Below are 57,671 nucleotides of genomic sequence, written 5' to 3' on the forward strand. Positions count from 1 at the left end.
GTGGACATAGCCATCTGGGCTTTCCATGGAGAAACGGACCGGAATGTACCGGTTGAAGGATGCGGGACCGTCATTAAGGCTATCCAACAAGCGGGTGGACACCCACGTTACACCGAGTTTGGGGGAGTGGGGCACTATCTTGACCCTAGCTTAGACGCTACGCCAGGTATACTGGATTGGCTGTTTGGTCAAAGACGAGTGATCCAGCAGGAGTAGAGCTTTATGAAAAGATAGGGTTCCTACTTCTCTTACTTCTGGTGACCCTGAAGCCAATGAATGCAGAGTAACGTCGCTTAAAACGGCTCCTATCCGAGACGAGTAATCGTTCTTGAATAAGCATCCTTCAGAGACAATGAGGTATCATGATCTACTTCTTAAAACGGGCATTTCAAGTGACGGCTTATTTTAATAACTGTTAACGGCTACCCGTAGCAAATGTATCGAAAACTGATTAAGAAGACAGTTGATCATGTATGACGCCGAAGTGACGAATTTTGTTTGAAAGGACAATGCTTCCCTCTTTTTTGAATTAACTGAATTGTAGTAATTTACATTAATTGACCACAAAAGGCATATCAATATTTGGGTGAAATATTAAACCGGTTACTAGCATAAAGTAACCGGTTTAATAGGGGAGTACGAAAACACTATTAAGCATAGGTACCTTCTATCTAAAAGCAAATTTGTTATGATAAAAAATGAGTATTGTTCAGAATATATTGTGAACTTCTTTTTTTACTCAAATCTGCCTTTAATCGAAATGGGACTATCAAATTTTCCAGCTTCAATTTTAATTACTGCTGGATCATCATTCTTAAATTGTGAACCTTTAATAAAAGTTGCTTCAAAGTTTCCTACAATGCGTTGATCATTAGAGCTATAAGATATGATCTGTAGTTTAAGCGGTTGAGAAATGTCAAGTTTATAGGTTGATTTTCCTACATCGCCATCATCTTGAAAAGTGTTAAATGTTGCTGAAACTGAATCGCTGCTACATCCCAATAATGCGTTACTTGTCAGGGTATAATTTCCATTCTGCTTCTTAGGTATACCACTGAATTGTAGAATTTCACGGGCATATCCGTCTCTACTAAACTTAAAAATTTGAACGGTTAATGATCCCTGGCATGAACTACCGGGTAGCACATTAGGTGAAAGCGCAGCTGAACCAATGTTAGACCATGCACCTCCATTGTATATGGCGCTTACTTCTCCCCAACCTTGGGCAAACCATTCTGGCCGAATTTCTTTGTCTGATTTACACGCATATAAAGCGCATAAGAAAGAGATCCTGATGAGTATTGTGATAGGCACTTTCATAGCTCGCTTATTATTGAAAAATTATTTTCTTGGTTTTTACTGCTGTATCAGTACTTAATGTAAGTAGATAAGTTCCCGACGTTATGGAGCCCCTTGAAAGTTTAATAGAGTGTTTTCCCGCATCGTATCGTTTGTTCGTAATAATTTGTAACGGGCGGCCAGTCAAATCTGTTACTGCTAATGAAGCTCGCTGAGGCTCTTTGAGATAAAAAGATAATTGTGTTTCAGTATCGATAGGATTTGGAGCAGGGTCAGAGAGGATAAGATCATCGTTATTTTCAGCAAGTCCCTCTATTGACCCTTGGCGGCCTCCGCATTGATTTCCATATACTTGCTGGTATGATTGAGTGACCTGACCATTATTAGTAACTTTTAAACGTATCCACATAAATTGGGAATACAGATGTGAACTAAATGTTTCGCTAGTACTAAGCACATTCCCATAATTCGAACCGTCCGTACTGAGAGACCATTCGTAAGTAACAGGTGCCCCTTCATTGCCACATTTGTAAATTGCCTCCCAAGTATATACACCACAATAAATTCCGCCTGAGTATGGACCACTTATATAAGCGCTAATGGGTTGATTTACAGGAGGTAGGAAGTTTTGTACAACACCCCCATTATTTGTGACAACCTGCGAATTATTAGCGTTTGTACTACCTGTGTAATACCCATTAACCATTATATTAGGATTAGAAAACCGATTTAAACGATTATCTGCGCCAAATCCATTAGTGTGCATTACTGTAATTTGATTTTGCTGCTGACCAAGAACATTGTACAACCGTATGCCATGAGCAAGACCAGATGTAGGATCAGATGCAACTTCATGACGTGCGCCGTACATATGGGCAACTTCATGCGTAAATGTATGGTTAGCATTTATGGCGTCTGCAATTCTGACTACACCGTAAGCAGAATTTGTGTTTGGACCAATATCAACCACTTGTCCTCGCGCGTTGGTCCAATTTTCACCTCGACAAAGTAAAATCATTATATCAGCACCGGCACTCACTCGTTGAGCCTGAACAGCGGCTGAATTTCTAAATTGATCAAGTGGAGTTGTGGTTAAAGTTCCTTCATTAATTCCAGTCAGTAGTGAGCTACCAGCCAATTCCATTTGAGGAGGATTAGCACCACTAACAGAAATAGCGGAATTCCATTCCGCTAAGCAAGTGTTGATAGAAGCATTTACATCTAGACCGGCATTCTGAGCAAGGTCAGTGAAGTACACATAAACACGGATGTTACCACCTGTGCAAGGATCACGGCGGGCACCTTTATCTTTGGAAGGTTCACTTTCTAATTTAGTTGGCTTGAAATGACTTGCTTCACAAAGTTTTCCCTCTTTATAATTCTTCTCTAAACGGTAAATAGCGTGTGTTTTATCACCTTCTTTTAATGGCTGAACTTGATATGCATCGTCTTTATATTGTATGTTACCACTCACACGCCCTTGATTATAATAGAGGAGAATCTCACCTACTATTCCTTCACCCTTCTGCGCTAAAATTTCACCAGCCCAAGAATATTCACTTGGTGTCTTTACCTGAACATACGTCTGCGTTGCTGTAATCGTATCCTTAGTATTAGGTAAAATGAACTTAAGCTGCCCATTCTGTAAAGAAGGTAGAAAATCGTTAAACTCGATAAAATTGAATTCTGACCCATACGCGTATCTACGTAATTGATTTACCTTATCTGCATAATTACTCTCAACTACGGGCAATTTCTTAAATAATCCGTATGGCCGGTCAGGTTGTGCCCATACAGAAAAGTTTAATAGATTAATTACAATCAAAAACGATAGTGTTCTGGATGTAAACGTTTTCATAATGATCGTAGAGTTTAAATGGATAAAAAAATATATGTGTATTTGTAGATTAAAATTTCGTTAAAATAGTTATGATATGAAATATTATTTTTCAAATATTTTATTGTTATAAACAATTATTTACCAAACGGTATTTAATTAAACTAATTAGTAACCATTGTATTATATTTAATGAAGTTATTAAAAACTTATATTTCATAGACCGAAGTATAATGATCTGTCGACTTAGCCATCAACTAAACATTTATAGGTCTATTTATCACGATACGTATGCGACTGATGGCCGGCACGCCGTGGTCCGGCATTCCGGTGCGGTTGGACAGACATTAAAAAATCATTGTCTCACAATTCGCTCCTCCTTGAGACGAGGAAACGTTCATGAATAGGTTCCCGTCTGATACGACGGAGTATTCATGCATCTTTTCCTTAAAAAGCGCGTTTGAAGAGATTCTTTTATATGAGCCGTGACCGTTGGAGTGGCGCTCTTTTTTAGCGCACCCGAATCGTTATAAATTTTACATCTGATTCAGACACAATACTTCAATCAGAAAACCGCCTGGAACTTGACAGTAGAATGTCCAAGAATTATGTAAGCTGCGAGGAGGTTCTACCATAAATCCGTCATCTTTCAGTCGCTGATTAATTGTGTTGACGTCTTCTTGAGAGCTTTGAATGAATCCAATATGAAATTCTTGGGGATAAATCACTTCCGTTACTTTACTGAAGTTGCTGAGTGTGAGCACTAAGCCATTTTCGTCTTGTAACACGGTTAGTACAGGGCTACCCTTGGTCAGCGGTTGGAAGCCAAAATAAGTTTGCAGAAACTGCTGCGTCTGTACTACGTCGCTAACGGCAAGATTTAAGTGATTAAGTTTCATGAGATTATAGTTAAATGAGATCGTGCAGTACCCATGCAGTTTTAACAAAAGTATTAGCTTCATCTCAATCCCATAGGGTGTAAATACGACAATAGGAGGGGCGATTTCACAATCCGATCCGTATGCTACCAACATAGGGTCAATAAGGGGCGGTACTACCTTTACTATACCGAGTACACCTATTTTATTAATCCTCAAAAAAACACTGCTGCACGAGACGAAATTAGATTAGGTTAACTTCGTCACCTAGACACTTACTTAAACAGTTTCCAGGAGCAAATCAGCTTACTTTTTCTTCCGGAAAGCCCTAGATGCTGAATCGTCATGAACCGGCCTGGATTCACTAATTCGTTCTTTTCGATGAAAACTCATTTTTGGTTGGCTATAGGTGTGCTGCTCATCGGCACATGGATTGCACGGGGGCAGGCTACCAGCCCGCCACCAGCCGCTATCAAACCCAACGTATTGTTCATCCTGACCGACGATCAGGGCTGGGGTGACCTGAGCCTACATGGCAATCGATTTGTTGAAACGCCTAATCTCGACCGGCTAGCCGCCAGCGGAGCCCAGTTCGAGCACTTTTTCGTCAGCCCGCTTTGTGCCCCTACCCGCGCCAGCCTGCTCACGGGCCGCTATCACCTTCGCACGGGTACGATTTCGGTCACCCAGGGGTGGGAACGCATGCGTAGTGCTGAGCTCACCCTGGCCGAGGTGTTCCGCCAGAATGGTTATGCCACCGGCTGTTTTGGTAAATGGCATAACGGGGAACATGCCCCCGAAGATCCTAACGGGCAGGGATTTGATGAGTTTCTGGGCTTTTGTGCGGGTCACTGGAATAATTATTTTGATACTGACTTGCAGCATAACGACCGGATGGTATCCACCAAAGGATTTATTACCGACGTACTGACCGATGCCGCCCTGAACTTTATCAGTCAGCACAAAGCCAAACCTTTTTTCTGTTATGTGCCCTTTAACGCCCCCCACAGTCCTCACCAGGTACCGGATCGATATTTTAATAAGTATAAGGCTAAAGGCCTTGACGATGAGCAAGCCAGTATCTATGGCATGGTTGAAAACGTCGATGATAACGTGGCGCGGCTTTTGGCCAGACTGGACCAATTGGGTTTAGCCCAAAACACGATTGTTGTGTTTGCGACCGACAATGGTCCTAACGGTCACCGTTTCAATGGGGCGATGAAGGGCATCAAAGGCTCGGTCGATGAGGGGGGCGTCCGCGTGCCGCTATTCGTGCGGTGGCTGGGTAAGATACGTCCCCAAACCAAGATTCGACCCAACGCGGCCCACATCGATCTACTGCCAACGCTGGTCGGCTTGTGTCGCTTACACTTTACACCCGCTAACCCCATTGATGGCCGCAGCCTGGCAGGCCTGTTGCTTGCGCAAGCCGACACGCTGTCTGATCGCCTGCTGTTTACCCACGTCGCCGGGATGAGTGAGGGCGGACTTCCTGCCGAGCCAGGAGCTGTTCGCACAGCTCAGTACCGGCTGGTCGAAGAAAAGCAACAGATCCACTTGTACGATATGCTGAGCGATCCGTCACAATCGACGGATCTGGCCGCTGAGCAACCCCGGCAGGTACAACTACTGCAGGTTGCCTATGATCGCTGGTTTCGGGACGTGTCCCAAATGATAAGCCTTTCCCGTCCTGTGCCGGTGGCGGGCCGACGGGTGTTGTTACAGGCCCCGGAAGCTCACTTCTCGGGTAAGGTCCGCTACAAACAGGGCAACGGCTGGGCCAATGACTGGCTCATTAACTGGCAGTCAGCCGCCGATTCAATTTGGTGGGATGTGGTCGTTGAGCGACCGGGGATGTATCAATTTAGTTTGCAGTATACCGCTCCAAAAGCTGCTCTTGGAACGCTACTGACCATGACAGCCGGTACTAAGACACTGCACCAAACGATACAAAGCAGTTTCGACCCGCCTTTGAACCCCAGCCCCGACCGTATTCCCCGTAAAGAAGTATACGAAAAACCCTGGGCCTGGTTGACGTTAGGAAAACTAAAGCTGTCTGAAGGCCATCACCGGATTCTGCTGCAGGCAGGCTCGGTCCCGCATGGGCAAGTAGCCGAAGTAAAAGCGCTCCTACTTACTGGTTCTGAGTAGTTCGTGTATATTGCAAATTGTTAAAACAAAATCGTTCAATAAAACGCTCTTACTCGAAACCAAAGTGCATCCATTTACCTGCTGCTGAAATGGGGCATTTCAAGAGACGACTTGTCTCGATTACTGTAAACTACCATCCGTAGCATACAGTACAATACCTTGCTAAGCTCCCGGTTCAACAACATTCGTGCTTTTTACTGATTTCAGCACTGAATTTAACACACCCGGAAATTTCTTTTCCAGCTCATCGGACCGTAGTGAAATCAGGCTTTGGGTGCCGTAGGGTCGTAGGTGGATGATGCCAGCCTCACGCAACACCCGAATATGATGGGACATAGTCGACTTGGCGACGGTAGTCGGGATCGCACCACAGGACTTTTCACATTCAGACTCGGCCAGACATCGTACGTAATCTAACCGCACGGGGTCGCTGAGCGCATGGAGCACGCCCGTCAGCGTAATCTGGTCAGCGGTGGGGTGTTGGTACTGTTTCATAAATTAAATTCGTCTGATTGCTGCTTCCACACAGCTACTACGTAATGACGTAGCTACAGTAGTTGTTAACACAACAATGTGGTTACTGTAAATAATTCACTAGTTTTTTAGAATAAAGAAACCATCTACAAGGCCATCTTGTTCGACAACCATAAAACAATGCAAGTTCGATAGTCGTAGAACATTAAAACAATACAACTTGACATAAGATGAAAACGCTAAATTTTCGAAAACAGTCGCTGATTGCAGGGCTGATCGTTCTGACGATTGCTCTATTTCTAATCACGCCGAAATTATTGTCTAACAAGCCAACAGCAGCCACTAACGATAAGACCACTACGCCAACACCGCCAACTGAAAACAAGGTAGCCACTGATGCTTTCGTTGTTAAACGCGAGACCATCACTGACGAACTACAAACTACCGGCACCATCCAGGCCAATCAGGAGGTCAATCTTGTCAGCGAAGTGGCCCGTAAGCTAGTCCGGGTGTATGCTCGGGAGGGGAGTTTCGTCAGCCAGGGTACGTTGCTCTACAAGTTAGATGATGCCGATCTGCTCGCTAAAAAACGCAGACTGGCTCTTCAGGAGAAACTGGCTAAACTGGATGAAAGACGTTTCCGCGAACTGTTGACGAGCGAAGCGGTCAATCAGCAGGAATACGATAAAGTATTGACCAACCTGAACGTATTACAAGCTGAAATGGCAATGATTGACGTGGATCTGGTTAAAACAGAAATCCGGGCTCCGTTTGCGGGTAAACTAGGGCTTAAACGCGTCGACGTTGGCGCGTACGTAACGCCAACAACAGTTCTTGGCTCGATTGATGACATTAGCCGGGTAGAGGTTAACTTCACAATTCCCGAAAAATACGCGTCGGAGGTTCGGCCGGGCCAGACTATTCACTTTACAACTGAAAATAGCAGTCGCCCGTTTCTGGCGAAGGTCAAGGCTACGGAGCCGAAGATAGAAGCAAACACCCGGAGCTTAGTGGTCAAGGCTATTAGCGAGAACAAAGGTGGCCAACTGGTACCCGGTTCTTCGGCTAAGATTGCTTTTGCGCTACACATTGCTCAGGACGGCATTCTGGTACCCACGCAAGCTTTGATTCCTACATCCAAAGGGTACTCCCTGTTCAGAATCAAAAACGGGAAAGCCGAGCGCCGGGAGGTAACAACCGGAAGCCGGACGAAAGGAGCCGTGCAGATTCTGAAAGGCCTGTCGATCGGCGATACCGTGCTAACCACCAATTTGCTACGTCTGGACACGGGTATATCAGTAACGGCATCAACTATTGAATAACGATCCACCCTCGCCGTTCTCCTTCTCTTTGTTTTAAAAATATCCCAACATGAGTTTATCGGGAATTAGTATTCAGCGGCCAGTGCTGGCCGGGGTACTCTCTGTATTGATTATACTTTTTGGTTTGGTCGGACTGACCTACCTCGGTATTCGCGAATATCCCGTCACGGATTCGCCCATTGTTACGGTCACCACCACCTATCCGGGGGCCAGCCCCGACGTAATCGCCTACCAGATTACCAAACCGCTGGAAGAGGCCCTTGGTGAAGCCAACGGTATCCGGACCATCTCGTCAGTATCGCAGGAAGCGGCCAGTGTGATCACGGTTGAATTCAACCTCAACGCCGATCTGGAAGCGGCCGCCAATGACGTGCGGGATAAAGTGACAAAAGCCCGGCGTCTGCTGCCCGGCGACGTTGATCCGCCCATTGTGGAAAAAGCCAACAGTGGCGACATTGTCATTTTTATGGCCGTGGAGAGCAAAACCCGCAGTATTCTGGAAGTAAGTAACCTAGCCTCCACGGTCATCAAAGAGCGTATGCAGACCATTCCGGGCGTGAAAAGGGTCGGTATTGCCGGCGAAAAAAAGTACGCCATGCGGCTACGCATCGACCCGGCCAAACTGGCGGCCTATCAACTGACTCCCTCGGATATTGAACAAGCGCTGGGAAATGAAAACGTGGACTTGCCCTCTGGCCGGATTGAAGGCGACCGTAACGAACTGACCGTTCGAACGCTGGGCCGATTGACGAAGGAGGACGATTTCAACAACATGATCATTAAGCAGGCGGGAAGCAGTATCATCCGGTTCCGGGACATTGGCTATGCCGAGTTGGGAGCGGAAAACGAACGGACGGCCATTCTGAATAGTCTTAAGGGAAATTCGGCCACCATCGGGGTTTTCGTTGAACCCCAGCGAGGAGCCAACGCCATTGCCATTGCCGATGAGTTCTACAAGCGACTGAAGGACCTGCGCAAAGAAATACCAGCCGACTACGAACTGACCATCGGGAAAGACTTCACCGAGCCGATCCGTGACTCAATTTCTGAAGTGGAAGAAACCCTGTTTGTTGCGTTTGGGCTGGTCATTTTAATTCTGTTTCTTTTCCTGCGAGACTGGCGGTCGACGATCATTCCGGTCGTTGCCATTCCGGTGTCTATTGTGTCGTCTTTCTTCATCATGTATATCGCAGGGTACTCGATCAATATCCTCACGCTGCTGGCGTTGGTGCTGGCGATCGGGCTCGTGGTGGATGATGCCATCGTTGTCCTGGAGAATATTTACACCAAAGTGGAAGAGGGTATGTCGCCGTTGCAGGCGGCCATCAAAGGCTCATCAGAAATCTATTTTGCTGTCATCTCGACCACCATTACTTTGGCGGCCGTTTTTCTGCCCATTCTGTTCCTGCCGGGTATCACAGGAAAGCTTTTCCAGGAGTTCGCGGTAGTCGTGGCCGGTTCGGTGCTGGTGTCGGCGTTTGTCGCCCTGACGCTGTCGCCGATGATGAGCGCGTACCTGCTAAAACGTTACGACAAACCCAACTGGCTGTACCGGAAAACGGAGCCTTACTTCGTAGCCCTGAACCGAGGCTACGAACGATCGCTGGTTTGGTTTATGCACTACCGATGGGTTGCCTTCCCCATCCTGATCGTTACGTTCGGGCTCATTTATTTTATTGGTAAGCAACTTCCGTCGGAGCTGGCTCCCCTAGAAGACCGCTCGCAAATCAGTTTGGCCGTTATTGGGCCGGAAGGGTCGTCGTACGAGTACACCCAGAAGTATATGAATGAGATCGCTCAATTCTCGATCGACTCAACGCCGGGCTTGTTCCAGTCCTACTCGATTCTCGCCCTGACATTTGGCCCACCGGCTCCGGTAAATATTGCCATTCAGAACACGTTCCTCAAAAAAGCCGACCAACGGACAACGACGCAGGCCGACGTCTTTGCGACCTACACCCGTAACGCCGGGAATTTCCGGGGTGTAACGGTCTTCCCGGTGCAGCCGCCAACCATCGGCAGCCGATTTGGACAGTCTCAGCCTGTTCAGTACGTATTGCAGGGCACGAACCTAACGGCGGTTACGGCTGTATTGCCGAAGTTTCTGGACGAAGCCCGTAAAAGCCCGATCCTGCGGTTCGCCGATTCGGATTTAAAAGTGAATAAACCAGAATTAGTTCTTCAGATCAACCGTGATAAAGCGGCTGAGTTAGGTATCTCCGTGGCTGAAATTGCTCGCGGCCTGCAACTGGCGCTGAGTGGCCAGCGGTACGGTTATTTTATTTACAATGACCGTCAATACGAGGTAATTGGCCAGTTGCAGAAACAGGATCGCGATACGCCCTATGACCTGAAAGCGATGTTCGTGCGGACCCGAACCGGAGACGTTGTTTCGCTGGATAATCTGGTCTCGTTCAAGGAAAGTATCAGCCCGGCGGCTATTTACCGGTACGATCAATCCATATCGGCGACCGTATCGGCGGGGTTGGCACCGGGTAAAACCATTGGAGATGGCGTAGCGGAAATGAACCGAATTGCCAAGGTGGTTTTGCCACCAACGATTAAAACGTCGCTGGCGGGTGAATCGAGGGACTACTCCGAAAGTTCATCGAGTTTGCTGTTTGCATTTGTGTTCGCGCTGGTGCTGATCTATCTGGTGCTGGCGGCCCAGTTTGAAAGCTTGGTTGATCCGTTTATCATTCTACTAACCGTGCCCATGGCGTTGACCGGTGCCCTGCTCAGTTTGTGGCTGTTCGGACAGACGCTGAATATTTTCAGCCAGATCGGGATCATTACCCTCATCGGTTTGATCACCAAAAACGGTATCCTTATTGTTGAGTTTGCGAATCAGCAGAAAGAAGCCGGGTTGAGCACACGCGAAGCCGCCAAAGTGGCGGCAGCCTCCCGTTTCCGGCCCATTCTGATGACGAGCCTGGCGATGATCTTCGGTACGGTTCCGATCGCCCTTACCGTGAACAGTAGAAACTCGCTGGGAACTGTCATTGTCGGCGGTTTATTGTTCGCCGGGCTGCTCACGCTCTATATCATCCCGGCCGTATATTCTTACTTCTCGCGGGTTCCTAAGAAAAAAGCCGAGGAGCTCGAACTCGTAGCCTAATGTGTGCAGTACCAGCCGTGCGGTTCTATTTTGATCAACTACCATTTTTATGAGACACACCAAGTATATCATTACGTTTATCCTGGCATTTGCTTTCCTGAGTCTACAATCAGTCAAAGCCCAGGTTCGCCAACTGACGATGGAAGATGCCGTTAAGCTGGCGATCGAAAAAAATCGCGATTTGCAGGTAGCCGCGCTGGAAACGGCAAAGGCAGCTCAAAAAGTGCAGGAAGCGCGGGGGTATGCGTTGCCTACTGTAGCCGCTTCGGCTCAGTACCTGTACTATTTCAACAAACAGGTTTCGTTCCTGCCCGGTAGCTTTGTTGGGTTAGGCGACGATCAGTTAGCTACATTCCGGGTCGGGGGTTCAAATGCGTTCCTAGGGGGCGTGGCAGTATCCCAACCCTTGTTTCAGGCCAGTGTTCGCTCAGGTATTAAAGTTGCACAGCTCAATGGATTAGCCACGGATCAGGCGCTGGCCGACGTTCGGGCAACCGTCGTTGCTGATGTAAAGAAAGCGTATCTGGACATACTAATTACGCAGGAACAACTTCGGTTGCAGCAGCAGAGTATCGCCCGGAATGAGCAGGCCCTGAAAGACTCCCGGTCCCTGCTGGCGCAGGGTCGGGCCTCGCGTGTCGATACGTTACGCGCTTATGTGACGGTCGAGAACCAGCGGCCGACACTCATTCAATTAATGAACCGGATTAGCATCACCAAAACGGTGTTGAAGCGCACCGTGGGGTTAGACGAGCGGGAAGAGGTTGACGTACAGGATTCGCTGCGTTACGACGATGCCATATTCGTCTCGCCGGGTAACGATGCCTTTCTAGATGTGGTGCAGGCCCGTCCCGAAGTGCGCCGACTGGAATTGATCGAACAGCTAAATCGAGAGCAAATTGAGCTGCAAATTGCTGAAAAACAGCCGAAATTATCCGCGATTGGCTTAGCCCAGTCCCAGTCACAAGCCAATAATTTTCGGGTGGGTGACTATCGATGGCCCGTAAGTTCATACGTGGGCTTGCAGGTCAGTGTTCCGATTTTTACAGGTTTGCGAACAAATTCACGTATTCAACAAGCGCAAATAACCCGTCGACAAACTGAAACGCTAGTAGCTAATCTGAAGGAAATCGTTCGGGCGCAGGTGAAAATAAGCCTGTCAAACGTACAGGAAGCCCGGTTACGTATCCAAACCCAGCAACAGACGATTGCCGTCGCCGAGTTAGGGTACCGTATTATCCGTGACCGCTGGAAACAAGGTATTGCCTCCCGATTAGATGTGACCGATGCTGAACTTTCACTTACCCAGGCTAAGTCAAACTACCTTCAGGCGGTGTACGATTACCTCTCGGCTGCTGTCGAATTGGACAAGGTATTGGGCCGGATAAACGGATAGCCTACGATAAATGGTTTAGATTACCCTAAGATTCCAGCTGGACACTTTGAGGCTATTGCCAATACAGCTTTTGTCCAGTCCTATATGGATCAGTAAGTTCGTATGCCTTTTGGTTTGTACTATGATATTATTTCAAGTTTCGTTTCATCGTTCTAACTACCTTCGATTACTCACAAACGTGAGCGACCGTACTGCCCCGACAGGCCCCGCAGAGATGCCTTAACTCGTATGTCAGGTAAGACCGCTCTGCCGGCCCGGCTATCAGTAGATGCAAGCCTCGGCGGGGTTCCTATGAGCACCAGATTCAGCAGGGTGGCCTGTGCCATAGAAATCGGGGTTGATGACCCATTAGAAAGCGGCCCCCCCCGTGGCGTAATGAATTGTGTTCAGAATTGGTTAATCTCCCATCTTTTAACGTTAACAAAACCTTACCGCTACTTCATTGGCAGTGGTGTCTCAAAGAATGACCGCGACGGCGGACCGTTTAGACTTTGCCGTCATCGAGCAGAATCAAACGGCCCGCCGTCGCGGTGCTTTTTTACCTGGAAGTGAGCAATGATAAAAAGGGTATTCAAACATTCTTGCAGCAGTTCAAACGTGTAACGAAGGGAGCTTTTACCAATAGCTTATTCTGTCCAGAGCATACAGGTATACACAACAATCCGTCCCTCATTTGATTCAAAAGAGTTAGTATTTGAATGCTGAATTAAAGTGCAAAAATCTTTATGAGGTAAAAGCCGACGTACTTTCTCCATTCTTAAGGAGTCAGTTGATTCTTTTAAGAATTTGGCGAATATCAAGTGTGCCTGCAAAGTCGACGGTAGCTCCTAAGTAAGTGTTGATAAACAATACGCTTGCTGGAGAGTTAAAATCCAGAGCTAGGCAAGCTCAGACTTATAACTCGTTACTAGGACCAATAATGAAAATAGGAATCATTGGCGCCGGCTTCATCGGCAGTGCCCTTGCCGTTCGGCTCACGGGCCTCGGCCATTCAGTGGCAATTGCTAACTCCCGTGGCCCTGAAACGTTGGGTGATGTGGCCGAAAAAACCGGTGCTACTCCCGTTACCTCCCAGGAAGCGGCTCACTACGGCGAAATCATCGTGGTGACCATTCCTCTGAAAAATATTCCCGATCTACCCAAAGACTTATTCGAGGGTGTACCCGCTGAAGTGCCCGTCATTGATACCAGCAACTACTATCCCCTCTTGCGGGATGGACACATCGCCGAACTGGAGCAGGGTGAGCTAACTGAAAGCGAATGGGTAAAGCAACACCTTGGCCGGCCTGTCATCAAGGTGTTCAACAACATCTTAGCTGACCACCTTGAAAAATTGGGACAGCCCGTTGGTGCACCCGGCCGTATCGGTCTGCCGGTGGCTGGCGATGACCCTATAGCCAAGAAAAAAGTAATGGCCCTGGTGGAGGAACTGGGCTTTGATGCGGTGGATAATGGCCATCTGCATGAATCATGGCGGCAACAGCCTGGCACACCCTGCTATGCAGCCGATCTACCCGCCAGTGAGCTACGACAACAATTAGATAGTCTAGGTACAGAGCGTACGAAACAGCAACACGCGCAATTTTTGGCCAACCACGCTGCACTGGAAAAGCAGATGGAAGCGCAGGGCATCCAACTGAAATAGCCAACGATCAAACCCGTTTCCCTTAAAACAATAGACTTTCACAGAAAGCCGCACACAGTTATTACTGGGGCGGCTTTCTAATAATAGAATTTTTGAGTACAGTCAATGGTAAAGGTAATGAAAATCCAGTTTCCCACTCTGCCTATGCTACTGATGACGTTGGACAGTTATTAAAAACACCCGTTTCAAATAATGCTCTCCCACATGAGACAAATGAGCATTCACTGGTATAAACTGAGAGCTTGCCAAGCCCTCAGTTTTCTAGGATTTTATACTTTTCACTCTCTATCTCTGTCGCTACCAATATGGCATGAAATTAGGCTCACAAACCGTAGCAACTAACTTACGCCTTTAGTGGGGAACAGTGCTAACTAATTAACCGCCTTAAACCGCAAAGCTCTGCCCAACGGATCACCTGACGCCGTTTGGTAGTCAACCTGTCTCAGGATATCGGTGAAGCGACTTTGCAGAGCCCGTGTCCGTTTGCTTCTAAGACACTTGGTGTTGGCGTTGCCATTATTCCGTTCACGGGTGGCATGGACATGTCGTTTTACGTTCGAACGAAAGCAAAGTAGTCCTGCTCAGAAAGTGTAATTATGACGAGAAGTTTCAAACCTTATTTGATAGATGCCCGGCAGTAATGAATAAATAGGATAAGGATTTTGCCTGCCGGGACTTCTGCCAACATGTGTTCCTTTTCGAGGAGTCCTGCGGGTTAGATAAATAAGCGGATGCCGTTCGGGAAGGGGTACTATTTCAAGGGGAATCACTCAGGGAGCCCTTTTCGTAATCTTACTCTAGCGCCTTAACTTCTAGAGGTTTAATGTGAGCCGCTGACCACAAGAGACGACTAAATGCCAACCGGTGAACCGTGCCGGGTCTGGCCACTTTAGAAGATATTAATCAACGTATAGATTGAATCGATTTTCCGGCTTGTAGTTTCTTCAACCGCAGCAGTGCTTCGATGTAGTAATAATCAGCGTAGTTGATTGATGCGTCGACCTCGCTGTTGTTCGGTTTATGACCCGTACTATGCAGCAAAAAAGCATTGTTGAGCTGACGGCTCTGATAGTTGGCCGACGATAAGGTTTCCAGCATCTGTTCGGCTTTGGCTCGATACAGGGCCGCTTTGGTTTTGTCCTTCACGAATACTGACAGCTCCAGTAAAGCAGAAGCGGTAACTGCGGCAGCTGATGCATCTTTAGGGGCGTTGGGTATGTCAGGTGCACTGAAATCCCAGTAGGGAATCAGATCGGCTGGCAGGCGTTCCAGATAGACATCTGACACCTTTTGGGCAAAATCAAGAAATTTTGGGTCTTTGGTTTCGCGGTAGGTCATCGTGAAGCCATAAATGGCCCAGCTTTGCCCTCTGGCCCACATGGAGTTGTCGGCATACCCCTGATGTGTAACGCCTTTGACCTTTTTGCCGGTTTTCCGGTCGTAAACAACGGCATGATACGAGGTGTGATCCGGTCGAAAATGGTTGTTCATGGTTGTCGTAGCGTGCGACACGGCGATGTCGTAAAGCCGTTTATCGCCCCCATTTTTCGACGCCCAGAACAACAGTTCCAGGTTGATCATGTTGTCCATGATGGTGTTGTGCTGCGGCCATTCCATGTTGGGTACAGGTCGTGGCCACGACAGAATCGTACCGACGTTGGGGTTGAACAGGGTAGCCAATGTGTCGGCTGCAGCCAGCAGGATTTTTTTGTACGCCGGATTGTGGGTCAGCCGTAAGCCGTTTCCAAAGCTGCAATACATCTGGAAACCCAGGTCGTGGTCGATGGCTTTCTGATAGGCAAGTGGCGTCAGCTCGCGCGTAAATAGATCGGCTTTGGCTTTCCATTTCGGGTCTTTTGTATATTCGTACACATACCATAATGTACCGGGCCAGAAGCCGCTTGTCCAGTCTTTATAGCCAACATAATTCCAGGCCGTTTTGCCGTTCAGTATGTTACGGGGCAGGTTTGGTGGTGCGGCAGGAATAAAAGCGGCAGTTCGGGTTACCTGACCGACGCAATAATCCAGTTGCGCCTTCACGTTAAACGCTTCTCTTGGCACAAACGCCAGCAGCAGAATCGCCAGTATAGATACTCGTGTTACGTTCATACGATATTTGATTAGTTTGTGGGCGTGAGCCAAATGGCCTGACCTCCCCGTGGTAATAGATTCATCTCCAGCGACTGACCGGCTTTAACCTTTTTGGTCGTTACACGAACCTGCGTTTTGGTCGGTATCGTCAGATCATCAGAATAGATGTGCGCCATATAGGTTTTGCCGCTGGACAGAAAATTCAGGGGTAGTTTCACCAGGCGGCCCTCATTGTTGGTGATCGTGCCGACAAACCAATCGGTACCACTCCGACGGGCAATGGTCACGTATTCGCCGATGGCATCATGGATCACTTTAGTATCATCCCAAACGGTGGGCACCTTGTCGAAAAACTCGATTTCGGGTTCGCCCCCATACTGCGCCGGTTTGTCGTACCAGAACACCGATTGCAGGGGGCTGTACGAAATGACGTTCATGGCCAGTTGATGCGCGTGGGTATTTTTCAGCCGCTTGTCGTAGTAGCAGATGGTATAATCGCCAGCTCCGGCCAGGTAGCGCGTAAAGGGCAGAATGGTGTTGTGCGTGGCATCGGGAAACTCTTCATTGCCGCGAATGCCTTCCTGCGTCATCACGTTCGGATAAGTGCGGCTCGTGCCGGTAGGGCGGTACTCGTCGTGAATATTGACCATCAGGTTGTTTTCCAGCGCCTTGCGTTTGGCTTCCGTTAGCCAAGTCATCCAGCGGTGCGAACCAACCTCAACAAAGCCGAACTTGACGCCTTTAACTCCCCATTTTTTATAGAGTGGAAAAATCTCATCCATCTGTTTGTAGAGTGCCTGCAGATTCACGTACAGGATCACGCCCACATTTTTTGTGTTGCCATACGCAATGACCTTTGGCATGTCGATGGGCGCCACAACCTGCCGGGCGTCGGAGTTGAACGTAAAGGCCGGGCCGTACCATTTCCAGTCGAACAGAATGTATTGCAGGTTATGCGCAGCCGCAAAGTCGATGCACGACAGGGCCCCTTCGGTTGTCAGGGTCAATACCCGCATCAACTTTCCGGGTTTGATCCAGTCGGTGTTGGTGACCGTTGCCGGTGGGTTCAAATTCAACAGAATATCGTTGTTTTCCAGCAGTTTACCTGGTCGTTCGGCCACCATCACCACCCGCCAGGGCGTACCCACATCCGACATCAGATCAGCACTCTCGTACATCGCCGTGACAAGGGTGTTCGGCTTGTCGGTCGAGAGCCTGAATTTAGTCATTGCATAGTCGGTCAACCCGGCTTCGGCCAGCGAGGCATACAAGCCATTGGGCAACGACAGCGTCAGTGGCCGTTCGGCTGTTTCGGGCCACCTGTGCGACGGACCGCCGTCCAGGGGCAGGGCCTGATATGCTCCCTGAGCCCATGCGGTATACCAGGCTTTCGTATCGGCGGGCAAGGTAAACTCGCTGTTCTCGGCAACCACCCGATAATACAAGCCTTTGGGGTGTTCGGGAAAGAAATACTGGAAGGCAACCCCTTCATTGTAGGCCCGGAAACGCAGGTGTAGGTCGTAGTCAGGGCTGTCTTCTTTCTGGAGCTGAATCTCAAGCTGGTTATAGTGATCCCGAATCAGGCTGCGTTCGCCGTAGACCGGTTTCCAGGTGGTGTCTTTTGCCGCTCGGACAACGTTTCTGATGACCAGATTATCGCACCAGTTTACACCCAGCGTACCGGGTGGGGTGGTGACTTTATGCGCCATCGCGTGCTCGAACACATGGTTGTCGATCTGAATACCCAGACCCGATTCGAGAATGACCGGCGTTTTCTGGTAATCGACCCGGTAGGTCATCTGCCGTTTGCCGGGGCTTATTTCTGTTTGGGTAAATACGATTTCCAGCTTACCATCCGGCGATTGAAGTCGGTGTTCTGCAGGCTGGCTACGCGCGATCTGCGCCAGCAAAAAATAGAAAATAAGAAGATAAACCCGTGACATAATTAGGCAGGTAAGCGGTTAGTAAAGACGACTCTTTGGGGGGTTTGTGTGGGGCCGCTCACTTCGTTTCATTGACCTCAACTTGCAGCAGCTGATCGGAGTCATAGCGCGGAAAAACCGTTTTGTGGTTGACTATCAGCTTGTTCACCTTGCCGAACCCCAGCGATGCCTCGATCAGCGGCTGGCCCTGTAGCTGCACATCCAGTTGATTACCCGTGCGCGGGTCCGACGTTTTGGCCGCATACAAAAAAACTTTCGAGAGTGAACTTACCAGTGGCTTCCCGTTTCGGCGCAGGTAGCTCCCGTTGCCGATAAAGACCGACGATAATTTGGTGAGGTCCTGACGGTCGGCACCAACGGGAAACGAAACGGCAGCTATATATGCGTCAGTTTCCCAGCCGTTGATTACCGCGTTGGCGTTGCGATGCATTAATCGGCCATCGGCCAGCAGATTCATGAAAACCTCCGTCACCTGTCCGTTCTGGGTGATGCGCACACCGATGTAATTTGTCCCTTCAAACGTTTCAATAACGGGCAAATTACTCCGCCCGACGGCCCCGCTGGCTCCCGACGAACCCGTTGCCGTCTGCACGCGCTGGTTCGTTTCGTCCAACAGCACAATGGCGTTAACAAATTTGGTCCGGTCGGTTTTCTCCGGTGGCGATAAGACGTAGTAGGGAATCTGAACGTTGGTTGTCCGGTCTTTCAGGCCGTATTCCGTCCGGAACTTCATCTTTTCGGGTAAGTCATGCGGATAACCTAACGGCAGCATTTCAGGATATAAGGGCCGAAAAAGAATAGCGGCACTGTCTTTGGTAATCTCGAAGTCAGGGCCGCGTTTAACGGCTTTATCGGCATAATGCAACAGGTAATCGAAGCTGCCGATCTCGTAGGTTTTTACATCGTCGATGATCAGAATGACATTGCCAATCCAGAGGAAATTGCGGTAGTTGCGCAGGAAGTTGCGGGCCGTTGGACCAGTAGCATCGGCCAATATATACTTCAGCGTGCCGCCATCGATGAGGTTGTACAACTGCCCTGGATTCTTCACGGCGCTGTACTGGTCGCGCGTATCCTGTGCTGCTCCGTTGAACATGAGCACATTGTGCGCCCGGCTCGTCACGAAATAGCTGCTGTATTCCGGATTGCCATAGCCCACGTCGCCCCCATCGATGAGCAGGTTCTCGCCTTTATGGTAAAGGACAAACGAGCCCGCATCGGCATGGGCGTGGTTCCAGGTAAATCCGCATTTTACGCCCAGCAACGTAGCGTCCGGTTTCCACGAATCGCGCAGCATTCCCCAACCCATCGATTCATACAGGGCCGATGTGGGCAGAGACGGCGTGGCGGGAGCGGGTTTGTGCTCAGGATCATACAAGAGACCCATTGGCGTGCTGATACCCAGATCTTCCCGAAATGCATTGCGGGCCGTGTGCTTCAGGTACCAGTAGTAATCGTCTTTTCCCAGTCCCAGCTCAATGAGCAGCTTGGCCGGCCGGTCGCCATTGGCAAAATCGTTGCTGTCACCAAAATTCAGGGACATGAGCGACTTACTGTCGGCGCGTGGATAGGATGCGTTGATGAACCAGTCGACCGTTTTTTGCAGCAATTTGTCGTAGGGCATGTCAACTTTCCCGACCGCATTCGTGTACGCCAGCCTAAACAACAGGTATTCCGATACGCCATAGTTTGCATAGCTGACGCTCTCGTAAAAGCCACCGGCCGGGTCGAAATTCGACGGTTTGTTTTCTAGTACACTACCCGCAAAGGCAAACCACTGACGGCTGTCCTGCATTATATCGGCGGCCCATTTCCTGGCCTCCGGCACCTCGTTCATGACCGCCAGTGACGCTACTCCCGCTTCAAAAACGATAGCGGCCCACCAGTTATGCCCCATATTGTTGAGCGACTGGATCCGCTTATCTTTCGAGAGCCAGTCGGATACGGATGGCTCGATACCAAGTGTAACAATTCTGGCCGCAATCGCTTTACGTTCGTCTTTGGTTAGTGCCTTGTAGATCGCATCGTAGGTAACAGACGCCGTCCAGTTGGTATGGCTGGTGCCCAGACCGGCATTCCAGCGCGGACTGCGGTCGTCCATACCATCCCACGCCCCCCGCTCCACCAGTGCCTTAAGCAGCAAACCGGCCCGGTCGGCATAGCGCTTGTCGTCGGTCATGGTGTAGGCAAAAGCCAGTTGTTCCATGTTACCGCCTTTCGGCTCTGCCAGCCAGTTGTTGCAACGTTGACGGATAGCTTCCCAGTGACCAGCCAGCAGCGTGTCAGTCTTCATACGTTCTTTCAGACGCTCCGTGCGCTGGGGAGTATAGAAGAGGTAAGGGTGTGCTTTGCTGGCCTGCCCCCATAGAGAAGTCTGCCAGCAAAGCGAGAGAAAAAACAGTAGTACTGGCTTCAACTGTTTAGCCGAATAGTTCATAGAAAACGAATGGTAAGCGTTTTTTTGAGTTCGTTTGGTTTGTTCGGCCAGTTTCCGGGCTTCCTCTGGTTGCCGTCGATTATCATTTTTCAGATGGTGAGCCGGGGCCTGCACAGCCATTAGGGTTTTATCAGCTTGATTATTTTATCACCCTGTAACGTGCTGATCCGAAGTAAATAAACCCCCTGGTGCGGCAGTGCAACCGACTGCCGTTCGGTACTTGCGGCTTGCTGGACATGATGGTGTACTAACAGCCGTCCCTGCGCGTCGGCCATGTCCAGGTATAGCTCCTGCCCGGCGGCCCCGCGTATTTCTACCTCTGCTTTATCGCCCAGCACCGGATTACCCAGCACGGTAACCTGAAGTGGACTTTCGGTCGATTGAGCGGCTAAACGACCCGCAGCAGACACCTCGACAGGCTCAACACCACTGATTAGCTGGCCTTTATAATAGACCGTAATATGCGGGTTCAACGCAAAAGGGGCCGATGCCGTCCAGGAGTAGTCATTCGTTTCGGTAAACGACGACCAGTCGGCTTTGGTAATTCGATATTGAATGTTGCCGGTACTACTGCCGGGCTGCAATAATCCGAGAACTGGTTTCATTTTTAGCTCGAAATAGGCATCCGCATTTGTTCGTCCCTGCGACCGAACAAACTGGCCCGTCAGATTTGCGCTCCCTACTTGCGCGTAATCGATCCAGTAATTCAGTGATTGCGTTCCATCCGCCGTAAACCAGTAGCGAACGGATAAGTCCTTATAGGTGAGAGGAACATTTCCGTCATTATTGATTTTGAGAAAAGTACTGATGGTATTCGACGTTGTATTGGTGTTTTTATTCTCAGAATACAGGCTTAACTTCATCGATGGTGCTACCGTTGCTGGTTCGTTCCCCCACCAGAGTACCCCATTTCGGTAAAGCGTAATCCGATCGGTGGTAACATAGCTCGCCGAAGCGGTATACGAGTAGTCATCGGCTTCGTTGAAATTATTCCAATTGGTATTGGCCAGACGCGACTGGATACTACCCGAATTGCTTACTGCCTCCAGATTGCCCGCCGAAGCGTCGAAACTGTATTCAACATACCCGTAGGCGCCCTGACGAGGTTGCTCCAGGGCCACGTAGGCCATCCTAACTTTGCTGGTTCCCAATGCCGCATAATCGACCCAGGTGTTGATCCCGGCGTAGTTTTCGGCGGTCAACCAATACCGTATCGTTAATTCAGAATAGGGTACCGGCGTTGCTCCCTGGTTGACCAGCATCAGGTTTGGCTTGATGGTGTTATTGGTTAATTGGCCATTATCGCCATTCTGATACTGAATCTGTAGGGGAGAGGTTACCGTTAGGGTTTGACTTACCGGTACGGCCGCGGCATACACCTCATTGCCTGGCTGAGAAGCGGTAATGACGCTAACTCCGGGGGTCAACGCATGCACCTTGCCATCAATAATAGTTGCTACCGTTGTATTCGAACTCGCATAGCTGATCACCAGATTGGAGGTGGTGGTGGCAGCCGGATCAAAATCCGAATCGCCTGCCTTTTTTATCGGTAGGGGAGCAAAGGCAATAGTCTGCGTGTTGTAGTACAGCTGAAACCAGTCAACATTAAACAGAAAACTGGTGTAGCTGCCCCCGGTAGCGGTAAACTTAAAATAGAGGGTATGCACACCACTGAGGTTACTCACATTGGCATTGACCAGTGTGTAATTTGCCCAGCCGCCCGTTTTGGGAACGACCAGGGTAGCCACCAGCGGACCATTTACCCCATCCAGGCGAACTTCGATGTTTTTCGAGATTGTACTGCCTGCACTACTATTGCTGGCGGCTCGGGCTTCAAACTTATATAAGCCGCGCAGGTCTATGTTTTTAAAACAAACCCAGCTTCCGGATTTAACATTTCCGATACTCCTTGTCAGCCCGTCGGCCTCCGTTCCTCCAGCCGTTATCGCGTTCATGACCGAGTAATCTTCGGCTTCCAGCCGGTTGACAGGCAGCGTCGCAGTAGGAGGCAGTATTTTCACTGAATCAAGCTTAAACCAGTTGACCCTTGGCGAGCCATTGAGGTACAGGTAGATGTCGTGAACCCCAATCGGGCCGTTCAGGGCGCAGGAATCGGTTCTCCAGCTGTCACTGCCCCCCGTTGCGGGCAAGGCCATCTTACCGATCAATGGGCCATTGGCCCCATCCAGGCGAATACGCAGGGAAGCATCAGGAGCCGCGGTCGCATACCGTATGTAAAAAATCGTTGCGCCACTGTTCCCTAATTTGGCACCCGTATAAGCCGACCAGCTACCGTTACCTGAAGACGTGATAGCCCCGCCACCCCCTGTGTCGTTGGTAGACTGGGCAATTATGCCAGACTGAATCGTAAAATCTTCTGCCTGAACCGTTTCGTATGGATTAAATACCAGTGATAGGGTCTGGCTTGCTTTCGGGGCTATGGCGTATGTTCCATTTCCAGTCTGATAGGCCGTAATTACAACGGTTCCTGCCGAGACAATGTGTATTTTGTTATTGACAATGGTGGCTACGGACGGATCTGCACTGCTATAGACAACCGGTAGCCCCGACGAAGCCGTAGCACCCGGATCGAAATCAGCATCGCCAAAACGTTTTCGGGAGAGTGGAGGGAATGAGATCGTTTGACTGGTTAACGTCGTTGGTGACTCAAGAGAATACATCAGTGTACCCCACCCGATCAAATGTTCGCCATCGTAATTCACGGCACCTTTTGTTTCAATTCGGGTTTGGGCAGCCGCCATGGCCGTGAAAGGAGCGGGTATTCCTTTTCGTTTGGTATAATAATTATAGACCATTTCGTACATCGGCAGGAGCTCCGGCGTCGACCGGTTTGTTGCCGTGATTTTGCTCCAGGGGCCCATCGTACAGCGGTGAACACTCGCATCCCAGGGGACATCATCGTATCCTAGCAGATACTTGGCGGTGTACTCAAAGCCACTCAGAATTCGGTTATCGGAAGCACCAAATAAGTCGAGTCCCTGGTGTTGCGCCGTCCAGGCAACCTCTGCCAGATGACCAATGTTGACCTGAGCGTGAATCTGATCGCGACCGCTTTCCGAATTCTGGCCGGATGGAGCAATGATCTTCGTTAGGCCGCTACAGGGGAAATTGTAAAACCCATTGACAGCAAAGTTGTAAATGGCCGAATCGTTGCAAAAAATACCGATGCCCATCATCGCTTTCAGGCATCCTCCTCCCCAGTTGGCATCGGCATCCTCATCAATTAAAGGGACAAAGATCGTTTTCAACATGGTTTCAAAGCGGGCGATATCGGTCTGGGCCCATCCGCTGTAGGTGTATCGGATAATCTCAGCCGCGTTCACCCAACGAAAGCCAACTTGACCGGCGCCAAGCTGAATGTCTGAGCCATACATAACTTTTAGCGTAGATGACCAGGCGTTCATGAGCTCAATGGCTTTTTCCGCATGAGCCGGATCGCCGGTAAGCTTCCACATAATGGCATTCTGATAGGCGGCACTGGCATCGCGGATGAATATGGTATAATTTCTCAACCCATTTTTATCCCGCTGTACACTGTCGGCCGGGCCACGGCGAACGTAATTTTTTGATGAAGCCCCGTCCGCTTTAAACGTGTTGTAAGCACTAATCCAAGGTTCCTGATTGGCTCCAATTTTAGCTTTGATACGCTCAAAATCGGATTCATCATGCAGGATTCCGGGATGCGTAAACGATTGTGCTACACTATAATTGGTTAGTAGCACTAATACAAAGAGTAAATAAAAACCGTAGTTTTTCATAGCTACAAGGGTTGAGTTTGTCTGGGATCTGAAGTCAGTATGCATGGGTGATATTCATGCATACTGACGTGTTGTTAGCCCGATAAGGTCAGGTCAGCCTGGTGAAATTTGGGCAAAGAATTCCCTTCCGGCAGAAAATAGACTCTTCCGCAGACCGACTTTAGTAGATAAGGTGATTTAATTCTTTACCAGCCCGGGTTCTGGACCAGATTCCGGTTCAGGTTCAACTGGTCGATGGGGAGGGGATATAAATAGTTTTTGCGGGCGAACTTGCGGTTGCTAACTGGATCAATGATCAGGGCGCCATTGGCCGGATCGACGCCAAACGGGTATACACTGGCCTTATAAATGGCGATCTTGGAAGCCGGGTTCACGAACGTTGCCAGTTCCGTAGGCTTACCCTGATAGGAAATCACGGCACCTTCGATGGGCTGATTTAGTTCCTGTTCGGCAATAGCCCAGCGTTTGAGGTCATTGAACCGGGAGTTCTCCATAAACAACTCCAGCGCCCGTTCCCGGCGAATCTCGCCCAGCATCGTCAGACTCGGATAAGGAGCGATCAGGGCATTTGTGAGTCGGGCAACACCCGCTCTGGCCCGAATCTTATTGATCGACAGATCCAAGTCCGTATCCGAAATGGTGCCATTCCCCAGCTCACACTTGGCTTCGGCGTAAATTAAGTATACTTCGGCCAAGCGTATCTGCGGGTAATCGTACGATTCCTGGTAATCGGCCCGGACAGGGTGCTCGGACGAAAACTTCCGGTTCGAATACCCTCCCAGCGTAGCACTGGTCGATAAATTCGGGTAGTAGGTCGCAATGATGGAGGGGAAGTTTGTCAGGTTAAAATAATTCGCTTTGGTGTAATCGGCACCCGATGCCGTACCGAACCCCCAGTATTTGTAACTCGGGATATTGACCAGACTCCGCAACCGCCAGTCGCGATTCTGGAATTCGTCGGTCATAGCCGCATAACCTTTCGCCAGCGGAGACACGCTATAGGGAAGGCCGTCTTTACAGAGGTACATGTCCATCATTTTCCGGCTGGGGCCCAATCCACCCACCGTATGCGTCAGGTTGGCATTTCCCTGCAGCAGCGAATAATCGTACTTACTGGACAGAATGAATTCCTTATTGGCGGATTTATTCAGGCCTTTGGGATTCGAAGCCGCGTCTTCCAGAACGTAGAGGTAATAGGTACTCAGGCTGTCAACCCCGTTGAACAATTGATAGTCCGACGAACTCATCACCTGCGACGCCAGGGCAGCGGCTTCTGTAAGATAGGCGGTGGTATTATTCCCCTTACCCTGTCCGGCCGCAAAATCGGTCGTTTCCTTCACATATTTCTCCCACGTACCTTCATAGAGCAGTACGCGTGCTTTAAAGGCTTTGGCCGCCTGCTGGCTGACCTGCCCTTTATCTCCTGACGCAATTTTGGCTTCGGCAGGTAACCCGGCAATGGCGCTATCCAGGTCGGTCAGAATTTGTTTTGAAACCTCATACCGATTATTGCGGGGAGCATTCAAGAGTGGGCTATTGACATCGGCTACAATCGTATCGATCGGGACTCCTCCGTAGCGCTGGAGGAGAAAGAAATGATGCCAGGCGCGGAAAAAATAAGCGGCAGCGGCATATTGCCGGATACTGGCATACGACCCCTGATAGCCTTTTACCTTTTTGAGCAGAATGTTATTGGCCCGAATGTAAGTATAGGGATTGTTCCAATAGATATCGCTCTGGTTGAGGCCATTGGTGCCTTGCCCGGCTGACGACGTTCCCGTGGTCAAGTCAGAACCAATATCCATGAAATCGTATATACTGCTGCTGTTAACGGGCCTGAAGCCAATCATTTTATTGTAGAAATCATTCGCGGCTGCTTTGAACTGATCGGGCGTTTGGAAAAACACAGCCTCGGTTGGCTGATCCAGGGGATCTAGATCCAGGAATTTCTTTTCGCAGGCTGTCAGCAGCAGAACAAGGCCAACGCCAACGAATGATATATAGTTAGTTGCTTTCATGCGACAAGCGGATTAAGTCGGTTTACGAGATATTGGAAAAGCTCCGTTAGAAAGAAAGATCGATGCCAAACGACCAGGTTCGGAAGAATGGATAGGTACTGTCGGAACTTTCTCCACGTTCGGGGTCGAAGCCGTCCTTCACAGAAGTCAGTTCGAAGAGGTCATTGCCCGAGAAATACACCCGGATACGGTCGGTTTTGATTTTCGACGTGAACTGCTGCGGTACAGTATAGCCGATGATCAACGACTTCAGCCGGGCGTAGCGTAAGTTCTGGATATTCACGTCGTTGAACTGCCAGTTCCAGTTGTTGCGGGTGGCATCGAACGACATCCGGGGATATTGCGCGTCGGTGTTTTCCGGCGTCCAGGTTTTACCAATGTAGCTGGTATTCACGTTCACGTAATTCCGAAAGAACGGTGCCCGGGCGTTTCCTCCCCGCAGAATATACCACTGACCCACGCCCTGCACAAAGGCCGAGAAGTCGAACCCTTTCCACTGCGCGCCCAGATTGACCCCAAAGCTGTAGTGCGGGTTAGCATCGCCGTAGTAATACACATCGCCACTGCCGGGCAGGCCCGTACCCGTTGCCGTAATCTGCCCGTCGCCGTCCAGATCGACCACTTTCAGGTCGCCGGGCCGAAGCGTCGTTGTGGCGCCGGTCATGGAGGATAGATTGCCCTTGCCGCCGTATGTAGCGTAATAAGCCGCTACGTCATCCTTATTGGTAAAATAGCCATCGGTTTTATACACAAACAGGGCATTGAGCGGATAGCCCTGACGTGGTGAAAACTTACCGGCCGCCCAGCTGTCTTTGCCTTGGTACGAAACAACATTGTTGGTGTTATCGCTAAGCTGAAGCCCCACATTGTAGTTTACCCGCCCTACGTTCGACTTCCAGTTGATGGCAACTTCCCAACCCCGTGTGCGCAGCGTACCGCTGTTGGTCGTAGGAGCCGTACCGCCCAGAATGGATGGGTAGGTAATGCCGATGAGCATCCCTACATTTTTCTTTTCAAATACGTCGATGCTGCCGCTGAGCCGGTTGTTTAGCAGGGCAAAGTCCAGACCAATATCCTTGTTGACCATCCGCTCCCATGAGCGCTGATCGGTCGTGATGGCCGAAAGGAAGGCGCTGGTCTGGAGCGAGGGGGTAGCCCCAAAAAGCGCCGAACCAATACCGATGGTCGACACATAGTCGTAGTTGCCCAGGCTGGCCTGTCCGCCAGTTTCGCCGTAGCTGGCCCGTAGTTTCAGGTTGTTGAACAGGTTCAGATTCTTCACGAATCCTTCTTCCGACAAACGCCAGCCCGCCGACAGACCATAGAAATTGGCCCAGCGGTTGTTCATGTCGAAGCGGGAGGAGCCATCCCGACGCCCCAGGGCTTCGAACAGATATTTCTGGCGGAAGCTATAATTGAACCGGCTGATATAAGACACAAGGCCCCAATGGCTGGCGGTTCCACTGTTGGTTTGGGTATTGGTCGTAACGCCCCCGCTAACCGTGTTGGGCGAAGCGGTGTTGAGCGTAAACAGGCCCGCATAATCCAGGTTAGCCCGGCCTGCGTTCACGCCTTTGGTGTCATTTAGTTCGGCTGTATTGGCCACCATGAACGAGATATCATGATCGCGGGCAATGGTTTTGACATAATCAAGTTGTACTCCGTAATTCTGGTACAACGTATTGTTGATCGTTTCCGTAATGCCCTGCTGGGTATTCTGGGTACTCGTGATCCGGTCGCCCGTCCAGGAATAAAAGTTAAAGCGCTGGCTATAGAGCGTTGCCCAGTTGTCGCGTTTCGTTACGGCAGCGTTAGCCGTCAGTTTCAGGCCCGTGATCAGTTCAACGCCTAAACGGGCATTGAGCCGCATGATCGCTTCATTGTTCTTTGAGGTACCGCCACTTTGCGTAAACGCCACCGGGTTCCGATACCCATAATCATCGTAATAATCACCATTGAGGTTATAAGCCGGGAAAACTGGCGCATCGAAAAAGCCGGTATTACTGCCACTCAGACCAAATCGGGGGCTTTGCACGGTCCGGTTGTCGTACGACATACCCGTTTCCAGCTTGATACGTTTGGAAATGGTGTAGTCATAGTTGAAGCGTAAATTGTATTTCTTTTCTCCGTCATAGGCCGTCTTCAGCAGGGAGCGATTATCCGAAAAACCCACGGAGAAGAGGTAAGCCGTTTTATCCGACGAACCCCGTATGTTCAGATTCTGCTGATTTGACCAGGCCGGTCCATAGAGTGCGTTCTGCCAGTTATTATCCGCATAGTGCGAAACCAGACCAGTGGAGGGGTTGGTATAGTCGAACGCCTGACCCGTAGCCATTTTTTGCAGGTTCTCCTTTGTCCACTGCGGAAACCACTCCACCGGGTTGCCACTGGCATCGACCTTGTCCTGCGTGGAAGCGACCAGGTACTGCTGCGCCCATTGCGACATGTTCGCCCAGGGAACAGTGATGCCGATGGTATTGAGTCGGAAATTGCTGTTGAGACTTACCTGCATCCTGCCTCCTTTTCCCCGTTTGGTGGTAATGAGCAGGACACCTCCCTGAGCCCGGGCACCGTAGATAGCCGCCGACGCATCTTTCAGGGCAACGACCGACTCAATGTCGTTTGGGTTAATGGTGTTCAACTCCAGCGACCCGACCACCGAAGGAACCCCGTCGATGATGATGAGCGGCTCTACACCCGTCACGGACGACTCGCCCCGCAGGCGAATATTCAGCCCTTCGTTGCCCGGACGTGCTGACGTCCGCTGAATGAGCAAGCCGGGTACCTGCCCTTGTAAGGCAACAGCGGTGTTGGCAACAGGCCTGTCTTTGAATACTTCTTCGCCCACCTGGGCGATAGCCCCCGTTACGGTTGCTTTTTTCTGTTCACCAAACCCAACGACGACGACTTCGTTGAGTGCTTTGGTATCGGGCTGGAGCGAGACGGCAATGACGCTCTGGGTACCCACCGTTATTTCCTGGGGGGCGTAGCCGACGAACGAAAAAACAACTATAGTGCCTTTAGCCGGAACGACCAGTCTATAATTGCCATCAATGTCGGTTGTTGTGCCGCGAGCCGTTCCTTTCATAACGACACTGACCCCCGGTAAGCCCTGCCCTTTTTCGTCCGTCACTTTCCCCGAAATGGTTTCGTCTTCTGGTTTGGCGGTTTCAGCCGAAGCCATATCCGTTGACGAAGCCGCTGAAACGGCAGATTGAGGGGTAACTGGCGTATTGGGTTCCCGGTTCAGGATGATGTACCCTCCGGATAGCGCATACTGAATATGCAGGGGCCGGAGCAATCGGGTCAACACCTCCTCCAGCGGCAGGTTCCGAGCCAGAAGACTCACTTTACGATCGCGAACGAGCGATGGTACGTAGGAGAAACGTACTTTGGCCGTTTTTTCCAGTTGACTGAGTATGAGCTTTAGATCTCGCTGTTCTGCCTCAACCGACACCGTGCGATTGAGAACATCCTGTGCAAATCCGTCCCGGCCAAACGTCATGCTGGCCACCAGAACAATAAGCATCAGAGACAAACTGGTTTTCATGAGTACCGCAATTAGTTTGCGTTTGGTAATCGTTTTTTTCATAATTTACCAACTGTTTTTAATTGTAAGAAAACAAAGCCCTCCCTGGCTCCTTCAAAAGGAGCAGTGTTTGCCAAGACATAGAGGGAAGTACAACAGTCGCGGGGTAGAAATGAACATGGGTCCAAGCATGTCCATTTCGATAGCCCGGCGACTTTTTTTGTAGGCAGACGATTCGTTACTTCATCGGCAGCATTGGGGTTTAGGCGTTAAAAACATACTCATTAATCACAACCGGCACCGGTAATCACAACCTGTGTACCATCTACTTTATAGCTGGCGCCAATGGTTCGGCAGATTATATCCAGTTTAGTGAAAAAAGGTTCGTCGCTCATCGGCACCGTCAACTGACAGTTTTTTAGGGCGGATTTATCGTAAACAATCGACAAACCATACGCTTTTTCCAGCCGGGCAAACACATCGGCAATGGGCGTATTCTCGAACTCAAATGAAACAGCCTTTTGGTCTGATTCCGTGGGCACTACCAGGGGCTGGTCGGTGATGGTACGTGTGAGTTGGTTGGCCTCGGTCAGGTAGGTGGCTTTCTGGTTCGGTGACAGCATCAGTTTTTCAGTCAGCTTTACGGACTCGTCGGTTGGCGCCATCGGGTAAACAGCCACCCGGCCGGTACGAACGACCACCGAAACCTCCCTACCACCCGTTCGAATCGTAAAGCTTGTTCCAACAACACGAGTGACCAGCCCGTCGGCATAGACAAGAAAGGGACGTTTTGGATTTTTGGTTACGTCAAAGAAAGCTTCTCCCGTCAGAAATACCTCCCGCACGGATCGTTTGTCCATATCACGGGCATAACTCAACCGACTTTGCCCGGTCAATGTAATCCGGCTTCCGTCGGGTAACGTCACGACACGGGATTCGCCCTGGGTGCTGGCCACTTCCGTCAGGGGTAAATCCGACGATTTAACTACCTGTTCATACGCGTAGGCTGGTGTGGCAGGCCAGTATTGCCAGAGGCTCCAGCCAATACCAATAAGCAGCAAAATCGCAGCGGCCGCCTGCCACCACACCGATCGACTGTTCAGGCGACGAACGGGTGTTTCTATGGCCGGCGACGTACTCGATAATATTCGGTTGACCTCCCGGGTCAGTTCCGTATCCGATAGGGAGGAGTTAGACTGAATATGCAGAATAAACGTACGAGCCTCGTCAAGATCAGCTTTCTTTTCCGGGTAAGCTGTTAAAAGATCCTGCCAGATCGAACCGTTAGCGGGGGAGCCATTACGAACCCACTGCACGAAGTCGTCGTCAGCCAGGAAATTTTCGACCTCATAATCCTTATATTGCTTCATGATAGAACACCATTTCAAGAGGCTTCTATAAGGAGGATAAGAAACGCATCAGATTATAATGAAAAAAAATCATCTTTTTTTTCATTATATATTTAACTGATTAACTATGAGGAGATTACTACAAATGTGTAAAGAAATACAAAAAGAGAAACAGCGGCCCCCATTGTTCACGAACTGATTTGAGGGCCAGAGAAAGTAGATTGGTGGCGGCTGGCCGGGAGATATTCAGCACGAGCGCGATTTGTTCGTTGGTAAGATTTTCGAAAAACTTCAAATGAATAACCTCCTGTTGGCGCTGTGATAATCGACTGATTGTTTTATGCAGGTGAGCGCGTGTTGCTGCGTCAGTTTCGTCCTCAATGATGCGGTTCTCAATATAATTACCGGAAGCGGATTGATTGTCTTCCCATTCGTCCGGGAGGTTGACAAAAATGGTATTTTTCTGATACTGCTGAAAAATGCGGTTTCGGAGGGCCGTAAATAGGTAAACCCGCAGGTTGACAACCGGGCCTAAAAACGCCCGACGTTCCCATAAACTGACAAACAGGTCATGAACACAGTCTTTCAGCAACTCCCGGTCGTTCAGGAATTTAGAACCATAGTCGAACAGGGGCCTGTAGTAAGCACGCAACAATGCCTCAAAGGCTTGCCGATCACCTTCCCGAAATAGTTGCCAGAGTGTTGTATCCTGCTCGGTCACGAAAAAAACAGTCCATTTGAGGGTACACAAATATACCCCCCAACCCGAATAAAGCCCAAAAAAAAGGGCAATGGTTCTATTTCGCTGGTATGTGAAACGACATTGTTCGTCTGCCGGGATAAGTTGTTTACGTAACGAAAGGTAAAAAAGATCGCGTAAGGCATTAAAATGGTACACAATAACTGGACAAATAGCACAACTTGAATCACAAAGTGTCTTACCCTGATTTTGTTCGGCCGTTTTTTTGAACAGTAGCTGGGTTGACTCGTCCTGGCAATTGTTGACCGTTCGTATGCAACTGATGGTGTTTGACAGATTAAAAAAATATCCGTCTCGTGTGGAAGCGAGACGAAAAAAATATCATGCAGGCTTCCACCCAAATCGGACATTTACAGAGATACTATTTGACCTGAAGTTCGTACTTTGGCTTACTTATAAATGATTACACAAAAGTTGCCAAAATTCGAAGAGGTATGAGAATATGCGTATACTGTGCCTCTAGTGCTAAAGTACATAGCGACTATTTTGAGGCAACTGAAAAGTTAGCCCTGGAATTTGTTAAGGCTAACGTAGAGGTTGTTTATGGCGGTGGGGCTGTTGGTTTGATGGGAAAACTCGCCGATACCATCTTGTTACAGGGTGGTAAGATTAAAGGCATTATGCCCCGCTTCATGAACGAAGTAGAATGGGCGCACAAAGACGTCACTGACTTTGAGTTTACAGAGACCATGCACGAGCGGAAAGCTAGATTCCTGGAAGGAATCGATGGACTTGTGACCTTACCCGGGGGAAGCGGAACATTGGAAGAGCTATTAGAAGCAATCACCCTAAAGCGGTTAGGCCAGTTTACTAAACCTATCGTTATTCTTAACACCAAAGGATTTTATGATCCGCTACGGGAAATGTTAGAGCGGTGCGTTCATGAAAACTTCATGCATGAGAAACATTTGGAAATGTGGTCATTTGTGGACCAGCCCAAAGATGTCATTGATGCGCTGATGACAGCCGCTGCCTGGGATAAAAGTGCGATTGATTTTGCGACTAATAAGTAAGGCTATTCATCTCGGTAAATGCTTCCAGCTGAGACAAGGAAACGTTCATGAATTGGCCCCTGCCCTCTGGAGGACGCCGTATTATGCATCTGCTCCTTAAATGGGGCCTTAAAAGAGACGATTCAATAGTGAGAATGGATCCGGGGACATAACAGGGCAAATTGTCGATTGAGGTGTCCGTAATTTCGGCGATGTAAGAGAACGCTAGGATATGCATACCCATTTACATTAGCCTGCTTGTCCAAAAAAGTACATAAATGTGGCTAAGCCTAGAATCAATAATGACCAACTTACTATCATTCGAAGGCTAGGTAAGGCGCCACTCATTAATACGCGCTTGCCAAGGGGTAATAGAGCAATGCAAAGACCTGTTGTGGCCAAGATAGATACAAAAGAAGTCCCTTTGAGTACGCCTAGCATCAAAGCCGACATCAGACCTAAACCAATTGAGCCAACTAGACTTAGCACGCCAGAGCGATACGTGCCAACCGCTAGGATTACCCAGCCAAACATGATGGCCGCTGACAAGCTGGAAACGATGTGGAAAGCGCCATACGAGTCGGCAACGGCCTTGATAGCCAGTGGCAGATTTTGCACCTTCACTAATTGAAAGGCTAGATGATTGATGCCGTAGTGGAAGCTACGAGCGAATAAGCCCAACATCACCAACGTCCCTCCCCAGCATGCCCAGGCCGGTTGTCTTTGCCCAACTAAGTTGGCTACGGTGACTATGGCTGGCCACAAGAGGATATTACCAGCCAGAAAAAGACTATAAGCAGTGGTGACTAGAGTTGGCAGTTGGTCAAAAGCTTTGAGTTGTTGGGGAAAGAAGAACTCAAATTGGATGAGTAGCAGTTGGGAAAGAATTAAGAGAAGTGGGGCAATAATCATGGAAACTCCTGCGATCCAACGGCCAGGGAACCAAAATGTCGTTGATTCAAGAGACTCAATTTGGTGCAGCATATTATTGTTTTTAGGGTAATTTTATTGCATTACAAGGTATTGTGTAATACATACTACATAAGTGGTTTTGTTCGCGTTTCAACGGCAATCGCTGATTTCTTTAAGACGCTAATCAAACGTTATTTATTCTCAGCAAACGCTCCCCGCCAGAGACGGTGAAACCTTCATGAGATGCTTCAGTATTCGGGCGTTTAAGGGAAGGCTCTACTTTAATACCTCTCCAATACTATCCGTAGCATACTGTTTATGTTTAGGGCCAGTCCGGGTAGGAAAAATTAGATGATGAGCCGTACTCCGCCAAGTTCTTCGATGCGGTATTCAAACTTTTGGCTGGGTGAGCCGATAAACATGAAATTGGTTGGAATCTGCCATTTTTCGGATAGCTCCTGAATGAGTTCCGGTCCAAAATCGCCCTTGATTATTTCATAGGTAATGTCAATTTCGGGATAGGCCCGGTCGAGGGTTTCAATGTCCCGGTGTAAATTCTCGGGTATTATAAAGTGCTCACTTTCGATGGTTACAATACGCAGGCGATTTGTTTCTTCATTTTCTTCAATGTAGATCATAACCCGGTTGAGTGATGCGATGTCGTCGCCTTTTGAAAAGAAAACAAATTCCTGGTCGTTGATTTCCTTAATAGTCTGGTTGGTCCAATCCGTAAACCGCTCGATGCTTTGTTTCAGGGGCTTGAAGAAATACAGAATAATCGACAGCAATCCGCTTAATATCAGCGAACGATCCATCATCATCAGGGCTATTAAAAAGGTAGGAATGAAGTATTCAAAAAATACCAGCACGTAGTGCGGGTTTAGCATGACGTTCCCCACCAGCGCCGTTCCGACGGCAATCAGTGCCAGGAAAACCGAGCCTGTCGTAGCCCGCTCGGGCCGGGGTAGGCGTTTTCGTCGGAGCTTGAGCAGCAGGTTGCCAATCCCAAATAAACCCATAACGGCCAGAAACGAAATGGCATAGACTCCCGCCAGTGCCTGGAGGTTGCCGCCCGTGCTCAGTAAAACGGATACGCACAGAACAAAAAATACCAACAGTATATAATACGGTGCCTGCCGGCTGTTTTCTTTCAACAAAAACTGAGGGAAAATCCGGTCTAAGGTCATGCGTTTCATCAGCCCGCCAACGCCCACAAACGAGGTCAATACGGCCCCACTCAGGACCAGCACCGCATCTACCGAAACCAGCCACGACAGCCATTGGCCACCCGCACGCTCGCCCATAAACGCAAGCAGGGATTCCTGGTGGCCGTTCACGTCGCCAATGGACATGATCCCAAGTGCCAGAATAGCAATCAGTGGGTTAAAAACCGTAACGATAACCCACATGTTGCGAAGGGTTTTTGGGAAAATACCCGGTCCCTGTTCTTCCACGTAATTGGCTGAACTCTCGAATCCTGAAATGCCCAGCATGGCGGCTGCAAAGCCCGCAAAGAGCTGATAGGCAAGGCTATGCTCGGATTTGGTCGCAAAATTAACCGTGAAATGCCCTATGCCATTCATTAACACATACCAGCCACATACAGCACACAGGATGATCAACGTGGCCAGATGAATGATAAAAATGACAATGGCGGCCTTCGACGATTCTTTTAAACCGAGCAGATTGAGCAAAAAGAACAGAAGTAACAAGCTAATGGTCCCCCAAATAATGGGCAACCCATGATTGAACGCCGACGCATAATGAATGGCTTCATTGGCCGAAATAACACTGGTAGCAACGTACGAAAGGATGGTCAGGCAGGCCGCGAGTGAAGCCATCGACTTGTTGGCCGAATTGAGCAGTACGTTGTAAGCGCCCCCGTTGAGGGGTAATGCGCCTACGACTTCGCCATAGATTTTCCGAAATAAAAACAGCGTTCCGCCCACCATTAATAACGAAATCCAGGCGAACTGGCCAGCATACATAATGCTCAGTGCCGAAACGTACAGGCAGGAGGAACTGATGTCGTTGCCGCAGATAGCCGACGCTGGCAATTCACCTAATTTTGTGTGCGTAGTCATTAAAGGCTCCGTGTTTTCCCTCGTAAACAACACGAAGCACACTCTAGTTAAAATTTCCTTAAAAACCAGTCTCTTTAAGGGTTTGCCTATCGGTAGGGCGTAATACCAGACACCTGATTATCGTCAACGTCCGAGGGCTTTCAGGATGAGAGGTTGATGATGTGAACTGTTGGGAAAATAAGCTGAACAGCTACATCATTCAGGTGTTTTTTATCAAAGGGAATTATTGAGGCCCAGGAACGGGAGATTGTCCAAATGCAGCAGATACTCAGCCGAATGGAGAATAAATAACGGGGTGGCCATACTCGGCTAAAAGTCCCGTTCCTCTGGTGACGAATCGGATTCCCGCTCTTCATTATCCCGCACTTTAACGATCTTCCGGCTTAACCGATAACTAAACCCGATGAAACCAATCCGGCTTTCGCGTTTTCCGACGGTGTTTGCCAGGAAATTTGGCCCGAAGCTGTCGATCTGAAACTGAAGGGTGTTGAAGATATCACTCACCCGGAAGTTAAGCGTTCCCCGGCCTTTCAGCACATCCTGTTTCACCCCAATATCCACATTGAAAAAGCTGTGGATGGTTCCCTGCGCAACGATGAACGGCGAACGGTAATTAACCGCCAGTTGAATGGCGGTTCCGCGCCTGGGTCGAAGATCGGTGGTGACGCGGCTTGTCCAGCTTCGGTTGGTTCGGGTCAGCACGCCCGGTATGTTGGCCCCGCCCTGAATGGTCCGCTGAAAAAAGGTGAACGTGCCATTGACTTTCCACCAGTTGGTAATGTCCTGGTTCGCTACCACTTCCAGTCCGTAGTTCTGCGACCGGTTCAGGTTAAGCGACGTTTGCTCGGTAATGCCATCCTCGCGCAGCGTGCGGTAGCTGGTAATCTCGTTGTTTGTTTGCCGGTAGAACAGCGATGAGTTGACGGAGGTCGTCTTGCCATTCCACAGATAGCTCAGCTCCATCGAATTAATTAATTCCGGACTCAGCTGGGGGTTTCCAAAGCGGATGTTGAGCGGGTCGGACAGATCGACAAAGGGGTTGAGCGAACGCACCGATGGGCGGTTGATGCGCCGGGTATAATTGAGCTGTAGTTTTTGCTCTTTAGCCAGGTTATAATTGACAAACGCGCTTGGAAACAGATAGATATAATCCCGTTTGCTTTGCTGGCCCGTTGTGCGCTGATCGGTGAAGATGCTGGTATATTCCGTTCGGAGCCCGGCCTGGTAGCTGAACTTCTTCAGCTCATTACCAAAATTGACGTAAGCGGCACTGGTGTGCTCGTTATACAGGAAGTTGTTACTGATGTTGGGGTTTAGCTCCCAACTGTCGCTGAGCAGGTTTTCGAACACATAGTTGGCCCCTAATCGTCGGTAGGTGTACTTCAACCCCGTTTCCATTCGCTGCTTGTTCTTAAGAGGGTTCACAAAGTCAGTTTGCAATACCGCTACGCGATTGTTCTGGTAATTGCTGGCCCGCTGCTGCCCGATCAGGAAATTGGGCGTCAGTAAATTCTCGGGCAAGGTCGTTGTGTTGGTGAAGAGTTGATTTTCCGTTCCACTGTTGGTCGACAAAGTCGCGTCGACGGTTAGTTCGCGCCCTTTTTTGTCAAACGTCCGGCGGTAGCCAGCGGTATAATCAAGGCCGGTTTGGGGTTCCCGCTCTTCGGTCGACCGGCGGGTCAGGCCCAGCGATTCCCGGCGGGCATTCTGGGTGTTGAACGTCTCGAATTCGGAGTCGTAGCTGTACCGGGGCCGGTATAAGGCCGATACGGTGAGGTTATCGCGGGAAGTCAGCGCATAATCGAAACCCAGCCTCAGGTTGTTATTCACACTCCGCCGAACGGCATCATTGCGCTGGGAAAGATAGCTTACTGAGTCTGTGAAGAGGTTTTGACGATCCGAAATACGGTACTGAAAACGACGAAAATCCCGAAAGTTATAACTGCCGAACAGGTTGAGCTTTTTCAGCCGGGCGTTCAGATTCACGGAGGCATTGTATTTATCCCGCGTGCCGACATTAAGCTGAACGGTTCCGTTAAAACCGGGTGCCCGCTCTTTTTTCAGGATGATGTTAATAATGCCCGATGCGCCATCGGCATCATAGCGGGACGATGGATTCGTAATAATTTCGACCCGTTCGATGTTACTGGCCGGAATCTGGTCCAGCACGGCCTGCCGGTCGAGGCCCGTCAGGCCGGACGGTTTCCCATCCACCAGCACAATGACATTGCTGCTACCGCGCAAACTGAGGGTTCCGTCGACATCGACCGTGACAGACGGAACATTTTGTAAAATATCAATGGCCGATCCGCCCTGGGCAATGGGCAGTTGATCGACGTTCACCACTTTCTTATCGAGCGAATACTCATACGCCTGCCGTTGCCCCTGCACCACCACTTCGTTCAACTGCGTTGCTGTTTGGGTCAGCACAACAGTACCCAGATTTATAGATGGATTATTCCCGCTGATGCGAATGCCCGTAAGTTGCCTGGGCGCATAACCCAGGCTCTGAACGAGGGCATAATAAGCACCGGGAGCCAGGTTGTTGATGGTAAAAACTCCTTTCTCGTCGGTAAGGCCACCCGTAACGGAGCTGGAATCACTGGATCGAAAAAGCCCGATGCTGGCAAATTCAACAGGTTGGGCCTTTCCATTCTGCATGGCTGTTAGCCGACCCGTCAACGCACCGATCGCAGCATCAGAATTTATGTCGCTGTCGCTACTGTCGGATGGCGTTTGGGCATTTAGGTAGGGAGTTCCGGGCGTTTCCTGGCCCACCGTGTCGGGCTGCATACCCAACATGCGCAGAACATCCTGCCCGGCAGGAGTTGGCTGTTGAGCCATAGCTTCGTCAAGAAATACGTTGGTGACAAGAACGAACGAAAGTAGGTGTGTATACTTCATAAGGCAGCATTTAGAGGAGCAGAAAAGGGTAAGAAGCGGCTTGTGTTATCAGGTTGAGCAGCCATATGCGGCTCAAATCGACAACTCAAACAACTTGAAAGGCAACCGACTGGTCGTCGGGCCGAAAACACTTTTTTAGGTGTAGATAACCTGTATGTAGGTTAGCGAAGAAACGGGTTGCCCGTTTTGGGGTGTAGTGATAAACAGGTTTTGTCGTAGCGGGATTGACTACAAATTTCCTGAACGGGTTTTAAAGAGAGCTTAACAAAACCTTAGAATTTCCTTAAGATCAGAGTTGTTAGCCCCACGAACGGCTATCTCAGCCACTGAAGTGGATGATGTTCTTGTCAGTCTGGATGTAAACTTCGCGACTAATCGTCCGCCCGATGGCAGTTATCTAGTTTGGAAAGGTTATTTCAGGGTAAAACAGTTTATAATCCAAGGCTGGCCTCTTTTTCAAACAACCAAAACGATGGCTTAGTATCTCTGTAAACCACCGTTTTGCTTGTATAAATGTAACGTGAATAATAGGTATCTTTGTCTGAATATCAATAAGTTACCTGCCTTCAGTTCCTTCCCATTATTCACGTTACCCTAACGGACAGTCTGTTGCATCAGGAATAAGCCGGTTTGTCGATATCCGGTTTGTCGTTGGGGTTTGTGTTTGGATTCATCATCCGAACATTTTGACCCGGCTCATCGGGCCCGTCCGTATACCTCTCGTTCAGCTCATCATCAGGAAGTGCCTCGTCGGGTAAATCGCTGACAGGCTGTTCGCTGCTTACGCCACTGTGTCCTTCTGTCGACTGATTTTCCAGCCCATCAGGCGAAATGGCTTTTTTTGCCCGGATAATGTCTTCTCTCTCGTCGCTTTCCATATCGGTTTGATTTTAAAATTGAATGTATTGACTCTATTATTTTTCGGTTGTCAGAATCGTTTGCCCCGCCGGATACAGTATGTCGGCGTTGTCTTCGGCCGTAATGAAAACGGCCTGGGGTTTGGCAACGGCCGCCGTGGTTAGAGTTGCCGTCAGGGCTTTACCGGACGGATGCAGCTGACCCAGTTTTTTGACGGAATTGTCATTCTGCTTCATCCAGACCAGATACGTATCCTTAGCAGGCGTCAGTTTTTGGGATTCTGCCAGATTCTGGACCCGTACATCCAGGGTGTAGTTTTCGTTCTTATCTTTCTTAACGTTGATGGTACCGGCAGCTGCGGGAACAACAGACGATGTGGTAAATGTCATTTTGGGTGTGCAGGCATTGATCGTTAAAATTAAACCCAGTAGTGTGATTGTTCGGATCGTTTTCATTTCGTTGACGTTTTAGATAGTTTTTAATTTGACGTTTTTTCCAGGCGGTCTTTCACATACAACTCCTGTATAATCACCAGTAGGACGGCAATGAGCGGAGAGGCAAACAGGACGCCCGCCAGCCCGACCAGAATGCCCAGCAACACCTGCCCGAACAGGAGCAGAGCGGGCGGCAGGGAAACAAACTTTTTATCCAGCAGGGGTGTCAGCACATACCCTTCCAGCGATTGCACGCCCATGTACAGCGCGAAGACATACACAACCGAGCTCGCGCCTTGTGGTAAAGCCACCAGTAGAGCCGGGGCCAGCGCAATGTAAGGCCCCAGGTTAGGAATGAAATTTAGTATGCCAGCCAGGATACCCAGCACAATAGGAAAGGGAATACCGAGAAGGGCCAGCCCCACACTGGTGGTTACTCCCACAACCGTCATCGTGATCGACCGGCTGATGAACCAGTTCTTCAGGGTTGCAAAACACAGGTCCATGACACCCAGCAGTCGAGGGCGGTACGACGGATGAAAGAGTTTGACAAACCCTTTTCGATACACATCAGGACTGGAGGCCAGGTAAATTCCAGTGATAAGTACAATCAGTACATTAACCAGACCGCCCAGCGTCGTGGAAAAAACACCGGTGACCTGGGTGAGTACGCCCATACCCCGACCGCCTGACGACAGGAGCTTACCGGGCTGGTCGGGTATGCCTTCCAGCAATTTATTACCCCATTCGGTTTGCGACAGGTTGCCTTTGAGTCGTTCGACCGACGCGGGAAGCGATTTCGCCAGTTCATTGGCCTGCTGGCTGACGGTGGGAGCCAACCCCCAGATAACCCCCGCCACCAACGCTACCAGCAAAAGCATCACCAGCCCCAGCGACAAGCCATACGATAACTGTGTTTTGCTACTGACAAACTGACTCAGCCCACTGAGCACCACCGCCACAATGATTCCGCCAAATACCAGAAAGAAGAAATTAGCGGCATACCCTACCAGCAGAAACAAAGCCGCAATCAGTAAACAAATAAATGCTGCCGTGGCCGTCCGTATTGGAAAGGAGGAGTGGTGTCTCATGGTGTATACAGGATTAATTTATCTGGTTATATTCTGCCAGATGGGCATGGGTGACGTTTTGCAGACTGCGGATGTCGGACGAAGGGCTATTTGAAATGACGGTGAATGATCCGTCGGTTTCCAGTACGACAGCCTTCACCTCGTCGGGGTTTGCTGAACCGGAGCTGCGTATGGCCGCAAGAATTTCATCTTCGCTCACCCGCTGCCGACGCATGGCCTGCTTCAGGTAATGTCCCTGATGAAACAGTAATGTCGGTTCTGCTTTGATAAGCTGCTTGAATCCCGGCCACCGCACCGACAGCCAAGCCACGACATATTGAAGACCAACCAGCAGCGCCAGTGCGGTTAATCCATCGGCCACTCCCGTTTGTCGCGAGACGATAATGGTCGATAGGGTAGACCCCAGCGCAACGGTAACCACCAGATCAAATGCATTCATTTTTGACAGCGTACGCTTGCCCGAAATTCGAAGGATAAGCAGCAGGCCAACGTAGGCCAGTACACCGACGACCAGAATGCGCCCAATGCTTTCCCAGCCCTTAAAAAGCCAGTCGCTGATGGTGTGAACGACGTCGATCATAGTTGTTTACCGTTTAGGTCAGGCGTCTTGTTGGGTGTAGACACGGGTGGTCGGGACAGAATGGCCGGTCCATCGGGTTGTTTTTCGAGCAGAACCACCGAATGCGGATACGGCATGTCGATGTTGGCGTCATCGAGGGCCAGTTTTACGCCTGTCACCACCTGGTCACTCACCTTCAGAACGTTGGCCTGATGCGACTCTACCCAGAAATAAACCGTCAGGTTGACCGACGAACCCGCCAGCTCAGAAACGTATACCCAGGGGGAAGGCTCCTTAAGGACGCCATCAATACGACTTAAAACTCCGTGAATGACGGTACGGGCCTGGTCAATCGAATCAGGATAACCAATGCCCACCACAAACTTCACCCGACGTTTATCGTAGGCCGTCCGGACAAGTATCGAACTGGTATATACATCTCCGTTTGGCAGAATCACACGCTCGCCGTCGTAGGTTTTCAGCCGGGTCGAGCGCATGTTGATGTCTTCGACGGTGCCTTCGAAACTATTGATCTTGATCTGGTCCCCTACTTTGAACGGGCGACGCCACAGAATGAGCAGGCCTGCAAAGAAGTTCTGGAGAATGTCTTTGAAGGCAAATCCAATGGCTACGGATGTGATCCCCAATCCGGCGATAATATCCCCCGGCTTAAACGACGGAAAGAAAATGACGCAGGCGACCAGAAAACCCAAAATGGTGATGAGTGTGCTCACAATTCGGCTCACCAGGTTGGCAAGCATATCGTCAATAGCATGGGTTTGAACCGCTACTTTATTGATAACTTTCCGCAGGAGTTTCCCCAGCAACCAGAACAGCACGAAGACAAAAATGCCCACCAGCAGGTAAGGAAGCCGCTCGGCTGTGCCTTTCAGGAAATCACGAACGGTGCGCCAGAACAGGATCAGGCCATCGTTGAGCGTAAATGGGGGTTCATTGACGCGCGGGGGTTGCAGAAAAATCAATAGAAAGGTCATACCGATGGCATCAGACGCCCAATAGCTCCTGATCATTACTGGTGGTTCGTCTGTTACTCATTTGTAGCAGGGGCCGGTAAAACAGGCGTTGGCTTATAAAACAGGACCAGCGTACCCAATCGCTTGTTGGGCGCCATGATGGGTGCCGAGAGTTCATAAACGGCTTTATTGTTGAAATAGATATCCTCCTTCTGGAGCAGATAATCCGGGAAACGGCTGGCGAATACAATACCCTGATTTTTCTTGTTCGTCGACAGGGTCACCTTCCCGGCGGGGTCAACCAGCAGCATTTCCTGTACCCCTTTATTTTGGACAAGCGTATTGAAGTATTCGTTGATTTCGCCGGGTTTGTTCTGTAACAGAGCGTTGCGAACGGCCCAGGCAAAGGTTTTCATGCCAAAGGTCAACTGCTGCTGATTGGCCGAAAGCTGGTTGTTCTGTGCGGTGACCCGCATGGTACTTCGTTCCTGTATAAACTCCTCTTTAAGCGTCCAGTTGCGATACAGTAAGTAGGCGCAACCAACACCTAAAAGAATGATTACGGCATACAGCACGTTTTTAGGGTCCAAACTAAGTTTAGACGTCGTTGTCGTCTCTGATAATGGTTGTTGAGTGGTCATCGTGTCCGTTGAGTCATTAGGGTTAGTAAATGCTATGACTGGATAGCGTTTACCTCAATGAACAGCGGGGGGCTTAGACAGGACTTAAGAAAAGCTTAGAATCTGGTTAGAAAGACGGTTTGATCAGTGAAACGATCCATACGAACGAACCTGAAACCCGCCAACATACATGGGTTTGCTTTCTGTATCCGATTCGGATGAAGTGGTTTGCTGCCGAAACAGTATCCCGTTGTTCGCGCGTTCGAGAAAGTAATTGAAGGCCGTTCTCAGCAAAGCAAAAGCGGCCAGGAGACCAATGTCATTTCAGGAGGGCGCAACGGCGATCTCAGAATGTCGGCACCTAGCTCCAGTTCAACAGCGAGCGGCCCAACGATAACCGGATTTCTTCTTTAGGTACTGCCAGACTGCGGCCTGTAGCAATCGCCAGCAGGAAACTCCATTAGGCTCGCACCGATGCCGTTACAATGACGATGGCTGCACCGGCTTCGATCCAGCGGGCCGATAGTTTCAATAAATTCTTCCATTGGCCCGCTAACGGGTCTACCACTCATGCGGCTAAGCAAGCCATTGGGCTATCCGTCTTAAAGAATATATAATTGTGGAGCAAGCGAACCGATTTCCGTCAGCGAACAATCGGCCCTTTTGGCGATGTCTTTTGAAGCACTTTATTAATGGAATAGACTACACCATTGGTGGCCCGTATATCGGCCTGAATGACATCGGCAACTGTACCACGTCCATCCTCAATTGTTATATTGTTCCCCTGTTTGTGAACCACCAGAATCTGCCCTGTCAGGTTGGTTAGCGTCTGGCCATCTCTGAGTTGATCAGATGTCAGGCGGCCTTTAACGACGTGGTAGGCCAATAACTGGATAAGCCGTTGTTTGCTCGATGGGAGTAGTAATTCACTGATTGACGGCTCCGACAAAGCCGAAAACGCTCCGTTGTTGGGGGCAAATACGGTGTACGGCCCTTTCCCGACTGCTTGCTTGCTTAACCCGGAGGCTTTCAGCAACTGGAGCAGCGTGGTATGATCGGGCGACTGTGCCGCAATACGGCCCAGGGAGGTTCCGGTCTTGACCCCGCTTGCTTTTAGCTGATCGGGGCTACTTTGTGCCAATGCGTCCAGTTGACTGCCGAGGAGCAGGGAGCTGATAAGACTTAAAATAAGGATATGATTTACGTTCATGAGGAGCTGATTTCGGTTTGTTGATGGCTAATTAGTCGAGTAGTTTACTGTAGTTTTAACGGTGCATACCCTCGATTGTTTTGATCGGGTTATGTTAAAGGACCTGCCCGAATGCCTTTCCATCCATTGAAAGGTGAGCTACGTTTCTATAAACCGGGCAGCCAGATTTACAGTCACTTGCTTACCTTTCGTTGACTTTGTCGGTTAGCTGCCATAAACTGTTTTACTCAACCAACATGGATGCTATTTCTGCGCTACTCGTTAATCTTGTCTGTGTGCTGGATCCGGAAAGGATTGAGTCTTCCCGAGTTCACCTGTCTGACGCATTGGCCGACAGTCGGTTCGGCACCGAGACAAAGAAGATACAATAACTGGCAGCGCTAACGGCTCAGAAATACCAGATTAGCTGCACGGGAGTTTGCCGGACAGGGAATATGATTCCCTGGGCAACTGATGCCCCATGATCACCAGCGTCAGTATGGCAATCACCAGCGGGCCTTCCAGCACAGGTGTCAGTTGTGTATACTAATCACTTATGTGACTGAAGGCGTTTAATTGGCCGACCTGTATTAAGTTAATAACTGTGAACTCCTGTCAGTAGCACACGGGTCAACAGCAGACTAAGAGAACAAGTACAACGATGAATCATTCGTTAACTGGTATCCGACCACACAGTTTAAAGAAATTGAATGCGAATGCGATGGATTGAGCTTACAGATAGTTAAAAGTTAGTGTCTCACAAAATGCTCCTCAAAGTAAGACATAGGAGGATTTAAATATTTGCTTCGTAAAAAGGTTGCTTAATTGAACGGCTTGTTTTACTACCTGTCAAGTGGCCAGCAGTCGGTGCCGCACCGGCCGTTACGCCGTAGCGGGACCGTGCCGACCCGGGTCTACCTGTCGCCACCGCGGTTCTGTCTGTAGTCTACCACTCACATATCGACAACACTAAATTGGTAGAGGCATCAGAAGTCGAAAATACGTACCCTGACGATTGGTCAAGCTCATCTCTCCATCTAACTGCGCCGTCAGTTCCTCAATAAGCCGATGGCCAGAGAAAGCCCGTCGGCTTGGGGCTTCTTGACTCAATAAGCCAGGGCCGTTATCCTGCACTTCCAACAACAATTCGCCAGTTGACTTTGGTTGAAAACGAACTAGCAGTGTCGGGTGGGGCTGTCGAGTCCCAACTTGACTGCCGCCCAACGTGGGAGTCAGAAAGGCATATTTAAAGGCGTTCGTGAGCACTTCGTTTAGAATCAGACCTAGCGGCACTGCCACTTCAACATTCAGTTGTAAATCAGCAACGTCAATCTGGTAATCAAACGTGGCTGGGTCAAATCCATAGCCAACCAGCAAGCCTTCGGTCAACTCCTTCACATACGCTTTGATGGATACCTCAGTCGGATTGTCGGTCTGGTAAAGCTGCTGATGAATTAACGAGATGGCATCCACCCGCCGTTGGCTCTCCTGCACGGCCTGAACCGCTCGAGAGTCATCCAATTGCCGGGACTGCATACGCAACAGGCTGGAGATGATCGCTAAATTGTTCTTCACCCGGTGTTGCAATTCCTGCATCAGCACCGTTTGCCGTTTGGCCTGTTCACTAATCTGTTGGTTGTTTGTCGAGACAAGTTTGTTAGTGGACTGCAATTGAGCGTTGGCCCGCCGGATCAGACGGTACTGCCACCCGGCAACAATTAACAGCGTCAGAAGGGTAACCAACCCACCCGTCTGCCAGCTTATCAAATCCAATTGTCGCCGATTGTCCCGATTCAGCCAGTCGATGTGGGCCTGTTTCTGAGCAATAAGAAAGCGGGATTCCAGTTCAGCTACCTGACGAATTTTGTCGGTATTCTGCACCCGGTCTGCATAGTAGCTGCGAAGCCGTTCGTAGGTGAGTGCCTGCCGGTAGTGCTTGCGAGCCCCAGCAATCTTCGTCAATACTTCATATACCTGCATCCGGTGTTCATCTTGTCGTTCAGGATCAGCTTCAATCGAGCGGAGCGCTAAGCGAGCATAATGCTGGGCTTCGTTCAATCGGCCTAAGTGAAGCAGTGGCTCCGGCATGTGTAAGTATTCATATTTCATCCGCCGGTAGTCGCCCTGCTGCTGGGCATAGGCCAAACAGCGGTGAAATGTCTGTTCGGCCTCCCGATAGTGACCCGCAAGAGCTAATGTAACGCCATACCCGTCCAGTATCGAATAGAAATTGTTCCACTGCCGATTGGCCCACAACATCGTCAAAGCCTGGCGCTCAAAGAACAGCACCGAATCAACTTGCCCTTTTAGATGAGCCCGACTAGACTTGTACATATAATTCCCTAAGGCAATAAGGGGTTGGTTAGGCTCATGGACCGATGAATTAGCCAGCTTCTGATAGTGACTACTTTTAGCCGTATCGCCCAGTGATTCGTATTCGGCATACAGGTTAAAGCTGAGTAATTGTTGCTGGTCATAGGCGTGGACTGACTGAGCGATTAGCAACGCCTGCAGGTAGTGGGCAATAGCACCCGTATGGTTACCCAAGTTGGCTTCCAGAAATCCTGAACGAGCATAGAATCGAGCGACCCATTCGGGTATACGGGCCTGACGAGCTATGGTTATGCCCATCTGAATCAGCGGTCGAGCTTCTTTAAAACGGGACTGTTCAACCAAATCACGACTGTAGTCAAACATCGGCTTCAGACGCTGCACAGCAGGCAGCCCTGCCATGCGTCGACGGAATTGAATCACGTCAGCACCCATTTTCAACGTTTGGGCCTGGCTGGTAGCACTCATTATCATAAGCCAAAGTAAAAGTCTGGCGCGTATAGCCATCAGCGAAGGGCAAAGTGTGATAGGACGTCAGCTTCGTAGAAGCCACTCAAAGTTACGACTTCAGCGTCAAGGGTGAGACTATTGACGATCTTAGCCATTGATTAGGGACAATTTAAATGGGTAATGCGACTGGTATCCTGAATAGATGTGAGGGCATCCGTGCTGATTTGGCTGGTAATATAGCCTCGCCGATCATGCAGATACGACACCGATACGTCTGCCCGTTTGATGAGTTGGGTCGGAGTTTGCGGTGCTGCATAGCGGTAGGTCTCAATTCGGCCGGCCAGATGTTCACTCACGGGAAACTGTTTTCCCCAGCCAGGCCACGGATGCCGGTTAAGATCGTAAGGAATTCCGCGCATACCTTTGGCCAGATAATCAGCGATGGCCACGAAGTCCCGCTGGATAACTCGATAATACAGCTGGCCCTGATCATTAAATACCTCAAGCTGGAGATACCGGCCCTGCTTATCGAGCTGATAACGTGTCGAATAACCCTGTAAGCCGCTGTTATTCATTTCTATGCCTCGTAGCCCTACCAGGTACCCTTGGGCGTTTGTAGTGAGCCGATAACGATAGACGTGCCGTCCTTCCTGAAAAAAGTCAATTGAGGCCAGTCGCCCTTTCAGATAGGTATAGTGACTCGAATCTTCCTGTCCACGTACCCATTCCAGCCATCCCTGTTTATTGTAAATGAGTTGCTGGTTGAGACTAAAGAGCCCATATCCACTGTTTTCTTCCAAAGCGGTACACTTGAGCAAACGCTGATGTGAGTCAAACTGGTAGATGTATCGATTGGCCTTGGCGTCTTGCCAGATAATTTGGTGGCAAAGCTCAGGGGTTGATTGACCGAGTGACACGGGCATCTGATTAACAACTCCAGTCGTTTGAGGTTGATTATCGGTGGAGGAACAGGCCCAACCGGTTATCAGAAGCAATTGAATAAGAAAACCCAACCCGTTTTTATTCACAGTGTTACTCGATAGACCTAGTGTAATTGGTGTTAAAGAAGCCAATTTTTCAATGATTTATCAACTACTCATTTAACGTGTAAAGCAGTTTGACGACCATGGCTACATGACAAACGAAGCCCTCATGCCATCCAAACCGAACAGTGGTTAATGAGGAGAAATTGGATAGTCGTTTTTCTTGAAACACGTTGGCGACGGATTGAATTCGATAGATAGCAATAAATCGTAGTCTCTTTAAATGCTCCCAACTGAGACGAAGAGGGTTTGATGCCTCTGCCTCTCAATTCGGGCGTTTGTTGATACGATAATCAGTCTGCCAAGACCGGTCGAGCTTCTATTAGCACATGGCCGAAAGTAGCCATAGAGATGAGTTCTCGTTAGACTTGATTATACTTTAAGCTGGCTTTGCTATCTATTTCTATCCTGTATAAATCCTAAACTGATCAGTTTTCTTTGGTATCACTCCGGCGCTTTTCTTCGCTGGCCGCAGAGCTGGTTTTTGTCTTAGCGACTTGTCCACCGAAGTTATAGATGAAATTTAGTCTAATTGTCGTTGTCTCGTACTGGTTGTCCCAGCGCTGACGCAGCGCAATCGACTCCTGAATGTAGCGACTTTTATACGTGTGAAAAATATCGGTCACGTTCAACGAAAAGGTGGCTCGTTTACCCAGCAAAGATTGCCGGAAACCCGTCGTTACGGTGAAATAGGCATCGGTCGTGATGTTACGTTCCTGCGCTTTTCCCCGGTAACGAAAAAGGACAAGCCAGGAAAGCTGTTTAGTGATCGAAAAGCTGTTATAGGTATCAAGGTTGACGCTGCCAATGCCCCATACTTTTGGTTCATTACCTACCAGCTGATAAGCAAGCTTTCGTAGATTGATACTGGTGCTCGTGTACCACCACGGCTTAATCTGGCTGTTATAAGCTGTGAGCAGACTATACGTCTGCGTATATCGGTTATTAACCGGCCGGACCGTCGTACTATCTCCGACCGGGTTTTGAAACGCTACATAGGTAAAATCACCAAAGTCAATGCTGTAACCAGCCGTAAAAAAGAGAGCGTTCCGGAAGGCGTAAGTGGCAGAACCGTTGTATGACGATACAGGGCGCAGGGCCGGATTGCCCTGTACGAAGTTGTTAGCGTTAACGACCCGCAGCAGTGGATTCATGTTCTCATAGGTCGGCCGGTTGATCTTTTTGTCCAGACTGACCATAAAGCCATGCTTGTTGTTGATTTTGTAATCAATAAAGGCTGAGGGGAAAAGCTGTAGGTAGTCTTGTCCAAATGATTGATCAGCTTGTAACTGTCGGCCACGGTTTCGGGTCGCTTCGGCACGAAGGCCGAGCTGATACGATAGTTTCTTTCGCTCCTGATGAAACGAAGTATACAGGGCATGGATGGTTTCCGAATACTGATAGGTGTCCACCTGGCTATCGTTGAGCGTCAGGTCTCCGCCCCAGATGTCATAGAGTAGGTTGCGGTTGTTTGTGGCTACGTAGCTGGATTTGAGACCCGTTTCTAGCTGCGCTTTGTGTTTGAACGGAACAGTCAGGTCGGCTTTAGCTGAATAGATATCGAACGCATTGTCCTGATCAAAGAACGTACGTCTTGTTGTACCAAATGGCTTATCGAAAAACCGTTCGGTGTTGTACTGATCCGAATAATTGGCGTTTCGATAGTAATCCATGTCGACCGTCAATTCCTTACCAAGCGTATCCAGCTGGTGAAGTAAATGGAAGCCCGACGAGAATGTATTGGTGGTCGTTTTTACCTGGTTGTCGAAACCTTCCCTTGCAGCCCCTCCTCCAATACCCCGGATCTGCGAATACGCATTCTTTCTAAACAGCTGCAGCGCATTCGTTACGGCCAGGGAGAGCGTGGTTTTTTTTGTCAGGTAGTAATCAAGCCCTAGATTAGGGGTAATGTTATTGGTTTGTCGAATGCTCCTGATCGTCGACTCTGTGGCACCGGGAGAGGAACTTAGCGACTTGACAGGGATTGATTGAATAGCATTGTCAACGTAGTATTTGTTTACATTGTAATCGGTATTGATAAGCAAATTGTACTTGCCCGTTTTAAGGTTAAGGTTGAATCCGCCGTTGACTTTCGGGTAACGTCCAACACCACCTCCTCCGTACAGGTTGCCTCTGACTCCCTCTCGAGAGCCCCGTTTTCGGACGATATTAATCACCCCGCCACTGGTGGATGCGTCGTATTTTGACGAAGGCCGGGCAATCAGTTCAATGCGTTCAATCGACGTAGAAGACATGCCTCGTAACAGACCCGATAAGGCGTCTGTAGAGAGTGGGGTGGCCTTACCATCTATGTAAATCTGTACGTTACGTCCATTCAGACTGATCTGGTTGTCCAGGTTCACCTGTACACCCGGCAGGCGATCCATCATGTCCATGAGCGACGCTCCGCCGGTCAATTGATCGGTGAGGTTGATGACTAGTTTGTCCGCACGACGTTCGATAAACGGTTTTTGTCCCGAAACTGTGACGGCAGATAACGTTTTTGTCGACGGAGTCAGTTGAAGGGTTCCCACTGGAAGATTACCACCAGCCTCGCTAATTTCGATCTCTTTGCGGAGAAGTTCGTAGCCAAGCATACTGGTTTCGAGAACAAATATCCCAGCTGGCAAACCTACCAAGTGGAACTTACCGTCCAGCTCGCTTACTGTCGTTTTCGTGATCGCTGAGTCAGCTTTGGCTTTGAGGATAATGGCTGCATAGGGTAGGGGTTTATTCCCCTCGTCCACGACCACGCCCGACAGGCTTGTAGGTGCCTTTTGCTGAGCAGCTGTACCGTTGGCAAGAAAGAAGAGGAGTAAAACAAATAAACAAGCCAGGCCACCTGAATTCAGTACTGTTTTCATGACATAGTTAGTTGAACTGCCATTTATCGGGCGGAACAAATGTATAACTTAATTATTAGTTATATAACTATGTTTTAAGCTGTGATGGCTTTAAATGGGTATATAGTTGCCCTATTTTAAGTGAAAATATAGGTAATTAACCTATAATCAGTTGGCTATTCTAGCCTGGTAGCCGAGCTCTATTTGATACTGAACACGTACTGGTTGGCCATTTTGGTAGCCGGGTGACCACTGGGGGGATTGCTTGATGATAGCAATCGCTTCCTGACCTAACGCTTCATCGGGACTAGCCAACACACGAGGCATAACCACACTGCCATCGGTGTCAACGACAAAACTAACCAGTACCTTCCCCTGGTCATGGTGAGCTCTGAAGACAGCAGATTCGCTTATTTTATGGCTCAAGTACTGACGGAACCCGTTAAAGCTGCTGGGAAATGCCGGTGCGCGGTTTCCTGACTCCATTGAAGAAGCAGCAGGTCCAGTAGTACGGCTAATCAAGATCGAAAATGATGTTGTACAGAGTAAGACCGGGATCAGTAGGCTATACTTCAGAAGGCTTATCCTGGGAGATGAGTTCTTACTCAACATAAAGATCCGTTGTTTGAGCAGATGCTTGTCGGTAAACGAACTTGTCAGATGTGGGGAGCCAGACATGGCTCTCTTCAGCAGCAACTGGGCATATCGATGATAATCCCCAATGTAGCGGGCAGTAGCACGGTCTGCTAAGAATTCGTGCACCCGTTTGATGCTTACCTGATATAAATACACTACAGGGTTAAACCAGGCAATGATGGTCACCAACTCAAAAAACAAGATATCCAGACTATGCCATTGCCTGATGTGAACATCTTCATGGTAATCAATGACCGAAAAATCATCTATGTTCGGATCGATTGCCTTATACGTAAAGAACGAAAAGGCCAAATTACGGACCGGCCTGCGCAGTGTATTTTTTACGTATAACAACTTAATGGCTAGCCAGCTGATCCGCAGTAATACCCCGGCCAAATAAATTCTCTCCAGCCAGCTACTCATCTGGTTGGCCCATAAGGGCAGCGCACGTGGTAAAGTCCCAACCTGAACGACACTATCTAGCGCTATAGAGGCTGATAAGTGCTCGTTGGCAGAAATTCCCGGAAGGCAGAATGAGAGTACGGCAAGCCCAATGAGCGAAATTCGATTGAGGACAAAAAACGTTTCCCGTTCCAGAAAGACTTTATAAAATCCATAGCACACCACCAGACAACCATTGACGGCGAGAAGATAGGCAATCATCGTTCGACGTTCTTGTCTTTGAGTTGATTGATCATTTTTTCGATGGCTTGTACATCTTCATCCGGGATCGGTTGTTCCTGGATGAAGTACGAAAACAGTTTATGAACGGAGTTGTCAAAATAGTTGCCTAGTAATTTTTTCAACTGAAATTTCTTGTACTCTTCTCTAGATATCAGGGGGTAATACCGGTGACTTTTGCCAAAGGCCTCGTAACCCACCACGCCTTTAGCCTCTAGAATCCGCATGAGGGTGGAAACAGAGCTTTGAGGAGGTTTAGGGTTGGGCATCTGATCAATCAGTTCTCGCACGAAAGCCTTCTGCATTTTCCATAACATCTGCATCAATTGCTCTTCGGCTTTTGTCAACTCCTTTGCATCCATCTGCTTCTTGTGCCTTCTAGCCTATATTTCTCTATGTCTATGATTTCCTTAATTACAAATCGTCAGTAGGTACGCTCTAGTGCTTGTTGGCAACCGTTTTCAAATTTAATATACTTGCTATTCTGCAACAACCGCCACGAGTATAGTAGGCTACTCACGAAAACATCAGGCCAACTACCTATGTCTTTTCCGTCTCACAACTCGCACCCTCGTCTTACGAGAGTGAGTTCATTTAGCAGTAACTTAATTTAATCGTAGGCCAAAATCGTGACGCTTATCCACAATGCGCTTAATAAGTCCAAGCTGGCCACAGTGGTACATCGTATGCTTGATATTCCAATCAATTGCCTCTCGTTTTGTGGTGGCAATAGGGTGAGCAGCTGGTGTTGGCTCTAACGGATCATCTAATTCCGAAGCCCGCAACGTCGCCAGGATCGCTAACGACTTTTTCTGCATGAGTAGTAGGCCCTCTTCCAACGTAGCTGAATCTACTTTGCCCAGGGACTGCAAAGGGGCGGCTACAGTAAACCACTCACTGTATTCTCGGATGGGAAGCTGTTGGAGTATATCCATTTGGTGGCCCCGAATGACCATAATAGCATGGAAATAATGACTAATGATCAAATGGCCAATCTGCCAATCAATGCTGGATTCTACGGTCGGAGGAATGATGTTCCACTTCTCACGCGGTACGGTCTCTACCAGCTTATTAATCCATTGATACGCATTGGCAGTTTGGTCAACCAACATTTGGGTTTCAGTCATCGGTAGCGAGCGAGTTTAACTTAGCAGAAAAGCTGTTATTTTTTAGTTGGCTAAGTTATGGCAACTATCTCAAAAAGACAGTGTCTGCCCGTTTATGAATACCGCTTTTGGCTCATTAAGATAAACAGTATTTACTAGACTTGTCTAATTAAATCGCTCCCAGATGAGACACACTGACTTCCAAATGGCTGCATTTTTAATAGAACAGTTGGGGTAAAAACCAACCTAGAAAACGTTTCGTTTTCTTTCCAGTCCACACGGATTACCTTACTTGACCGGGAAGGTTAGGCGGTTGACCCATAACGCTTGATGATCCATCTCCTTAGCATATTGCGCTAGTAAAAAAGCTCGGTCATACTCAATATGTCTGTTATAGACCTGCTTGCCATTGATGACCACTTGGAGCGGTTGATCGAAGTTAATCATCTCCGGCGACAGATAAATGGTTAATGACCCAACCCTAGAAGTGGTCAACTCAAACCGGTTCTTGGCATACCGGCCTTGCACCGCTCCCGATTGACGAGGAAACAGGGGCCAAAAGTCGTTATCGGCTAACGGCACTCAAACGCATTAGCCAATCCATGCAGCCGTGGCTACAATTAAGCTGGGTTATGCTAAAGCATCGCAACTCTTCAAGCCTCTAAACTCGTATGATCGGCAGCATCCCCTCTATCGGACCCCTGCGAGATCCGGGACGACTTTACAAAACCGAATACATTCTTGGCTACATCGACGATCCCCTGCTACGGGAGACGGTCGAAGGCATCCTGACGCGGGTTGAACATGCGAATCGCTTCGCCAAAGCAGTCGTCTTAGGTAATAACGGCCAATTTGGGTGGGCGATTTATCATGAGTAGCTCATTGCCGAAGGCTGTAAACGTTTGATTATGAATGCCATTAACTACTGGAACCTGCTGTATCTGTCGGACAAGTTGAATAGCTGTCATAAGCCAAGCGAACGAGAGGAATTGCTAAAGGCTGTCTTGCACAGTAACACGCATACTTGGTATACAGGATACCCGAATAATATCATGGCACAAACCTAAAGGCATACACTCCCTAAATGTGGTATGCAAAGTTGTACGTTAGGCTAACGATGCTTTTCGTACAAGCAGGTTAAGTAATTGATTATGAATAATTTATTCAGGCAAAGTGATCGTTCGAATCTGCACAAAACTACCTCCGTTCCGGTCTTTAACATACTGATTGAAAACCAATAAATGACCGTGAGGAGAAAAAGACGGAGCTCCCAGGATTTTGCCTTCATCTTTGCTGGTAAGTTTTATAGAAACCCCTTTTATCAGATCGAAGAGATAAACCGAATTTTGAGCTACGTAGGCTATTTTATTGCCTTCTTTGTTTAAATTAAATGAGTAGTCGATTGAAAAAATATTGTTGGTCAAAAACCGCACATCACCCGTATTAACCTCGATTTGAATAAGTTGATTGTATTCATTCTGGTCTTTAATCAGCGCATAAATAAATTTACCGTCCGGACTTGAACGCAACCAATGCCGGGTATCTGAAAGCCCTTTTTCAGAAAATGTAATCCGTCTCTGGTGTATCCCTTTCGGTACACGAGGACCTTCCCCCGCTTTTCCAACGGCTGCGGAGTCCGCCAGAATCTTTTCGGCGTCGATATCGACAATGAAAACCTCTGTGATCTGTTTGCCAGCTTTGTTTATTACGTTGCCCTGAAAAGCGATGGCATGAGGAATCGACTCGCCCGATTTCAGTGTATAGCCGTTTTTACCTACCCAACACTCGTCAAATGCCTTGTTGATTTCGTCGGAACCGGGCCGGGGATTTCGCACGACGTTCGTTACAATCGATGAAAACATAATTCCATCATTGTTTCCGTTGGCAGGCTCCACCTTAACTCCCCGCGTGAACGGAAGCATTACACCCACCACCCTCAGGTCAGGATTGATCAATTCATCGTTATAGGTGAAACTTATGCGTTGCCCGTCTCCGCTCCAGCAATGGGAATGCGTTCCTCCTCGGAGCGATCCAGGCGTGTAGGGAAGACTTGTATCTCTGGCATCGTAAAAGAAAAGACTGCCCGGATGGTTGATGTCAATGCCACCCCCTGTCCTTCTGGATAGTGCATAGGGCTTTTCAGCATTCGCGTCCTTTAGGCCGTGGATGAAAATTACCTTATCTTCCACCGGGCTGAACGATACCGCCCCCACGCCTGGCCCGTAAACGGTCTGATTAGCGGTTTTGTAAATTATCTTTTCTTCTCCGGTTTTAACGTTTACGATACCGATGGTAGACGTTTCGCCAATCTTCGTGTCATCATTCCTGCCATCAAAAACAATCCATTGTCCATCTTTCGAAAACACACCGTTGTGGTGTAAGGTGTGACCCGTTGGCAAAACGGTCAGGTTACTCGTATTTACTGTCATACAACCAGTTAATAAAACAAGAATTATTACCCAAAATCGATTCATAGACCTCCCGTTTTCTCCTTCCTAATTTGCCAGTCCGGCGCTTATTTACATTTAAAGTCCCTGAAAATGAGCTATTATCAACCTATCTTTCTCAGCCTGAGGAATGACAAAATAGTCGCTTACTAAACCTTCGCTTTTATAGACTAATGCACTATTTACCAACGCTTATTTTCGCCTGGGTAAACGAGCATTTACATTGCTTAAATAATTGGAGAGGTCTTTTTTCATTTTTGCCGCCACTTCAGGATAGCGCTTACTCAGATTAACCTTCTCACTCACATCTTTCGTTAAATCATACAGCTCAATGCTGTCGTCCTCAAAAAAATGGATGAGCTTATCGGAGAACACAAAGGAGCAGCCGCATAAGCCTTTGTGAAAAGCATGGACTCTTTGGCCAGTTTGTCAATATTTGGGGTCTCAATAAAATTGGCACCATACCTGCTTCCGTAACAGCCCAGGTCCGAGCAGCCCAATTCATCCACCTAAATAAACAGAATGGTAGACCTTGTTTTGAGGTTTTTCTGGGCCTCTGCGCATACCCCTATAATCCAACCCGCCTATCCTTAAAAATCGGTGATTCAAAAGAAAAGTAGTGTTCATTAACATTGTCAGTATCGATATCAAGATCAACCTGGTTGTTACAACGCATTTTTGGAGCAACAACCAGGTTATTTACCGATGAACAGATTTGAGGGATGCTATTTGCCGTTTTTCAGTTTTCTGAAATTCTCAATCCGATGAAATGTCAGGTAATTGGCATCGTGGTTGTTTTTGGCATTGGAACTGCCGTCAAAATAAGCCGTTCTGGACAGGACAATCATATCGCTGCCTTCAAAGGACCAGTCTACATACTGAAATCCGTGATTGAGCACATCGTCATGTTCCAGGATAACCTTCACCTCGTCCCATTTCTTTAAATCATCTGAACTTTTCAGCATCAGGATGTTCCGAAAACTAGAAGCGTTCCGGTCAGGGAACTGCCTCCGGTATTTGTCAGGGATGACGTTGGCCAGCGTCCAGTATTTTTTGCTCAGCGTATCATATTTTATGACAAACTTCTTACTGCCGCCATCAAACGGAATAAACCCTGAAGCAGGATCGAAGGAAAGTGTTTTGCCATCGGGGGCTATGGACACCATAGCTGCTTTCTCGTCGGGCGACTTTTTGTTAGCCACTCGGAGCATATCCCACATTCGCTGATTTTTGTCAACTACGAAGTTACCTTCCAGCCATCCGCCAAAATCGCCGTTATTAAAGGTACTGTCATATAAGATGGGGGTACTGGTTTGCCAGGATTTCGAATCCATAAGATCCGCATCGACGGCGGCCGACATAACCATCGCTCCGTAGCGTTTGCCCCATTGTAATACAGGGCCATGGGCCGTTTCCATGGGTCGCCAAAGCCTACGGTTGTATTCGATTACCGGCATGGGGGCGCAGTGAAACTCGCCAGTAAGCAGCACC

Annotated in this window: 40 protein-coding genes and 1 pseudogene (1 of these 41 running past the window's edge); 8 read left to right on the forward strand and 33 right to left on the reverse strand. The window is 49.0% G+C overall.

Annotated features, from left to right (window positions below):
- Nucleotides 1-216 (forward strand): annotated as a pseudogene (locus NT073_RS15200) (peptidase); the annotation flags it as partial.
- 519 nt (nucleotides 217-735) lie between these two features.
- Here NT073_RS15200 and NT073_RS15205 read toward each other — a convergent pair.
- The 3 genes from NT073_RS15205 to NT073_RS15215 all read right to left on the reverse strand — a co-directional run bounded on the left by NT073_RS15205 (nucleotide 736) and on the right by NT073_RS15215 (nucleotide 4,035).
- A complete protein-coding gene (locus NT073_RS15205) occupies nucleotides 736-1,320 on the reverse strand; it encodes a hypothetical protein (protein ID WP_297375065.1) in 585 nt (194 codons plus the stop codon).
- A gap of 10 nt (nucleotides 1,321-1,330) precedes the next feature.
- Nucleotides 1,331-3,157: a zinc-dependent metalloprotease gene (locus tag NT073_RS15210; RefSeq protein WP_297375067.1), complete on the reverse strand. Its 1,827-nt coding sequence runs from the start codon at nucleotides 3,155-3,157 to the stop codon at nucleotides 1,331-1,333.
- Nucleotides 3,158-3,672: 515 nt separating this feature from the next.
- Nucleotides 3,673-4,035, reverse strand: a complete 363-nt coding sequence (locus tag NT073_RS15215; RefSeq protein ID WP_297375069.1) for a VOC family protein — start codon at nucleotides 4,033-4,035, stop codon at nucleotides 3,673-3,675.
- A 360-nt stretch (nucleotides 4,036-4,395) separates the two neighbouring features.
- Between NT073_RS15215 and NT073_RS15220 the strand changes: the two genes are divergently transcribed.
- The gene (locus NT073_RS15220) at nucleotides 4,396-6,165 is read left to right on the forward strand and encodes an arylsulfatase (RefSeq protein WP_297375072.1); all 1,770 of its coding nucleotides are present in this window, start codon (nucleotides 4,396-4,398) and stop codon (nucleotides 6,163-6,165) included.
- 162 nt (nucleotides 6,166-6,327) lie between these two features.
- On the opposite strand, the gene NT073_RS15225 is transcribed toward NT073_RS15220, so the two are convergent.
- Nucleotides 6,328-6,660: a helix-turn-helix transcriptional regulator gene (locus NT073_RS15225; protein WP_297375074.1), complete on the reverse strand. Its 333-nt coding sequence runs from the start codon at nucleotides 6,658-6,660 to the stop codon at nucleotides 6,328-6,330.
- A 209-nt stretch (nucleotides 6,661-6,869) separates the two neighbouring features.
- Here NT073_RS15225 and NT073_RS15230 point away from each other — a divergent pair, with 209 nt between their 5' ends.
- From NT073_RS15230 to NT073_RS15245, 4 genes are all read left to right on the forward strand, one after another.
- On the forward strand, nucleotides 6,870-7,961 hold the full coding sequence (locus NT073_RS15230) for an efflux RND transporter periplasmic adaptor subunit (RefSeq protein WP_297375075.1): 1,092 nt from the start codon (nucleotides 6,870-6,872) through the stop codon (nucleotides 7,959-7,961).
- A gap of 49 nt (nucleotides 7,962-8,010) precedes the next feature.
- Nucleotides 8,011-11,079, forward strand: a complete 3,069-nt coding sequence (locus tag NT073_RS15235; RefSeq protein ID WP_297375077.1) for an efflux RND transporter permease subunit — start codon at nucleotides 8,011-8,013, stop codon at nucleotides 11,077-11,079.
- A 49-nt stretch (nucleotides 11,080-11,128) separates the two neighbouring features.
- Nucleotides 11,129-12,475 (forward strand): TolC family protein, encoded by a 1,347-nt coding sequence (locus NT073_RS15240; RefSeq protein ID WP_297375079.1) that lies wholly within the window; start codon nucleotides 11,129-11,131, stop codon nucleotides 12,473-12,475.
- Between the two features lie 919 nt (nucleotides 12,476-13,394).
- On the forward strand, nucleotides 13,395-14,120 hold the full coding sequence (locus NT073_RS15245) for an NAD(P)-binding domain-containing protein (RefSeq protein WP_297375081.1): 726 nt from the start codon (nucleotides 13,395-13,397) through the stop codon (nucleotides 14,118-14,120).
- A gap of 903 nt (nucleotides 14,121-15,023) precedes the next feature.
- Here the strand turns inward: NT073_RS15245 and NT073_RS15250 are convergent.
- The 8 genes from NT073_RS15250 to NT073_RS15285 all read right to left on the reverse strand — a co-directional run bounded on the left by NT073_RS15250 (nucleotide 15,024) and on the right by NT073_RS15285 (nucleotide 31,987).
- Nucleotides 15,024-16,229 (reverse strand): glycoside hydrolase family 88 protein, encoded by a 1,206-nt coding sequence (locus tag NT073_RS15250; RefSeq protein ID WP_297375083.1) that lies wholly within the window; start codon nucleotides 16,227-16,229, stop codon nucleotides 15,024-15,026.
- Between the two features lie 11 nt (nucleotides 16,230-16,240).
- Nucleotides 16,241-18,154, reverse strand: coding sequence for a glycoside hydrolase family 97 protein (locus NT073_RS15255; protein WP_297375085.1), 1,914 nt, complete (start codon nucleotides 18,152-18,154; stop codon nucleotides 16,241-16,243).
- A 58-nt stretch (nucleotides 18,155-18,212) separates the two neighbouring features.
- Nucleotides 18,213-20,711 carry a heparinase II/III family protein gene (locus NT073_RS15260; RefSeq protein WP_297375088.1) on the reverse strand — a complete coding sequence of 833 codons (2,499 nt, stop codon included), beginning with the start codon at nucleotides 20,709-20,711 and terminating at the stop codon, nucleotides 18,213-18,215.
- Complete coding sequence (locus NT073_RS15265) at nucleotides 20,711-24,370, reverse strand: carbohydrate-binding protein (RefSeq protein ID WP_297375090.1); 3,660 nt, start codon at nucleotides 24,368-24,370, stop codon at nucleotides 20,711-20,713. Before NT073_RS15265 ends, NT073_RS15260 begins: the two co-directional genes overlap by 1 nt.
- 185 nt (nucleotides 24,371-24,555) lie before the next feature.
- Complete coding sequence (locus NT073_RS15270; RefSeq protein ID WP_297375091.1) at nucleotides 24,556-26,388, reverse strand: RagB/SusD family nutrient uptake outer membrane protein; 1,833 nt, start codon at nucleotides 26,386-26,388, stop codon at nucleotides 24,556-24,558.
- A gap of 46 nt (nucleotides 26,389-26,434) precedes the next feature.
- Complete coding sequence (locus tag NT073_RS15275; protein WP_297375093.1) at nucleotides 26,435-29,980, reverse strand: SusC/RagA family TonB-linked outer membrane protein; 3,546 nt, start codon at nucleotides 29,978-29,980, stop codon at nucleotides 26,435-26,437.
- A 221-nt stretch (nucleotides 29,981-30,201) separates the two neighbouring features.
- On the reverse strand, nucleotides 30,202-31,287 hold the full coding sequence (locus NT073_RS15280; RefSeq protein ID WP_297375095.1) for a FecR family protein: 1,086 nt from the start codon (nucleotides 31,285-31,287) through the stop codon (nucleotides 30,202-30,204).
- Between the two features lie 118 nt (nucleotides 31,288-31,405).
- A complete protein-coding gene (locus NT073_RS15285; RefSeq protein WP_297375097.1) occupies nucleotides 31,406-31,987 on the reverse strand; it encodes a sigma-70 family RNA polymerase sigma factor in 582 nt (193 codons plus the stop codon).
- Nucleotides 31,988-32,460: 473 nt separating this feature from the next.
- Between NT073_RS15285 and NT073_RS15290 the strand changes: the two genes are divergently transcribed.
- Nucleotides 32,461-33,039 carry a TIGR00730 family Rossman fold protein gene (locus NT073_RS15290; protein ID WP_297375099.1) on the forward strand — a complete coding sequence of 193 codons (579 nt, stop codon included), beginning with the start codon at nucleotides 32,461-32,463 and terminating at the stop codon, nucleotides 33,037-33,039.
- Between the two features lie 228 nt (nucleotides 33,040-33,267).
- Here the strand turns inward: NT073_RS15290 and NT073_RS15295 are convergent, their stop codons facing one another.
- The 18 genes from NT073_RS15295 to NT073_RS15380 form a co-directional block, all read right to left on the reverse strand.
- Nucleotides 33,268-34,002, reverse strand: coding sequence for a hypothetical protein (locus NT073_RS15295; RefSeq protein WP_297375100.1), 735 nt, complete (start codon nucleotides 34,000-34,002; stop codon nucleotides 33,268-33,270).
- 275 nt (nucleotides 34,003-34,277) lie between these two features.
- Nucleotides 34,278-36,014: an APC family permease gene (locus NT073_RS15300; RefSeq protein WP_297375102.1), complete on the reverse strand. Its 1,737-nt coding sequence runs from the start codon at nucleotides 36,012-36,014 to the stop codon at nucleotides 34,278-34,280.
- A gap of 309 nt (nucleotides 36,015-36,323) precedes the next feature.
- Nucleotides 36,324-38,918, reverse strand: a complete 2,595-nt coding sequence (locus NT073_RS15305; protein WP_297375104.1) for a TonB-dependent receptor — start codon at nucleotides 38,916-38,918, stop codon at nucleotides 36,324-36,326.
- Between the two features lie 614 nt (nucleotides 38,919-39,532).
- Complete coding sequence (locus NT073_RS15310; protein WP_297375106.1) at nucleotides 39,533-39,796, reverse strand: hypothetical protein; 264 nt, start codon at nucleotides 39,794-39,796, stop codon at nucleotides 39,533-39,535.
- A gap of 36 nt (nucleotides 39,797-39,832) precedes the next feature.
- Complete coding sequence (locus tag NT073_RS15315) at nucleotides 39,833-40,231, reverse strand: hypothetical protein (RefSeq protein ID WP_297375108.1); 399 nt, start codon at nucleotides 40,229-40,231, stop codon at nucleotides 39,833-39,835.
- Nucleotides 40,232-40,254: 23 nt separating this feature from the next.
- A complete protein-coding gene (locus NT073_RS15320) occupies nucleotides 40,255-41,301 on the reverse strand; it encodes an AI-2E family transporter (protein ID WP_297375110.1) in 1,047 nt (348 codons plus the stop codon).
- 13 nt (nucleotides 41,302-41,314) lie between these two features.
- Nucleotides 41,315-41,881 carry a YetF domain-containing protein gene (locus NT073_RS15325; RefSeq protein ID WP_297375111.1) on the reverse strand — a complete coding sequence of 189 codons (567 nt, stop codon included), beginning with the start codon at nucleotides 41,879-41,881 and terminating at the stop codon, nucleotides 41,315-41,317.
- A complete protein-coding gene (locus NT073_RS15330) occupies nucleotides 41,878-42,891 on the reverse strand; it encodes a mechanosensitive ion channel family protein (RefSeq protein ID WP_297375113.1) in 1,014 nt (337 codons plus the stop codon). The genes NT073_RS15325 and NT073_RS15330 overlap by 4 nt, the downstream gene beginning before the upstream one ends.
- 17 nt (nucleotides 42,892-42,908) lie before the next feature.
- Nucleotides 42,909-43,475, reverse strand: coding sequence for a hypothetical protein (locus NT073_RS15335; protein WP_297375116.1), 567 nt, complete (start codon nucleotides 43,473-43,475; stop codon nucleotides 42,909-42,911).
- Nucleotides 43,476-43,598: 123 nt separating this feature from the next.
- Nucleotides 43,599-43,748: a hypothetical protein gene (locus tag NT073_RS15340; RefSeq protein ID WP_297375118.1), complete on the reverse strand. Its 150-nt coding sequence runs from the start codon at nucleotides 43,746-43,748 to the stop codon at nucleotides 43,599-43,601.
- A gap of 349 nt (nucleotides 43,749-44,097) precedes the next feature.
- Nucleotides 44,098-44,664, reverse strand: coding sequence for a fasciclin domain-containing protein (locus NT073_RS15345; protein WP_297375120.1), 567 nt, complete (start codon nucleotides 44,662-44,664; stop codon nucleotides 44,098-44,100).
- Nucleotides 44,665-45,612: 948 nt separating this feature from the next.
- Nucleotides 45,613-47,442 carry a sensor histidine kinase gene (locus tag NT073_RS15350; protein WP_297375122.1) on the reverse strand — a complete coding sequence of 610 codons (1,830 nt, stop codon included), beginning with the start codon at nucleotides 47,440-47,442 and terminating at the stop codon, nucleotides 45,613-45,615.
- A 140-nt stretch (nucleotides 47,443-47,582) separates the two neighbouring features.
- Nucleotides 47,583-48,347: a hypothetical protein gene (locus NT073_RS15355; RefSeq protein ID WP_297375124.1), complete on the reverse strand. Its 765-nt coding sequence runs from the start codon at nucleotides 48,345-48,347 to the stop codon at nucleotides 47,583-47,585.
- Between the two features lie 548 nt (nucleotides 48,348-48,895).
- Nucleotides 48,896-51,331, reverse strand: coding sequence for an outer membrane beta-barrel protein (locus tag NT073_RS15360; RefSeq protein ID WP_297375126.1), 2,436 nt, complete (start codon nucleotides 51,329-51,331; stop codon nucleotides 48,896-48,898).
- Nucleotides 51,332-51,478: 147 nt separating this feature from the next.
- Nucleotides 51,479-52,609, reverse strand: a complete 1,131-nt coding sequence (locus NT073_RS15365) for a M56 family metallopeptidase (RefSeq protein WP_297375128.1) — start codon at nucleotides 52,607-52,609, stop codon at nucleotides 51,479-51,481.
- Nucleotides 52,606-52,989 (reverse strand): BlaI/MecI/CopY family transcriptional regulator, encoded by a 384-nt coding sequence (locus tag NT073_RS15370; protein WP_297375129.1) that lies wholly within the window; start codon nucleotides 52,987-52,989, stop codon nucleotides 52,606-52,608. The genes NT073_RS15365 and NT073_RS15370 overlap by 4 nt, the downstream gene beginning before the upstream one ends.
- A gap of 243 nt (nucleotides 52,990-53,232) precedes the next feature.
- Complete coding sequence (locus tag NT073_RS15375; RefSeq protein WP_297375131.1) at nucleotides 53,233-53,754, reverse strand: DinB family protein; 522 nt, start codon at nucleotides 53,752-53,754, stop codon at nucleotides 53,233-53,235.
- Between the two features lie 267 nt (nucleotides 53,755-54,021).
- Entirely contained in the window at nucleotides 54,022-54,315 is a 294-nt protein-coding gene (locus NT073_RS15380; protein WP_297375133.1) for a hypothetical protein, read from the reverse strand.
- Nucleotides 54,316-54,404: 89 nt separating this feature from the next.
- Here NT073_RS15380 and NT073_RS15385 point away from each other — a divergent pair, with 89 nt between their 5' ends.
- Nucleotides 54,405-54,611, forward strand: coding sequence for a Tn3 family transposase (locus NT073_RS15385; RefSeq protein WP_297375135.1), 207 nt, complete (start codon nucleotides 54,405-54,407; stop codon nucleotides 54,609-54,611).
- Between the two features lie 282 nt (nucleotides 54,612-54,893).
- Here NT073_RS15385 and NT073_RS15390 read toward each other — a convergent pair whose 3' ends face one another.
- The 3 genes from NT073_RS15390 to NT073_RS15395 form a co-directional block, all read right to left on the reverse strand.
- The gene (locus tag NT073_RS15390; RefSeq protein ID WP_297375137.1) at nucleotides 54,894-56,162 is read right to left on the reverse strand and encodes a DUF3748 domain-containing protein; all 1,269 of its coding nucleotides are present in this window, start codon (nucleotides 56,160-56,162) and stop codon (nucleotides 54,894-54,896) included.
- Between the two features lie 332 nt (nucleotides 56,163-56,494).
- Nucleotides 56,495-56,689, reverse strand: coding sequence for a sulfatase-like hydrolase/transferase (locus NT073_RS33380; RefSeq protein ID WP_366107360.1), 195 nt, complete (start codon nucleotides 56,687-56,689; stop codon nucleotides 56,495-56,497).
- Nucleotides 56,690-56,905: 216 nt separating this feature from the next.
- Nucleotides 56,906-57,671, reverse strand: the 3' portion of a protein-coding gene (locus NT073_RS15395) for a sialidase family protein (protein ID WP_297375139.1). Its footprint extends 419 nt past the window's final position; only the last 766 of its 1,185 coding nucleotides appear in the window; its start codon lies beyond the right edge, outside the window; its stop codon occupies nucleotides 56,906-56,908.

It is taken from the genome of Spirosoma sp. (assembly GCF_026391055.1).
Taxonomy (GTDB): Bacteria; Bacteroidota; Bacteroidia; order Cytophagales; family Spirosomataceae; genus Spirosoma.

Excerpts from the sequence above, each read along its gene's own strand:
- NT073_RS15205 (WP_297375065.1), bottom strand. The coding sequence starts at position 1,320 with ATGAAAGTGCCTATCACAATACTCATCAGGATCTCTTTCTTATGCGCT.
- NT073_RS15210 (WP_297375067.1), bottom strand. The coding sequence starts at position 3,157 with ATGAAAACGTTTACATCCAGAACACTATCGTTTTTGATTGTAATTAAT.
- NT073_RS15215 (WP_297375069.1), bottom strand. The coding sequence starts at position 4,035 with ATGAAACTTAATCACTTAAATCTTGCCGTTAGCGACGTAGTACAGACG.
- NT073_RS15220 (WP_297375072.1), top strand. The coding sequence starts at position 4,396 with ATGAAAACTCATTTTTGGTTGGCTATAGGTGTGCTGCTCATCGGCACA.
- NT073_RS15225 (WP_297375074.1), bottom strand. The coding sequence starts at position 6,660 with ATGAAACAGTACCAACACCCCACCGCTGACCAGATTACGCTGACGGGC.
- NT073_RS15230 (WP_297375075.1), top strand. The coding sequence starts at position 6,870 with ATGAAAACGCTAAATTTTCGAAAACAGTCGCTGATTGCAGGGCTGATC.
- NT073_RS15235 (WP_297375077.1), top strand. The coding sequence starts at position 8,011 with ATGAGTTTATCGGGAATTAGTATTCAGCGGCCAGTGCTGGCCGGGGTA.
- NT073_RS15240 (WP_297375079.1), top strand. The coding sequence starts at position 11,129 with ATGAGACACACCAAGTATATCATTACGTTTATCCTGGCATTTGCTTTC.
- NT073_RS15245 (WP_297375081.1), top strand. The coding sequence starts at position 13,395 with ATGAAAATAGGAATCATTGGCGCCGGCTTCATCGGCAGTGCCCTTGCC.
- NT073_RS15250 (WP_297375083.1), bottom strand. The coding sequence starts at position 16,229 with ATGAACGTAACACGAGTATCTATACTGGCGATTCTGCTGCTGGCGTTT.
- NT073_RS15255 (WP_297375085.1), bottom strand. The coding sequence starts at position 18,154 with ATGTCACGGGTTTATCTTCTTATTTTCTATTTTTTGCTGGCGCAGATC.
- NT073_RS15260 (WP_297375088.1), bottom strand. The coding sequence starts at position 20,711 with ATGGCTGTGCAGGCCCCGGCTCACCATCTGAAAAATGATAATCGACGG.
- NT073_RS15265 (WP_297375090.1), bottom strand. The coding sequence starts at position 24,370 with ATGAAAAACTACGGTTTTTATTTACTCTTTGTATTAGTGCTACTAACC.
- NT073_RS15270 (WP_297375091.1), bottom strand. The coding sequence starts at position 26,388 with ATGAAAGCAACTAACTATATATCATTCGTTGGCGTTGGCCTTGTTCTG.
- NT073_RS15275 (WP_297375093.1), bottom strand. The coding sequence starts at position 29,980 with ATGAAAAAAACGATTACCAAACGCAAACTAATTGCGGTACTCATGAAA.
- NT073_RS15280 (WP_297375095.1), bottom strand. The coding sequence starts at position 31,287 with ATGAAGCAATATAAGGATTATGAGGTCGAAAATTTCCTGGCTGACGAC.
- NT073_RS15290 (WP_297375099.1), top strand. The coding sequence starts at position 32,461 with ATGAGAATATGCGTATACTGTGCCTCTAGTGCTAAAGTACATAGCGAC.
- NT073_RS15295 (WP_297375100.1), bottom strand. The coding sequence starts at position 34,002 with ATGCTGCACCAAATTGAGTCTCTTGAATCAACGACATTTTGGTTCCCT.
- NT073_RS15300 (WP_297375102.1), bottom strand. The coding sequence starts at position 36,014 with ATGACTACGCACACAAAATTAGGTGAATTGCCAGCGTCGGCTATCTGC.
- NT073_RS15305 (WP_297375104.1), bottom strand. The coding sequence starts at position 38,918 with ATGAAGTATACACACCTACTTTCGTTCGTTCTTGTCACCAACGTATTT.
- NT073_RS15310 (WP_297375106.1), bottom strand. The coding sequence starts at position 39,796 with ATGGAAAGCGACGAGAGAGAAGACATTATCCGGGCAAAAAAAGCCATT.
- NT073_RS15315 (WP_297375108.1), bottom strand. The coding sequence starts at position 40,231 with ATGAAAACGATCCGAACAATCACACTACTGGGTTTAATTTTAACGATC.
- NT073_RS15320 (WP_297375110.1), bottom strand. The coding sequence starts at position 41,301 with ATGAGACACCACTCCTCCTTTCCAATACGGACGGCCACGGCAGCATTT.
- NT073_RS15325 (WP_297375111.1), bottom strand. The coding sequence starts at position 41,881 with ATGATCGACGTCGTTCACACCATCAGCGACTGGCTTTTTAAGGGCTGG.
- NT073_RS15330 (WP_297375113.1), bottom strand. The coding sequence starts at position 42,891 with ATGATCAGGAGCTATTGGGCGTCTGATGCCATCGGTATGACCTTTCTA.
- NT073_RS15335 (WP_297375116.1), bottom strand. The coding sequence starts at position 43,475 with ATGACCACTCAACAACCATTATCAGAGACGACAACGACGTCTAAACTT.
- NT073_RS15345 (WP_297375120.1), bottom strand. The coding sequence starts at position 44,664 with ATGAACGTAAATCATATCCTTATTTTAAGTCTTATCAGCTCCCTGCTC.
- NT073_RS15350 (WP_297375122.1), bottom strand. The coding sequence starts at position 47,442 with ATGAGTGCTACCAGCCAGGCCCAAACGTTGAAAATGGGTGCTGACGTG.
- NT073_RS15355 (WP_297375124.1), bottom strand. The coding sequence starts at position 48,347 with ATGCCCGTGTCACTCGGTCAATCAACCCCTGAGCTTTGCCACCAAATT.
- NT073_RS15360 (WP_297375126.1), bottom strand. The coding sequence starts at position 51,331 with ATGAAAACAGTACTGAATTCAGGTGGCCTGGCTTGTTTATTTGTTTTA.
- NT073_RS15365 (WP_297375128.1), bottom strand. The coding sequence starts at position 52,609 with ATGATTGCCTATCTTCTCGCCGTCAATGGTTGTCTGGTGGTGTGCTAT.
- NT073_RS15370 (WP_297375129.1), bottom strand. The coding sequence starts at position 52,989 with ATGGATGCAAAGGAGTTGACAAAAGCCGAAGAGCAATTGATGCAGATG.
- NT073_RS15375 (WP_297375131.1), bottom strand. The coding sequence starts at position 53,754 with ATGACTGAAACCCAAATGTTGGTTGACCAAACTGCCAATGCGTATCAA.
- NT073_RS15385 (WP_297375135.1), top strand. The coding sequence starts at position 54,405 with ATGATCGGCAGCATCCCCTCTATCGGACCCCTGCGAGATCCGGGACGA.
- NT073_RS15390 (WP_297375137.1), bottom strand. The coding sequence starts at position 56,162 with ATGACAGTAAATACGAGTAACCTGACCGTTTTGCCAACGGGTCACACC.